This is a genomic window from Paenibacillus gansuensis (genome assembly GCF_042684925.1).
Classification (GTDB): Bacteria; Bacillota; Bacilli; order Paenibacillales; family DY6; genus Paenibacillus_N; species Paenibacillus_N gansuensis.
On record NZ_JBHUME010000015.1, the window covers coordinates 115,344 to 171,914 of the forward strand.

The following is a 56,571-nucleotide window of genomic DNA, read 5'->3' on the forward strand; positions in this document are numbered from 1 at the left end:
AGAAGTTCTCATACCTGAAGAAACTGTCACCACAAAAGCAAGAGGCTCTTATTAGATTTAAGTCGCAATCGGATATGAGAGAGTTACACAATTTTACTCCCGAGGAAATGGTGTTGGTTTACCTCTACAGTTTATCGATCGGCGACCCGGGTTTGCTGTACGATATCACTTATAATGGAGGGCAGCTTCCGGACAAGGATCAATTTTGGGACGAATATTTGGAATACGCACATACCTATGATTCGGAAACCGCAATCCATTACAGGTATTATGATTCCATTGAAGTGGAAGAAGGAACAGCTGAGGAGAGTAGGGTAACCGTAGTGATTATGGTGAGTTTAGAAACAATGACACATAGCATGGCTCTTGGGCTTCGAAAAGAAGATGAAGTTTGGAAGCTGGATATCTACCATTTGATTAAAGAACATATACATAAAGCGAAGGCTAACAAAAAGTGATGCACTCAATACATCGCCGGAGGGATGCTCATGCGTGTGGGGATCATCGGAGGAGGAATTGGCGGTTTGACGCTCGCGCAGGCTTTACGGGCACGGAATATAGACGTTGCCGTGTTTGAACGTGATGCGGCTCCCTCTAAAACAGCCGGGTACCGTCTGCATATAAGCGGAGAAGCATTAGCCGCACTGCGCGAAGGGTTGCCAGCACGATGGGAAAAAGCGGTGCGCGCCAGCGGTACGGGACCGGAGGCATTTCGTCAATTTTCTATTATGGACCACCGGGGCAAAACCCGGTTCCGAATTCCGGCACCCGCCGGCGAAGACCTTGCGATGATAGGAAGGGTACCGCTGCGGACGATCCTTTCGGCTGATCTAGGCGATATCGTAAAATGGGGAACGGTCTATGAACGTTACACAGAGCTGGATTCGGGCGTAGAGCTGCATTTTGCCAATGTTCCTGTAGAAAGAGTGGATGTGTTAGTTGGCGCGGATGGCGTTCGTTCGCTCGTTGCCCGGCAGCTGTTAGGAAAGTCGAGCTCGGTACCGGCAGGAATCGTTGGAATTGCAGGAAAAACAAGGCTAACGAACGGTCTCCGTGGAGATATATTTGAAGACCTGTTTCGAGGACCGGGCTTCGCTATTGGGCCGAAGGGAGTAGGGGCGTTTATTACGGTTCATGCGCCTTCCAGGGATGTCTTATACGGGAACACGGGAAATGAACTGATTCATCCTGAAGAGCCTTACGTAGTCTGGTCGATGGCTGCGCCGCCTTCTGTTTACCGAAGCAATCCTTTGAGCCTGACGTCTCGCGAACTTATCCAGGAGACCTTATTTCATATACGCCGCTGGGAACCTGGTTATATACGAATCGTCGAACAAGCTGTCCCCGAAAGTGCTGCTGCATTTCCATTCTCGTTCCCATCGGCTTTAGGGCCGTGGACCAGTCCTCGTGTGACCTTGATCGGGGACGCAATACACCCCATGCCTCCAACGGCCGGGTTAGGTGCAAGCACGGCGATGATCGATGCTATCACCTTGGCAAAGTCGCTTGTTGCTTCAACCGATGTGCCTGCCGCATTGGAAGCTTATCAAAAGGCGATGCTTCAGTACGCGCCGCGCGCAGTAGATGAGGCGAGACCTCCGTTATTATGGCAGCGTCGATTCGCCAATCCATTGCTTCGTGTCTCCGCTATGCACGTCTTTTTTCCTATTGCTGATGCCCTTGTGCGGGCGAAAACTTTTATGGGTTTCTAACAATAGAACGGGAGGAACGCTATGCGAACCATTCAGTTTGACTTTCCTGTAGATGAAATTACGTACAAGGTAATCGGTGAACGCCAATTGAAACTGAATACTTTCTGGCCGGAACTACGTGGTTTGAACCGGACTGCGATCCTATTTTTTAATGGGGGAAGCTTCAAAAAGGGACCGTTAACACCTGCTCAATTCCAGCACCAGGCACGATATTTTGCTTCAATAGGGATCGTTTCGATGTGTGTGGATTATCGGAATGGCTATGACGAGCGATTCACTCCACTCCAGGCAATTAGTGATGCCAAAAGTGCGGTTCATTGGATAAGAAACCATGCGGAAGAGTTAGGCATACATCCAGATCAAATTGTGATGTGCGGTGCATCAGCTGGCGGCTATACTGCTGTTTCGTCCATTATGTTTAAAAGTATCATGGATGATCAAAGTGTTGACCATGTTCCCAATGCTTTGGTCGTTTTTGCTGCGGGAATGGATGCTGTAAATATTTCGGAGAGACTTTTCCCTCAATTGGTTGAACAGGCGAAGGATTTTTCCCCGATTCACCGTATCCAAAAGTGCCTGCCGCCCACGTTATGGATGTGTGGAACGTCGGATGAGCTATTCCAACAAAACAGTGAATTCGTAACTCTCATGCAGCAAAAAGGCAATGACATCACCTTTGTTAGTTATGAGGGTATGGGGCACGGGTTCTTCAATTACGGATGGCATGAAAATAAACCGTATAATGAAACCACTCAAAAAATTGAGGAATATTTAAAAACATTACGATTTATGTAATCGAGATGGGGGGTAGCCTTTGATTAGAGCTTACTGGAATTACTTTCTGTACGTTGTAAATCACAAAGTGAATGTGATGATCGAGTGTTGGAAAGAAGGGCTGTACGTCCAAGGGATCGTCCATGACCTATCTAAGTTTTCACCGCTAGAGTTTGTTCCATATGCGAAGAAATTCTATTCAGGAAAGCCGTTAAGCCCCGAGGACGGACTAAAGTGGGACTATGCGTGGCTGCATCATCAGCGGAAAAATAAGCACCATTGGGAATATTGGGTCATTAACCCCATCTCCAAAGAGGCTTTGCCTATGCCCAAAAAATATGTAATCGAGATGGTTTGTGACTGGCGCTCGTTTTCAAGGAGGTGGGGGAGGAAGGTGAAACCTACCACACTTAACCTCACGGACAGCATCATCGTGCACCCTGATACAAAGAAAGAGCTAGAATTGTTAACTTCCCGAGAAGAAAAAAGTTCAGCACCATGAAATAAAATAAAGCTGTCAAAAAGGTTAGTTACCTTTTTGACAGCTTCTAGCAAATTTTTAATCTCTTATTGGCCTTCACTATACCTTTTGAAATTATCCATAAACGCCTGCCAGCCCGCTTGCTGCATCTCAGCAGGATTTTCGGATTCGGCCTCAAAGGTTTCAACGATCTTGGTGCTGCTGCCTTGGGCAATAAAAGTGACCGTCACTTTCCGTCCGTCTCCCAGGGTGTAGGCAAGGTATTCGTTTTCTCTCACTTCGTCATAAGTCCCGCCAAAATCAAACCCAAAGCTTCCATCTTTAGCTTCCATTCTAGTTAAAAACGTTCCGCCAACTCTTACATCATTCTCCGCGCGCGGCGCATGCCAGTCGTTAGAAGCAAAAGACCATTGTATGATATGTTGCGGCTCTGTCCAGTTTGCCCATACTTTTTCGATTGGGGCTTGTACTGTGGTTTCGACCGTTAGGGTTACTTTATCACCTGTTTCCATTCCTGTTACCGCCTCACTTTTATAGAATTGAGTTTCTGGTTAATTATACCATCATTCAAACGGAATACGAAAGATTCTTTGAGCATGTACAAGTAACTTCCGGACCTGTTGAACGTCTAATTAGCAAGGGGGCTGTGTTATGAACAAAATGCTTGCCGTACTGTTGCTGCTGATTTTCTTTGTATTGTTTGCTGGGTGTAATGTGCTTACTGGACAAGTGAATTTGAATAAGAGTAAAGCAGCCAGTATCAAACTGGACTGCACAGAGTTATGTAAAACCCGAGGGATTCCATTTGCAACAAAGCGTTTTACCGAACAGAAGGATATTGAAGTGTTTGTGAGGGCTATCAACAAAGCTGAGAAAATTCAAGGCGAGATAGATTACGCGGCGTTGTTCCACATGAAGGTCAACTACAAGGATGGTTCGGTTACAACCTATCATTTGAACATAGATAATAGATCCGGGAGTAGAGGTTTACTTGTCGAAACTTCCAATACCAATCAGGGATATAGCATCCCTAACGAGGTGACAGAGGAGCTTTACAACTTGATAGTAGGGGAGATCTTATGATTACTCATTTTGCCGAGCTTCAGTTGCAGACTGTATCCATTTCTGGGGTAAAACAGTTCTACTCTGAGCTACTGGGAATTTCTGTGTTGTTCGAGAAAGAGAATGAAATCAGCTTCCGGCCGACCGAACAGTTCAGTCTAACATTCAAAGAGGCAGCCGAGCCGCTGGCTCCAGCTCATTTTGCTTTTGAGGTGCCATGGTCGGAGTTTGAACTTGTAGTGAGTCGGCTAGCGGGCAACGGTATAACGCTGCTGAAATGGCCTGATGGAAGTACAGTCGAAGAATCGGAAACGACCCGGAATGTTTACTTTCGAGACGGAGACGGGAATCTGCTCGAGGTGATCGCACACAGTTATATTAAAGAGGGAGTTCTTCCTCCTGAAGGAGAGATGAAGATTTTGTACCTCAGGGAAATTGGCTTTCCGGCAGACGATGCTGTGGATTTTAGGGAGTTTGTTGCGGATTTGTTAGGACTCCGAATAGACAAGGCGGCTGATAATTTTGCTTTTGCTATAGGCGGTACCGCCCACATGGTCATTCCCTCCAAACAAAGAAAGTGGATCCCGATTGCCATGGTCGCTTTGCCGCCAGTTATGAGTGTGACCTTCGGTGTGAGCAGCTTGGATTATATTAACGAGGTTAAAGTAAAACTGACTGAAAGAGGCATGAAGTCGCGTATGGAAGATGGCCGGCTTTCTTTTCAATATAAAGAGTATCCAGTTAGTTTAGTGGTTACGGATTTTCCGGAAGCTTTGCTTGAGCGGTTGGGTCTGCCTTTTGCGAAGTGATGCTTGTGGAGGGGGAAAGGTTGGAGACATGACAAGCGAAACATTCCAAGAACTTAACCAATACATAGAAAGTACAAAAGAGAAAATTTCCGCTTCTGCAGCTTCTGTCTTGATCATTAAGAATGGTGTGATTGTTAACGAGCGGTATTTGGGCAGTCACGACCATACTCCCCAAAGCCGAACCATCGATGAAGTCCATCACAAAGGTTGTTCCCAGCGGGCAGCCAGTGGAGTTACGACAATGCAGGGGTCGATTTGCTAATCAAAATCATTCACAAAGTATTTCTACAACCTCTGGCTGTAGTCATTAAAGAGAGAGTTTTAGAGCCTTATCAGCTGTTAGAAACGGGTTGGAGAAAGGATAACCACGAAAGCCTTGTATGGGTCAATGATAGCTGTGCAGGGGAACAAGGGGAGGAAGCCAATCTTTTTGTAAGTACGCGGGATTTGGGATTTTGGGGTTATCTGCATTTAACAAAAGGGAATTACGAAGGGAAGCAGATTCTGCCAACTTCCATCTTCGAGGAGACGATAAAAATAGCTACTCCTGCAACCCTTGATGACGACTTGCCCCGAAACGGTTTTTTTTGGTGGGTGCAAGATAGGCCTCAAGCTTCTTCTGAATTAGGAGGAAGACTGCCGAAAGGTTCTTTTCAATCACTTGGGTTCTACGGGAACGCAGTTCTCGTGATACCTGAATATAACGTAGTGGCTGTACGTATGCTAAATCAACTTAACCGCAATCCCGCAGGTTATGATTATTTGCAGGATATTCAGACGTTTGGGAATATGGTATGTGATTGTTTTGCTGGAATAAAGACGTAGAGGAGGCCATTCAAAACATGATTATAAAAATTGCTGTCATTTTACTAGTCTCATTAATGCCCGCCGTCTATTACGTAAAATATCGGCTGTGGGGAAAACGTTTGTAAGAGAGGCAGGCTGATGAGATGAACGAAAGTTTAAATATAGAGCACTATATGCGGCTCAGTTACAACATAATTACTGAATTCGTAGCGGACAGCCCGTTTACTTCTGAACCTTATTACTTCGGGTTGATCGAGGAACTGCCGGATTGCCATGCTTTTGGAAACGATATGCCAAGCTTGTTAAAAGAGTTACAGCGTATTAAAGAGCAAATGATCGAATCACGTCTGGCTAACGGGGAATTCATTCCGGAGCCAGGGGACTTAAGCTTGCGCAGACCATCCCGGGTTAGGGTTATGCTCTATGGGGAGATTTCTGAGTAGAAACATTTTTAAATATACAGAACGACACTTCAGTTATAACCATTTTCCGCATATATGCCATTGGTTGGAGAGAGTAAACTATCCTTATAATCCATCACATGATCAACTTCAATATGAAACATTTCCCGGACGAATTAAATGGCAGATATCAGGCAGTTCAGCTGTTTCTAAAAGATGATGACGGTAGAACGTACGGTGGTCTGATCGGGGAGATATGTTGGAATTGGATGCAGATTGAGTTTGTGTATGTTGCCGAAGAGCAGAGGCGGATGGGTTACGGTAAGAGTCTCCTGATCGAAGCAGCAAGAATTGCCAACGAGAACAAATGCGATTTTATCAAATTAGATACTTTGAGCTTTCAGGCATTAGATTTTTATAAGAAACAGGGGTTTCATGTCTTCGGCGAGATTCCCAATGCTGGGGGCTACACACATTATTATTTGAAAAAAGATATATGACAGGTGAAGCCTACATGAACAGTACGGACTACAAAAACTTTTACAACAAGGTCGGCAAAATAAACGGATGGGACTTCAGCAAGCTAAAAACGACTTCCGAGGGTGAGCGGTGGAATTTTTTCCAGGAGGTCGCCAAAAGGTGTAGAAAGTCTGATCTATTGCTTGATATCGGTACGGGAGGCGGGGAAGCTCTGTTATCAATTGCAGATGCGGCTCTGCTGCTGGTTGGCATCGACCGTTCGGAGGGGATGATCCAGACCGCTTTGGAAAATCTGAAGAAGTCGTCCGCGTCTAACGTTCGCTTTGTGCAAATGGATGCCGGTCGTCTCCATTTTCCTCAACCATTCTTTCAAGTGGTGTCCTGCAGGCACAGTGAATTTTATGGTGATGAAGTTTGGAACATATTGGCGCCGGATGGCGTGTTTTTGACACAGCAGGTGGGTGAGCATGATAAGGCCAACCTCAAAGAAGCTTTTGGGAGAGGCCAAGAATATGGTACTGAAAAAGGAGCCCTAAAAAAGAAATATCTCTCCGAACTGGCGGAGGCTGGTTTCACTGAAATTCAGAGTTTTGAGTACGATGCAGCGCATTATTTTGAGACTTATGAGGACTTGGTTTTCTTTTTGAAATACACACCGGTCATTCCGGATTTCGGGAGAATGGAAAGTGATTTTGATATTTTGCAAAAGTTCGTAGAAACCAATCTCTCAGAAAAAGGGATCAGGACCAACATGGAAAGGTTTATGATTATTGCTAGGAAATGACGTTTTGCGTTGCAAATGGGGATGAAATATTAATGGATTGAGGTGTCGGAAATGAGGAATCTAGGCTCGCTAAATGTAAATTTCATTACGTTGTTCGTTGAAGATTTGAGAGGTACGAGGGAGTTTTATCAAGAGGTTTTTGGCCTTTCGCCCGCATATGAAGATGAACATTCTGCTGTATTTACCTTTGGGAACCTGGGCATTAACCTGTTACAAATTTCTGAGGCGGAAGAGCTGATTACCCCCGGAACGGTTGCGAATGATGAGGCTGGATCCCGTTTTGTGCTGACTATTGGCGTGGATGATGTGGATGCTGTGTGTGATGAGTTGAAAAAGCGTAATGTTACTCTATTAAATGGTCCTATCAATCGGCCGTGGGGAGTGCGGACAGCAAGCTTTGCCGACCCGGCGGGGCATGTCTGGGAGATTGCACAGCAACTGAGTAGCTGACCATCGGAGGGGAGCGCATGCAAGAACAGCAATGTCTAGGCTGCCGGCTAGCCAATCATCTGGCGGAGACGCATACCATTTATGAAAATGAACTCATTACATGCATCTTGGATATTGCGCCAATTCATGAAGGACATATGTTGATTCTCCCCAAGCGGCATTACCAAGATGTCGATGACTTAGATGAAGCCACGGCGAATGAAATTATGAAAGCCTCGGCGATGTTGGCAAGGGTTATAAAGCTGCAATTTGAGCCTGACGGAATAACGGTGATCCAAAACGGCGGAAAGTTCAATGACTTGACCCATTACCATATGCATATGTTTCCACGATACGATTCGGATGGGTTTGCTTGGGTTGAACCGGCCGAGAATTTGCACGCCAAAGATGATCTAACTGTAACCCGTGAGAAATTGAAGAAAACAGTGAGTTTATTTTGCAAGCAAGGCTAGGTGATTTTATGAAGATAAGTGTCTTTTTTGCAGCAATTCTTTTCCTGTTTTCTCTCGTCATATTACCAATTAATAAGGCTTACGCCTGCAGTTGTGCGGAGCTTGAACCGAAAGAGGCTTTTGAGAAAGCAGAATCGGTATTTACAGGTAGAGTGTTAAGCAGTAAACAACAACGTATACAAAACGGTGTGATGGGAGCCATAGAAAACAGGGATGTAAATCTGTTGGAAGTACAAGAAACCTGGAAAGGCGTTAATCAATCTCAAGTCATTGTTTATGACAATGGACATGAAGCGTCATGTGGTTTTCATTTTTCGGTAGGTAGTACCTATCTTGTTTATACTTATAAAGGCAAAGACGGTGAGCGTTACACTAGTTTTTGCAGCCGTACTAATGAAGTATCCAAAGCTGGCGAAGATTTGAAGTTTTTAGGACAGGGTAAACCGGCAGAAAAAGAGGTGAACCTTGAAGGTGAGCTGAAACGGATTTCAAATAAGGATTACGACATGGAAATTTTCATTGTAGGCATTGTGGTTGTTGGCGCTGTGACTTTTTTTGTTGTTAGAAAGGTCAGACGGAAGAGTTAAGTTCTTTGGTTAAAATAAACATGGATACAAAGTAAGGAACACGGACAGCTGGTGACTCCATACCCCAAAGGACTTAATTTTGGAGAAATGGTTTATATACAAAAAACCGTATCTACAAGCCGCAGAACCTCATCTCTGCTTGTATCGGGATGCCACGGAAATAATTTTGACCAAAGCTAATAGGGATCGAGTGATACCTAACAGGGAATTGTACGGATATGGGTATGATGCTTATTTTGTTACAAAAGGTCACCAACGTCTCTATGAAGAGTTTGTAGCTAAGAACGTAACCATAATACGCCCCCTGGGCGTTACGGATTACAACAATAAGGAATTTGTAATCGAGGACATCGATGTTAGATGGATAGCTTTTGGAATTAAGACAAGCTGAGCTCAAAGCATTTCTCTATGTAGAGAAGTGCTTTTTGGTTTTTCGGGCTTCTCCATTTTAACGAATCCGATACACGCTAATTGGCCAAATTCGGGGGAGTTTGCAAGCTAACGAATCGTAGACACGCTATTTGACGGAAAAAGCTGCTTTGAGGGGAGAAAACGGCGGAATAAGGTGTGTGGAGTTCGTTAGAATTCAAATGGGCGGATTTTAGCCGAAATAGCGTGTGTGGGATTCGTTAGCTGAAGGCAGACTGTTGCGGACTGTGCGGAGGTAGCAAAGGCAGCTGAAGTGTCGGAAGTCTGGGGAGAAGCAGATTGCTGAAGTGGCCTAGTGGCTGATGTGACTGATGTGACTGAGTGGCTACTGCGGCGAATCGAACGATTTCGCATAAAACAATCAAAACATATTGTAAAACGATAAATTTTGTGCTAAATTCAATATCGACAATAACTTAGTGAGGTGTATGTGATGGAACGAGGATCAACACTTTTTTTGAAGGCAGCCGTGGTGGTGATTGGGCTCCCGATACTTGCTTTATGTATCCTGGCGCTGCCTGAGGGGATTAAGGATTCATTGGGGGACCCTTATCCGTTTAATCTGGTGGTACCTATTATCATTGGTTTGTATTTAGCGGTGATACCGTTTTATGCTGCGTTGTATCAGGCTTTTAAGCTTTTGGGCTATATTGACAAGGGTGTAGCGTTTTCCGACTTATCTGTAACAGCGTTAAAGAAGATCAAATTTTGTGCGTTTGTCATCAGCGGTATTTTTGTAGCATGCCTGCCCCTCCTGTTTCTGATTGCGGACGAAGACGATGCTCCTGGTCTTATTGTAATGGGTATGGTGCTTGTGTTTGCGTCTGCTGTGATCGGCGTATTTGCAGCTCTCCTTCAGAAGCTGTTGAGACACGCAATTGATATTAAATCAGAAAACGACTTAACGGTCTGAGGTGAAACCATGGCGATTATTATCAACATTGACGTGATGCTGGCGAAACGGAAAATGAGCGTGACCGAGCTTTCGGAGAGGGTTGGAATTACGATGGCCAATCTATCCATATTGAAAAATGGCAAGGCCAAAGCAATCCGAATCTCCACGTTAGAGGCGATTTGCAAGGCTTTGGAGTGTCAGCCGGGGGATGTTTTGGAGTATAGAAGTGATGAGGACGATCAAGGAGGAAACGAACCAAGGAGCTAGGAGGTATTCATTATGTTGGTCAGATTCATCGATAAAAGCCAATTTACCGTAATCGGCAAAATGGGGAAAGGACCCGCGGAGCAAGGTTTTTCCTGGATCCCGCCCTTATGGCAAGAAGCAAATGACAGTTTTGCCGAGATAAGCAGCCTTGTAAAACTGGATGACGACGGGAATATGGTTGGTTTTTGGGGGGCTATGAGTGATGTGAGCGAGACTTTCCAAAGGTGGGCAGAGGAAGGGAAGTATGTAGCGGGCTGTGAGGTTAAGGATGATGCTATTGCGCCCAATGGATGGACCAAATGGGTCATTCCCTCTTTCAAATATGCCGTTGCTGCATGTACTCAGGAGTCTTACCAGTCGGTTTTTCGTCAGATGGTGGATGAATATTTACCTAAGCACGATTATCAAATTGTTGGAGCTATTCATGAGTTTTATGATCCCCAAAGCCCTCCCGGTGAATTGTCGCTATACTTTCCTATAGAGAAAAAATAAAACAATAGCAGCTTAAGACATCCGTCTTAGGCTGCTTCTGTTTACTCTAAACGATTAGCGCGCCATCCCTTACCGCAGCCGGTCTCCACTGCGCTTCACATACTGTTCAACCACATAACGCCAAGGGATGGCAAAAGGGAATATCAAGACCAGCAAACAGGCAGAGGCTGTCGACCAGGTGGCAGCATCCATTTGACCGGAGGACCACAGCGGGAGGGCAACAACGATCAGCCAGATCGACTTCCACAGCATCTCCCAAAAGAGTATAGGCAGCATTTTCAACGGATACCGCAAGCCCAGGACCGACAGAGCCCAGAAGGCGGCCAGCATGCACTGCACCACGCCTTCCATCCGTTCCCACGGTTGATCTTGTTGAATGAATCCAGGCAAAACCTTAAAACCCAGCCCCACAACAACCAGAAGATACAGCCCCCTCAGAAAATAAAGCCGAACCAACGAGACTTCCACCATTCCGTTTCCTCCCTGTTTTACACTATGAAAACTAGACATAGGTCTTCATCATCCACTCCGTAATACCGAGTCTCTCTGACTCGTGCAGCTGTTCGACATCATCCATTCTTATGATAGACCCATCTTTTATTGCTATGAAGCTGTCTAATACCGGCTCGATTTCCGTGATCTCATGGCTGGTCATGAGTAGAGTTTGAACTTCCAAGTCGAGGTAAGAGATCATTCCCTTGACGATCGACTGTCTCACCATCGGGTCAAGCCCGGACAGCGGCTCATCCATTAGAATGTAAGGTACTTCTCTGGCTAGCGTAAGAGCGATCTTTACTTTTCCGCGATTGCCTTTGGATAAATCTCTGATTTTCTTGTCGGCTTCCAGCTGCATAAACGCCATGATATCTTTAGCTTTTGCAGGATGAAAGTCAGGAAATTGAGAGGCTTGATAGGCCAGTGCCTCGCGAACCGTGAACATAGAATAAAACGAATCCTGATCGGATAAGAAAGCAACAAGTTTACTGATTCGTCTGTGCGCAGGCTCGCCGTCAATCGTTACTGATCCGCTCGATGGCTGCACAAGCCCGGCAATCAGCTTTAATAGAGTAGACTTCCCGCTGCCGTTCGCGCCCACAATGCCTATAATTTTACCCAAGGGCAGCGTTAAGGAAATGTCCTTAACTGCATAGTCCTTCTTATATGTTTTAGAAACATGAATCAATTCAATCACGTTCTTCATCCCCTTTGGCCCTTTTGGTTAAGTACTCTTGCAGCCCTGAGGTGATCTCGCTTGCACTGTACCCCATTTCCTGCATGACCTGGACAAATATCGAAATCTGTTCCTCTTTCAATTTCCCGCGCAGTTCAATCAGAAGATCCTCGTTTTCCGTAACGAATGTGCCTTGACCCCTTCTTGTTTCGACGATTTCCTCACGCTCCAATTCACTGTAAGTGCGCTGAATCGTATTCGGGTTCACATTGAAGGTTATAGCCATTTCACGGACAGAGGGAAGCTTTTGGCCCGCTGCTAACTCTTTGCTTACAATTTGCCGATGGATCCGGTCTGCCAATTGCAGATAAATGGGTTTTGAAGTATGAAATTCATCCATCCATCGTTACACCTCAACTTTCCTGTCAATGATCCAAGAACTTACATAAACTAGTCCGGCTATAATCACAAAATAATAAAGATATTCACCTGCAAATGTAGGTATAGGATCCATCGGGAAAGTCGGGAAGTTTACTTCCATGTTTCCCCACTGCGTTACGAGCTTGTATAGAGAAGTAGAAGTAATTAGGGATCCAACCGAGCCCGGCAAGATGACAGCTGCGAGAAGAGCGGCCCATGTCCAGCGCCCGATTCGATGCTTAAGTGAATGGTATAGGGACCATAAAAGAATCACCCACGCCCCAATCCACACGGAGATCATGATCGTATGAACAAAAATCAGCAATCCCGCCATCCAAATGTCCGTCCAATGCTCTTTTAGTAAGCTAAATCTGGAAACTGCCAACATCCCCGCCATCGAATACAAAACAACCAGGGAGATCACAGCCATGACGATCCCATTCAACAGCTTACTTAGAAGTAAGGTCGCGGCTGGAAGCGGATGGTGGAGCCAGATGTGAAGCTGACGGGCCTCCGATTTCAAGCTGGCAAACAATAGGACCGGCAGATAAAAAATGTGAAACACAACAGCAGCTAACAACGGTATAAAAACATATAATTTGTCACCGCCGGCCATCAGCAACGCAAGCACTAAGATCAACAAATTCATAACCAAGCCGGCAAGTAACAAAGTCCGTGATAACCGAAAGTCCTTTCTGAAAAGAGCTGTCCACGCAGCCATCAAAAATCCCCCTTGTATTTAAAATCCATTCCGCTATATAACATTGTATTAATGTAATAGTACACTAAGTCATCGCTACACGTCTACCATAATTTTCAAAACAATCGCTCTAATGAAAAAAAGGGCTGTCCTAAAGGTATAAGTACCTTTTGGGACAACCCCTAATAGTTAAGCTTAAACCGCTGCAGCCTTCCGGTCAGGAGGAAGAAAAAACGCCACAGCCCCGATCAAAGGCAGGTAAGACGTGACCTGGAACACGAACTGGATGCTGGTCGCGTCCGCCAAGTTCCCCAGCAAGGCGGAACCGAGACCTCCTAGGCCGAAAGACAACCCGAAGAACAGGCCGGAGACCATGCCGACTTTGCCCGGCATCAGTTCCTGTGCGTACACGATGATGACGGAGAAGGCGGAGAACAGGATCAGTCCGGTGAAGATACAGCAGATTGTTGCCCCGGCTAGGCCCAGGTAGGGAAGAGCGATGGAGAACGGTGCTGTGCCGAAGATAGAGAACAGGATCATATTTCTTCGTCCGAACCGGTCGGCTAAAGGCCCTCCCAGGAATACGCCGAAAATGCCGGAGGCAAGCAGGGCGAACAGGAAAAACTGCGATTCTTTTACGCTAAGGCCGAACTTATCGATGAGGTAGAAAGTGTAGAAGCCGTTCATGCTGGACAGATAAAAGTTTTTGGAGAATAGCAGAAGCACCAGAAGGCCCATGGAAATCCACACTCTGCGCCTGCTTAGGGTCTCACCAAAACTGGAGGTTACCGCACGTTTCTTGGTTAGGCGCCGTTCCAGGGACCCTGCATACCAACGGGCGACATACGATTGCAGCACGAAAGCAGTGACCGCAGCGAGCCCAAGCCAAGCGGCTCCTTCGACCCCCAACGGATACAGCAGATAAGCTGTAATCAAGGGCGCCATCGACTGCCCCAGGTTCCCGCCGGTCTGGAAGATGGACTGTGCCAAACCGCGGCGCGGGCCTGCTGCCATATAGGCAACGCGTGACGACTCGGGGTGCATGATGGCGGAGCCGATCCCGATAAGAGCTGCGCAGAGCAGAATCAGCGGGTAGTTTCCCGCATAGGCGATGCCCACAACGCCGGCCAGCGAGAACAATGTCCCGATGGGAAGCATGTAGGGCATCGGCCTGCGGTCCGTATAGGCGCCGATAAGCGGTTGGAGCAGCGACGAGGTAATGTTCAGCGTGAACCCTATGTACCCGATTTGAGCAAAGCTGAGCTTCAATGAGTCATGCAGCAAAGGGTACATAGCGGGGACAACCGCTTGAATGGTGTCGTTCATTAAATGCACGAAGCTGATAGCAAAAAGGACCGAAAACACGGTCACAGCAGCCGAATTCGGCTGCGATCCGGTTCCTGCGCCCAAAGGCTGGGCTGCGGGAGCCGGTGCGGATGGTACGGATGACATGCAGGTGAATCCCCCTTTCGGTTCCGGCGGCGCATGGGAAGGCCGGTATCTGTTGCCCCACATCTTAACAGATTTGCACCCTTGTGACCACGCACAAAAGCCGTATTCCCGATCAGGAAATACGGCTTTTCCCGCCTAATTTCAACCGAAACCGGCTTACAGGGTCCGCAGCAGGTTTTTTAATGCGTGGAATACCCCTGCTGGCCTGAGCCTGCTTTTTGCTGGATGTACTGCTGCGTTTTTTGCAAAGTTTGCTTGTACTGTTGAATCTGCTTCCCGATCTCCTGCTGCAGGGCCGGGGAGGAAGCGTTGTACATATTTTGGTTCTCCATAAAACGGTACAATTCGGTTTGCTGAGAAAGCGTGCTGTTCAGCAAGTCCGAGAACGTGCGCCGGACCGTGGGACAACTCGACTCCATAAATGCCGTAGTATACTCCCGCGCGGTACGCTTTAAATCGGCCAAAATCGTATATAGAAGGTCCTGATCTTCCATAAATGCGGCCTGCTGCCCGCTTTGTTGTCCTCTCATTTGGCCTTGGTAGGTTTGCCCTTGCCCTTGACCTTGGAACGACATAGGTTGCTGCTGATCCATTCCATCTTCTCCTTTTTCCTGCGTAAGGTATCCCTTTTATTGCTGCGGCTGTGTTGGGGCCATCTGATAGTGCTGTTGTAAAGTGTTCATAAGCGTATGGTAATGCTGCTGATGCAAATCGAGCATGTGCAGGCAGGCGCTGCGGACGTTCTGATTTTGCGTGGAAAAAGCGGCGGCCGTGCATTGCTTCATCAACAGATCTTCGTTGGACATCGAATCCACCAGGTATTCAAGTTCTTTGGCCGTAATCGGCTTGTGCTGCTGCATGTTCATCGGTATCCCTCCTTTCAGACTTGGATAACATGCCCAAAATAACAGGCTCTCATGTATGAACTTGCCCGGGTTATACGAAACTAAGGAATGGTCTTCCATGATTCATGCGAACAGAAGGAGAAGAAGAACTTGGATAATTTAAAAGAAGGTACATTATACTGGCTGGATACCCTGCCGGACCCTCCGGTTTATCCGAAGCTGGAAGAGGATATCGAGTGCGAGGTACTGGTAATCGGAGGCGGGGAGAGCGGAGCGCTCATATCGTATGCTTTGCGGGAGCAGGGAGTAGACGCAGTGGTCGTAGACCAGCGCGATATTTCGCATGGCAGTACATGTGCGAACACAGGTCTGCTGCAGTTTCAGAACGACAAGTCGTTAACCGGCTTTATTCATACGTTTGGCGAGGAAAAAGCAGTCCGCATGTACAAACTGTGCGAGCAGGCCGTCATCGAGCTGGACCGGATTACCTCGACTTTGGACATCGATCCTCAATTTGCAAGAAGAGACAGCCTGTACTACGCCTCCTGTCCGGAGGATCTGCCTAAGCTAAAAGAAGAGTACAATAACTTGAAGAAGCATGGATTTAACGTTGAATTTTGGGACGAGGCAAAAATCCGAAGCAAGTACTCTTTTGGTAAAGCTGGTGCGATTTACTCCATAGGGGACGCGGAAATTAATCCGTACCGCAATGCGGTATCCGTGCTGCACACGTTGCATAATAAAGGCATGCGCATCTATCAGCACACCGAAATCCAGCGGCATGCCGCGGAGAAAGACCATATCGTGTTTTATACGGCCGACGGCCGCAGCATTAAGGCGCAGAAAGCGGTCATCGCCTCGGGTTACGAAACGCAAAAGTTCAAGACTAACCCGAATGCCGTGCTTACTTCTTCTTATGCTCTGGTGACGCAGCCTTTCGATTCTTTCCCTGGCTGGCATGAACGAACGCTGATTTGGGAGACGGCGCGACCTTACCTATATGTACGGACGACCAAGGACAACCGCATCATTATCGGCGGCAGGGACGAGAACACGGTCATTCCGGAGGAGCGTGAGCGGATGTTGAAGCAAAAGACGAAGCTGCTGCTGGAAGACGGTGAGAAGCTGTTTCCTGAGCTGGGGCCGCTGCGGGCGGATTACGCCTGGGGAGCAACGTTCGGCTCGACGCATGACGGCCTGCCGATGTTCGGTGAGCAGGATGGGTTCCCGCATTGCTACTTCGCGCTTGGCTATGGCGGCAACGGAACGGTGGCCAGCACGATTGCCTCCAAAGTAATCACAGAACTGATCGTGCGGGGCAGCAGCCCGGATGCAGAGCTGTTCAGGTTTGACCGTCCTTCGAAGTCACAGTGAGGGCGGCAGTGGTTGGGCGCGCGCGTTTGGGTTAAAGGCGGTTCCCATGCTGGTCAAACACATACACACACTTACAGGGCAGCCAGGTTGCTTAGTAAAGTAACTTGGGAGGCGCCCGTGCGGAAGCTTTGGCTTTGGCTAGTGGTTAACGGCATCTCCTACGGATAGTGGCAGTGTGCTATTTGTTATGTGCTATCGAGTTTCGGCTATCGGTTAGTGGCTATGTGCTGCGAAAACGGTGAAATGTTGCATTTCGTACAACTTTTCCGGCGGTTTCAGGTATCCAAAACAGCGAATGTTGTACGGCGTACAACAAATTAGGGGATCTTATCGGATCTGGCCCTGAAATTGTTGTACAAGATGCAACAATCCAGGGAAAACAAGCTGATTAGCGGCTAATTGTTGTATAAAATACAACTTTTTGAGATCCAAGGGAACTCCGCGCATGTCTTACTCTCCGCGCGAAAGTTAGATTCAGCTCATCGAAACTATTTTTGATGATAAAGGAATTTTTACTCCCGAAACCGAAGTAAGCGGTATCGCAAACGGATTAGGGAGGAATGGAAAGATGGCTTTTGTTCAATGTGATTTTTTCTCGGAAGTGTTGGGGATCGGCGCTTCGATGAATGTTATCCTGCCTCAGGCAACGTCTCAGCAAATTGGGATGGAAGGAGCGGCGGCTCAGAGCGGGAGACATCCTGTATTGTATCTGCTGCATGGGCTGTCGGACGATCACACGACATGGATGCGACGGACTTCGATCGAACGGTACGTATCGGGTATGGGACTCGCTGTGGTGATGCCGACGGTGAACCGGAGCTACTATACGGATATGAAAGAGGGGGCGCGCTACTGGACGTTTGTGAGTGAGGAGCTGCCGCAGCTGGCCCGGTCGTTCTTTCCGTTGTCCGACCGGCGGGAAGACAACTTCGTGGCGGGCCTATCCATGGGCGGCTACGGCGCACTCAAGCATGCGCTGCGGCATCCCGGCCGTTACGCAGCGGCAGCCAGCTTATCCGGCGCGCTTGATTTCAGCGGCGGCTCCACCACGCTATCCCCGCAAGAGTACGCACGCATTGCGGGCAGCCGGGAAGAGGTCAAGGGCACAGACAATGACCTCTTCGCCTTGGCGGAAAAGGCGGCACAGCTCCCTGCGGACCAGCAGCCTCTGCTGTTCCAGTGCTGCGGAACCGAGGATTTCCTGTACCAGGATAATCAGCGGTTTCTGAAGCACGCCCGGAGCCTGGGACTCCAGCTCACTTACGAAGAAGAGCCCGGCGACCACAACTGGGACTACTGGGATCTGAAAATCCAGCGTGTGCTGGAATGGCTGCCATTGCAAAAGCAGATGTAGATTATGACTTGAGAGGGCCCGCGGAAGCGGGTCCTTTTTTTCATTGTGGTACTCCCGAATTTCTGCACAGCTGCTATGTGTTGTAACTTTTCATCGTCCCGTTCGTTTCATATGGGAGAATCCAGTGATTTACTTCTACAGGAATTTATATAGAAAGAGGTTATACCTTGATAAAGCTGCGGACAACCCTGTTAACCTTGATCCTGATCCTTCTTGTCTCCTGCTCCTCGAAAGGTTCGCTTAATACCAATTTGCTAACTGCAATGGACGCCAAAGACCAAAAGCGTATGGCCCTATTCGTCGAACGTTTCCAGAACCGTAAGATGGATTACTTGGTTGCTATACAGAAATCGGTAGAAGGGACCTACACCATTTACGATGTAAGATCGGACGGGAGAGCCATCCACGTCCGGATCGATGCCAGCCGGGACATGGGAGGGCCGAATACCGAACTGACTTGCAGCAAAATCCGATTCAAGGAACGGAATGGCTTGAACTGGGTTAGGGTGGGTAACTGCCAGGGACCAGACGGCAAATTCGACGAGGCGGGGCTTTTATCATTTTCTAAGGAATAATATGTTGGATGTAAAGGGGGCTAATGTATGCAAAATTTCGCTATGTTCTTACTGCATGTTTTAGTGACTGCTATAGTCTGGTTTGTTATTATGCTGTTCATCGGGGCAAAAGGTGACGGTGACGGTGACACTGCAATCCTGATCTCTATTTTAATCACCATCTCCCTCCAAATCTCTTACGCAGTCACTCTGTTACTGCGCAAAGACAAACAACGCAGACAACGATAACCCTCACAAGGAGGCCATATGAAACGAACCCGTGCTGCTAACCTCACTGTCATTTTCCTCATCCTCGCCTGCTGTGTCCCCTTCGTGCTCGTCTGGAGCTGGTACGCGCTTTTACATGCGCTCTAGAGCTGTCTGATCTTCGGATCCGGCGGCTTTTTTGCCGTTTAAGGACATATGTCCTATTCAGTTGGGCAAAAGCAACGTTTAATGTAGGTAAAGGATTGTGGAAGGATAGGGAGGAATACCATTGAAAGGCATTTTATTTGCTATATTGGCTGGAGCGTTTATTACATTGCAGGGAGTGGCTAACGCCCGGATCGGGGAGGCGCTGGGCAGCTGGCAGGCGGCTGCGTTGACGCAAGGGACGGGTTTTGTGGCGGCGGTGCTTATCCTGTTGTTGGTGAAGGACCGAAAGTGGAAACATTTTGGAGAGGTCAAGCCGGTGTATTTGTTCGGAGGCGCGTTTGCCGCACTGGTCATTTACAGCAACATTACAGCGATGCATCGGGTCGGGGCTACGTTGACGGTGGCTGCTGTTTTGATCGCACAAATTGGGGTAACACTGTGGTTGGAACGGAAAGGCTGGTTCGGTCCGGAAAAAACAGCGATCCGACTGCCCCACTTGGCAGGCATCGGTCTGATGATTCTAGGCGTGGTCCTTTTAGCATAAAAAGGGGAGTTGTACATGCGGGAAATACCGGAAAAAGAGCGTCTGCAGCAGCATCTCGCGGCATTTCAGCTGAATGAGGTGTTCCCGGAGCGGCTTCAGGAGCATTTGGCGCTGTACCGTTTTGAGCCGGGGGAAGCGATTTGTGCCCAGGGGGAGCAGGCAGAGTACGTTTTTGTCCTCGTCAAAGGCAAAATCAAAGTCCACACCACCACCTCCGAAGGCAAAACGCTCATCATCTCCTTCAAAACTCCGCTGGAAGTCATTGGAGATATCGAGTATATCCGGGGCGGGGAAAATCTCAACACGGTTTCAGCCGTGACCCCGGTGGAAATGATCGGCGTCCGGCACCGGTGGCTGCGGGCATACGGACAGGAGGCGCCGCTGCTGCAGTTTTTGCTCGAGATTATCACAAGGAAATTTTACTCGAAATCGGTCTCCATGAGCTTTAATCTGCTGCATCCGGTGGAGGTCAGGCTGGCGAGCTACCTGTTGTCGGTCTCTTATGAACCCGGCGAGGAGGAGGGGCCGTACCCGGGCGGGCTCACGGTGGAAAGTTTGAAGGATACAGCCAACCTGATCGGCACCAGCTATCGGCATTTGAACCGGGTGGTGCAGCGTTTTTGTGCGGAGGGGCTGATCGAGCGGAACCGCGGCGCGTTGACGGTGATCGACAGGCATGGACTGAAGGCCATTGCGGGCCGGAATATTTACGAAATATAGGACAGGGGGATTTGACACATGTTACTAGGCATCATCCTGGCACTGATAGGCGGTTCGCTGGTAGGCGTTCAGAATATGTTTAATCAAAAAGTGAACGAAAAAGCAGGAGGCTGGTCCACAACCGCTCTCGTACTGGGTATGGGTTTTGCTGCTTCGTTGGTGATGGGGTTGTTTTTTGAGGGGAGGGAGCTGTTCTCGTTCGGTTCCATGCAGCCATGGTTCTGGTTCAGCGGCCTCCTAGGCGTGGGCGTGGTCACGTGTATGGTCCAAGGGGTCAAACGGCTCGGGGCCACGTACGGCGTAGCGATAGCCATGGCTTCCCAGCTCATTTGCGCTCTATGGTGGGATTCGGCAGGCTGGTTCGGGTTGGAGCAGGTTCCTTTTACACTTCAAAAAGGTCTCGGCGTTCTCGCGCTCATCGGCGGCATCATCGTGTTCAAACTGGGCGGACGGGCTGTGCAAACGCGGTCTTCCCAAAGCTATTCCGCGGGTGGTACAGTGAAAGCAGAAAGCTAGGAGGGGACGCCGTGTTACCGGAGACTGCGGGCAGGACCATGTCGCGGCTGTGTGAGCTGCTAGAGGGCCGTACAACTATTGTGAAATCCGTTTACCTTTATGGTTCGGTTGCTTTGGGCGACTACATAGAGGGTTCAAGTGATATTGATTTTGTTGCGGTTTTGCGTGAGAGCCCCAGTGAGGAAGAGGTGAAGTTGATTGCCGCCTCCCATGCCCAGGTAGAAGAGGAGTTTCCGGGTACGGACATCATGGGGTCTTATTTGCTGGAACAGGATCTAGGGGAGTACCCGACTGAAAAAAGTGTGCTGCTGACTTATTATAACCGGCAGTTGAACGCTGATCGGACCGGTGCAGACTTGAATCCTATCACATGGTGGATTTTGAAGCATCATGGCGTGAGAGTGCATGGGCAGGAATTGCAGTTCAGTTACAACACGGATGCGTCTATGTTGGTGAGATATGTTAAAGACAATCTAAATTCGTATTGGGCGGGAAAAATCGTTGAACTCGAAACATTACGGGAACTGGCAGATGACGCGGCATTGGAGGGCATGACGGAACGGTTGGATGAGGCTGTGGAATGGTGCGTTTTGGGGATGCTGAGGCAGCTGTATACGATCAAAGAGCACGGCATTAAAAGCAAATCCGCCGCCGGCTGGTACGGTCTTGCAAATCTGCCGGAGCGTTGGCACCCTCTCATTAAGGAAGCGATCCATATCAAACGGCTCTCGCCGGAACGCCTGTATAGCTCTAATGTGCAGAGATTGGCGGATCTTATTGCCTTGCTGCGGTGGATTCGGGATGAGGCGAATGGGGCGGGGGCCGAAACCAACACCATGTTGCGCAAATGACCTCTTTAAACCTTAGTCGCTAACGAACCGTACACACCTTATTTCCTGCAAAATGACCTCATTTTAATTCTAACGAACTCCACAAGCGTTATTTAGCTAGGATAGCGACAAATTGTACAGTTTTGAGCGAAATTGCGATTGTAGGGTTCGTTACACAAAAAGATACACTACATGTGATCATATAGCGTGTGTAGGATTCGTTAGCCGGGCTGCGGGCACGTAGTCTACTTGAGGTTGAGAGCATCGGCTGCCGCCAGGCATATTGAAAATACGCAGTAAAGTGGAAAAAACACAATAACATACGAAACGCGTTCATTGTCCGTACAATGCCTTCACTCCATAATAAAAGTATGAAATTTAATCCAAACCATGGGAGTGAGCAGGATGTTGACACAGGAACAGCTAAAACAATATGAAGAGAAAGGCTATATTATCTTTGAAGGATTATTCGGGGACGAGGAAGTAGATGCCATTCGCAGCCGGATCGACCAGTTCGACGAAGCTTCGGAGGAGGCGCTCCGGAAGGCGGGACAAAGCTTTAACAGCATTCCGAACCAGATCAATTTCACCACGAACTTGGCCCGCCGGGATGAGTTATTGGAGAAATTTATCAGCGACCGGAGATTTGTCGAACTGACAACAGCCCTTATTGGTCCGGACATCAGGTTGTACTGGGATCAATCGGTATACAAGCGTCCGGAAGCGAACCGGGATTTCCCGTGGCATCAGGACAACGGTTATGTACCGACCGAACCGGTGCATTACCTCACATGCTGGCTGGCGCTGGAGGATGCAACCGTTGAGAACGGATGTATCTGGATTCAACCGGAAAGCCACCGCCTTGGATTCGTCGAACATAAGAAGACGGATATCGGCTGGCAATGCTACTTCGGTGAGGATCCGGGCGTTCCGGTACCGTTGAAGAAAGGGAGCATGGTTGCCTTTCACTCTCTGCTCTTCCACCGCAGCACACCGAACCGGAGCCAGGACACCCGAAAAGCCTATATTATCCAATACTCTGTAGACGGTGCAAAACATGCTGTTACCGGGGAACTGTTCGACAACGGCCCGGTCATAGCCGCAGCGGGGAAACCTGTTCATGGCTGAATGACAAATTAGTTCAGGAGCTTAGAGAATGAATACCAATGAAGCGGTGCAAGCGAATCTGCAAGTGAATGCATATATGATCAATAAAGGTATCTACGATACTCTTCAATTGGATCAAATCATATATCCCAACTGGATCATCAGCCACGTCAAAGAAGGGCGTGTGCTGGTTTCTTCCAGCGGGGAGCAGCACATAGTGGAGGCGGGAGGGGTGATGATTCACCCTCCCTTTGTGCCGTTTTCAGAGTATTCCGATCGTCCGGGCCTGCATGAGTGGATGTCGGTGTCGCTGTATACCCGTTACCATTTGGATTTATTCCAGCTATATCCCGTAAAACCGGTACTAACCCTTAAGGATCCCGAAGGGTATAGCCGGGTTTTTCAGCATTTATTGAACGCATGGGAACAAGGAGGAGCCTTTCGGGAAATTACGATTTCCGGGTGCATTCTGCAGCTGGCATCCCAGATTCTGGAGGAATGGGATCGTTCCGGCCAAGAAACCCGGAGCAGGGCCAGCTCCCCCCAAAGCCGGTTTTTCCCGGCTATACAATACATGGCGGAACATCTCGCGGATAAAGTAAGCAGGGAGCAGTTGGCCGCAGCCGTTCATTTGAACGCTAATTATTTTGATAAAGCTTTTTGCGATGTTTATGGTGTAACCCCCATGCAGATGCTGAGGCAAATGAGAATGAACAAAGCGAGAAGCATGTTGGAGGCGGACGGTGTCACTCTAACGGATATTGCCGCCCAATGCGGACTTTGCGACGCTTCGTATTTCAGCAGGCAATTTGTCAAGCATCTTGGTGTCACTCCAGGAACGTATAAGAAGAGAGTAGAGTCGGCCCGCAGGCAAATCATTGGCGAAAACGGAATGTATCAAGCGAACCTGACGCTATGAGGCAACAAATTCCCTTAGAGCACCAAGATACCTAGCTCAAGCTGAAGGCCTCCGTATTTGCGGGGGCCTGTATTATAGGAGGGTTGGATGTGGGGAGTAACTCTTACGTTTGGATCGGCAATCAGGAGAAGTATTTGGATCAGCCCTTTGTGCTTGAGATTCAACATAAGGTTGTCTTCGGGGCTTACGGGGGAAACTCTTCTGCCGGGGCCAGCAAAAATGAGGACGCTGCTCTTTGTTGGAGTGCGGAGGACGGGAACTGGGAACTCACTGCCATACTGGATGCCCATAATTCTTCGGAGAGTGCGGAGCTGGTTATTCAAGAATTGCAGGACCGCCAACCGAGATTGACAGCTTGCCTAGGTTTGCCGGAAGCGGAAGCTTTTCAACAACTCCAAAATGAAATCATCGGTATGCTTACGGAGGAAAATTTCAAACTGAAATGCCGGGCGGTGAAGGGCGAAACTTCTTTCTTAGTATGCGCAAGAAAGGGCAGTTTTTTATGGTGGTTCACGATCGGCGACTGCAGTCTGTATTTGTTTCACGAAGAGCTTGCCGCCAGGGGACAGTATGCATTGATTCAACGGCAGTACTATGAGTGGATCGGCAATCAGAGCGCTTTTCACTCTGCTGTACCTTGTTACTCCACCGGGATCCGGGAGCTGCGTGAGGGGAGGAATTTGATCTTTTTGGCTACGGACGGGCTGCTGGAGTTTGGTGAGCATGTGTATGAACATTCTGCGGCTCTCTACGAAAAAGTAACTACTCCGGACGGCACCCTTTCGCAGCGTATTCTTGCTTTGCTGGAGGATGTTCATCAAGGAAAAGGGCAGGACAGTGCAACGATCCTGTCTTGGGTAGTGGAATCAACTAACTCTGGATGTTATCCATCTGACGAGGTCCGTCGCATAGAATAGATAGAAATTTCATTCCAGGATTCGGAGGGTTGCATCATGAAAAAGAAAATCCATCCCTACTACTACCTCGGAGGAACGGCGGGCCTTATTTTGGGATATCTGCTATCAAAAATTTATCAAATTTGGGCCATCGCCTACCGGCAAACCAATTATGATCCGAACATGGCCTATTCATGGCCCCTTTGGGAGACAGCTACGGAAGCCCCGGCTAAGTTTACGTTTTGGGTGGTATTTGTGTATATAGCGATTGGTGTGGGATTTGTAAAAGTGTTGATGACTGTGAAACGTGGTGGGAATGGAGGAAATCCAACTATTTAAATATAACGAATAAAATACATATCATAAATGCATAAGGTAACGAATTTCCTTATCCCGCTGCCGGATTACTATAATTTGCCCCAAAATAGGGTGAACCCCTCACCAAACGACACTGAATTTCCTTAATGTGTTCAAGTGACGACCGAATAAGGAAAATCGGTGTCGTCGATAGCGTCTGAGCTTGAAAAAGCGGCCAAATAGCGAAAAGGGGCGACCGAATAGCGAAAATGGTTACCATACTGGCGGAATTGGCGGAGGTAGCGGGCGCTTGTGCGGAAATCCCTCCAGGACGGGGTCCAGCAGTAACCTTGGCAGCATAGCGGATAAGGTTACTGGCGGGAAAAGTCGAAGTTCCTTACCCGCCCCAGTGCGCAGGGCGGGTAAGAGAGGCCGGCAGCCTGGTGGACGCGTCGCCGCGAGCGGCGTTCAGCTGTGACTGTGTCAGGAACAAGCTGCCGGTCAGGTCGGCTCCGCTGAGATCCGCATCGCGGAAGTCTGCGCCGATTAGATCGGCCCAGCGCAGATCCGCCCCGCGCAGGTCGGCGGCGATCACATAGGCTCCACGCAGCAGAGCCCCGCGCATGTCCGCGCCCTTCAGCTTGGCCCCGATGAGATCGGCCCCGCGGCCGTAGGCTTTCCGGCGCTTGCCGCTGCCGTCCAACTTCACTTCCGCCCGGACCAGCTCGCTGGTCCGAAGCAGCAGCACGTTCACTTCCGCCCGGTGTGCAGCTATATCCAACGCCAGAAGGTCCTCGACCTTCAACTCCGTCAAACGCTCCGTTTCCTCGTAAGCCGCGTGCAGCTCCTCATGAATCGGCTGGGCTTGTCTCAAAGACAAGGCCTCCAGCAAATACCAAAGCAGCTCATGAAGCTGCCTCATCACCGGCAATGACTCGAACATCGCCTTCGCTGTGTCAGGAGAAGCCGTCCAGCTGACTCCCTGGAATGTGACCTGTGATATTTTTTGCCCCGCACCGAAACAGTCAAAGACGGTACAGCCGCGGTAGCCGATATCCCTTAGCCGGCCATGAACGCCGCAGCGGAAGTCGGCACCCAAATTTGTGCACGGCTTACCGGCCTCTTTATCAACCGCGAAATCCGCCGAAGCGCCAAAAGGCAATGCCACGCAGCACAAGCCGAAGCAGTTTTCACAATCCGCCTGCAGAGCCGACCGCAGCATGGATAAAGATTGGATACCAGCACTCGCACGCGTTTCCGTTTCCGTTCCCGTACCGGTACCCATTCCACTTTCCGTCCCCGTTCCCGCATCCCCAGATTCCCTTGATATCATAATAACGCGCTCCTTAGCGATGTTTACTTAATATATCTTAAATTGTAAGCTCAGCCTGGACGAAATCAAAGGGAATTTTTTGTTAAAAAGCTGCTGGCCCCTTTACATATTCCCGCGTAAACCGTGGCATATTATTCCTTGATGCATAAAAGCGCCAAGGAGTGAAACGATGAAACGTTACTCGGTAATGATCGCGGCTTGCCTGCTGCTGCTGGCGGGGACTGTTGCAGCGGCAGGGGCCGCTTCGGGGTTTACCCCATACCATTTTGGATTCAAAAAGAGCAAAAACGGCGAGCTTCCCTCCATCGCCCAAGAGGGCTTCATGGACATCGTGAAGAAGCATGGAGCCGTGTTTTTAGGCGACACTTCGGCCAAAGAGTTGTACCTTACCTTTGACAACGGCTACGAAAACGGATATACCAAGCCGGTACTGGATGTGCTGAAGGCAAAGCAGGTGCCGGCCGTGTTTTTTGTAACAGGGCACTATATTAAAGACCAGCCGGAGCTGTTGAAGCGTATGGCGGCGGAAGGCCATATCATCGGCAACCATTCGTGGAGTCATCCGGATCTGTCACAAGTGTCCAATGAGCGCCTGCAAAGCGAACTGGATAAGGTGAAACAAGCGGTAACCGAAGTGACGGGGCAAAAGGAAATGAAATACCTGCGCGCTCCCCGGGGCATTTTCAGCGAACGGATCCTTGCCCAAAGCGCTGCACACGGATACACCAACGTGTTCTGGTCGGTGGCCTACAAGGATTGGGACGTAAACTCGCAAAAAGGTGCCAACTACGCCTACACCAGTGTAATGAAGCAATTGCATCCGGGCGCAGTCATCCTCTTGCACACCGTATCGCGGGATAACGCGGAAGCATTAGGCAGCATTATTGATGAGGCCCGGAAGCAAGGGTACGAGTTCAAGAGCCTGGACCAATTAAAGCAAAAAACATACAGATAAACCGCCAGACAGTATGGGGCGCGGCTTAGCAAGAGGTTAGGCCGGCTGTTCTCATGCTGTCTTTTTGTGTATGCACGGCATTTCTAGGGGGGACTTGGTCTACGTATACTTTACAACTTGAAAGCGCTGCAATATGATAGGGATAAATTTACCTGTAAGAGAAGGAGAGGAAATTTATGCCGTTAATCGATATGCCGTTGGAAGAGTTGAAGAAGTATGAGGGGAGAACCCCTAAGCCGGCTGATTTCGATGCATACTGGGATCGGGCTTTGGCGGAAATGAAAGCAGTCGATGCTCAAGTGGAGCTGGTAAAAGCGGATTTCCAGGTGCCTTTTGCCGAGTGCTACCATTTGTACTTCACCGGGGTGCGCGGCGCAAGAGTTCACGCGAAATACCTCAAGCCTTTACATACCGAAGGAAAACATCCGGCGATTGTCCAGTTTCACGGGTATACGGGCAATTCAGGGGACTGGAACGATAAGCTAAACTATGTTGCGCTGGGCTTCTCCGTCCTTTCTCTGGATTGCCGCGGCCAAGGCGGATTGTCGGAAGATACAGGCGGCGTGAAAGGGACCACCCATCACGGCCACATCATCCGCGGATTAAATGATCATGAAGACCGGCTTCTTTTCAGAGACATCTTCCTGGACTGCGCTCAATTGGCAGGGATTGCAATGGAGCTTCCCGAAGTGGACCCAGGCCGGGTAGGCGCGATGGGAGGTTCCCAAGGAGGCGGTTTAACGCTTGCTTGTGCCGCTTTGGAGCCCCGTATCAAAAAGCTGGCCCCGATATTCCCGTTCTTGTGCGACTACCGGCGCGTGTGGGAAATGGATCTGGCCAAAGATGCCTACGGCGAACTGCGGACCTTCTTCCGGAATCATGATCCCCAGCACGAGCGGGAAGAGGAGATCTTCGAACGTCTAGGCTATATCGACGTACAGCATCTTGCCTCTCGGATCCGCGGCGAAGTGCTGATGGCTGTTGGACTGATGGACACGATCTGCCCGCCTTCCACGCAATTTGCGGCTTATAACAAAATTACAGCAGAGAAACGTCTCGAAATTTTCCCGGACTTTGGTCACGACCACTTGCCGGGGTTCAACGATAAGACGATGCAGTTCCTTGCACAGCTGTAAAACGGAAACTTGAAACTCCGCACTAATTTTTGTTACAATATGAGAAGTTGTCACTAATTGAATAACGCTGTATTCGGAGGAGTCTGCCATCGGTAGGCTTCTTTTTGCGTTTTTTAGGGGTAAGAAAGGGGAAAAAGAATGGAGCAGCAAGCTTATATCGCAATCGCATTATTTCTGGTATCTTATGCATTTATTATTTCCGAGAAGGTTCACCGCACGGTGGTCGCCATGCTCGGGGGATTGCTGATGGTGTTTCTCGGGATTATCGACCAGGAAACGGCGGTCCATCATATTGATTTCAATACACTTGGGCTTTTAATCGGCATGATGATTCTCGTCGGTGTCACCGCCCAAACGGGGCTATTCAACTTTATTGCCGTCTGGTCGGCGCAGAAAGCGAAGGCGGACCCGATCAGGATCCTCGTTTATCTATCGCTGATTACGGCAGCAGGTTCCGCTTTTCTTGACAATGTAACGACCGTGCTTCTCATGGTGCCGGTCACTTTCAGTATTACCAGGCAGCTGAAGGTTAACCCTTTGCCTTATCTGATCAGTGAGATATTGGCCTCCAATATTGGAGGGACGGCGACACTGATCGGCGATCCTCCCAACATTATGATCGGCAGTGCCGTGAAGGAGCTGTCCTTCATGGATTTCATCGTTAATCTGGCACCTGTCGCGATTTTGGTTATGGCAGCGACAGTCCCGATACTCGTGCTGGTGTACCGCAAGTCAATCCGGACTACGGAGGATTTGAAAGCGCAGCTGATGAAGGCCAAAGCGATCGATGAAATCGGGGATGTCATTTTGCTGCGGAAATGTCTAACTATGTTAGGATTGACCATTATGGGTTTCTTCCTCCATCAGCTTCTTCATCTGGAATCCGCCGTTATTGCGCTGGGAGGGGCATTTCTGCTGCTTCTGCTTACAGGCGAACGCATGCTGGAGGATATGCTGGTGAAAGTGGAATGGACGACCATCTTCTTCTTCGTAGGATTGTTCGTTCTTGTTGCGGGATTGATCGAGACCGGCGTGATCGCACGGCTGGCGGATGCGGCAATGAACTTGACGGGAGGCAACCTGACAGCAACCTCTATGTTAATCTTGTGGATGAGTGCGATAGCTTCCGCCTTTCTGGATAATATCCCGTTCGTTGCTACGATGATTCCAATGATTGAAGAAATGGGTACGATGGGGATCAATGATCTGGAGCCGCTATGGTGGAGTTTGGCCCTTGGGGCCTGCTTCGGAGGGAACGGAACGTTGATCGGGGCCAGCGCAAATCTGATTGTGGCCGGGCTGTCCGGGAAAGAAGGGCATCCGATTACATTTGTCAGCTATCTGAAAATCGGGTTTCCGTTAATGCTGCTGTCGATGGTGATTTCTACAGGGTATGTCTATTTGAGATATCTCATATAAAAGAGTTTGAAAACAGTAAGGCTGCCATTGTATAACATACATGGTAGCCTTGCTGTTTGTGTTAAAGGCATCCCCTACAAAGTTCCCATCTTCACAAAATAATGTATATCATGATATATTATTATATAGATTAATTTATTGGGAGTATAGGAAAGCAAGGAGGGGTGCGGATTATGGCGAATGAATCTCCGTCCAAACCGATGTACGAACGAATTTTTGAAGCGCTCCGCCAGCAGATTGAGTCCAAGCACTATCAGGTCGGGGATCGGGTCCCATCCGAGAAGGAATTGGGCGATGAGTATAATGTGAGCCGGATCACGAGCAAGAAGGCTCTTGAGCTTCTGGCGAATGAAGGATACATTGTCCGCCAGCCCGGGAGGGGATCCTTTGTGGCGGAACCATCCAAACCCGGGGCTGCCGCCGGGTCAGGAGTGTCCAACTTTCAGCGCGGACGAAATACATCCGGCAAATTATTAATAGGTCTAATTATTACCGACTTCGGCGACAGTTACGGTACAGGGCTTGTTTACGGGATGGAAGAGGCGTCGCGCAATGCGGACAGCTACCTTGTCGTACGCCGCACATTCGGGATACCGGCCCTCGAAGAGCAGGCCATTAAAGGGCTTCTGGAACTGGGTGTGGACGGGCTTATCATTTTCCCCGCACAGGGGGAATTCTTTAATGCGGAAATTTTGAAACTGGTGATCGAGCGGTTTCCGTTCGTGCTGGTGGACCGCCATCTGAAGGGCATTTCGGCCGGTTCCATCTCAACTGACAATGTGGCTGCAGCCAAAGCAGGCGCGGAATATTTGTTCGGCCTTGGCCATCATCAGATCGGTTTCCTGACACAGCCGCCTGCCGACACAACGGCCATTGAAGAACGGATTGAAGGATTTATCCAGGCTCACGCGGAGCACGGAATTCCTGTGGACCGGGAATTGTGGATGGAAAATATCACAGCTACACTCCCTTCAGCCTATACGGATGAGAATAAGGCCAAAGATATTGAAAAGATTAAAGAGCATCTGCTGAAGTACCCGCAGATTACCGCTTTATTTGCTGTCGAGTATAATATTGCCCGCCTTGCGGTGAGTGCGGTGAGAGAGCTGAATTTGAACGTGCCGGATGATATTTCTGTCATTTGTTTTGATTGTCCGGATACGAACGGGATCTACCAGCTGACGCATTTGCGCCAAAACCAGGAAGAGATGGGCCGCATGGCTTTCGAACATGTGCTGAAACTGAAAGAAGGGGACGCCGTCCCCGGCAAAATCCAACTGGAAGCCTCGCTCATTATCGGCGAGTCGACAGGCCCGGCCCGGAAGAAATAGCCGGGCTTTTTTGTTGCGGTTTCCTGGCCGGCGGCGGGAACAGCAGGGTACTTTCTATGAAAATGCCGGATCAAACTAGTATATGAATTGATATAATGTTATTAAAAATACATATTGACATATTGATATGGCGCCCATATAATCAATGTAAGCGGTTCACAAATGACAGTTTTACTAGTACAGGAGGTGCCATACCATTGATTACACAGCCCGCCGCTTCGCCGTCCCTGGCAAGGTTGAAAGCCGAAATCGCAGACAGCGTAAAGAATTTCCCTAAATTGGCAGAGATGTTCGATACCGGATTATCGAATACATTGAATACTACCATTCAGCAAATGGAAGACGGCACGACATTTGTTATAACAGGTGATATACCAGCTATGTGGCTGAGGGATTCAGCAGCTCAAGTACGGCCTTATCTAGTAGCGGCCCAAGAAGATACGGCATTAGCCGATATGATCCAAGGGCTGGTACAGCGCCAGATGGAATTCATCTTGCTTGATCCTTATGCAAACGCTTTTAACGCAGCACCGAACGGGAAGGGCCATCAGGAAGATGTAACGGAGATGAGCCCATGGCTTTGGGAACGCAAATATGAAATCGATTCCCTCTGCTATCCGCTGCAGCTAAGCTATCTGCTATGGAAGAACACAGGGCGCACGGCACAGTTTAACGAGACCTTTGTTCAAGCGGCACGGACGATTATGCAGCTTTGGAGAACGGAGCAGCATCACGAAACGGCATCGCCATACAGCTTCGAACGGAACAACTGTCCATCGTCCGACACGTTAACCCGCAACGGCAAAGGCAGCGAGACGGCGTATACAGGGATGACCTGGAGCGGCTTCCGCCCAAGCGACGATGCCTGCACTTACGGCTACCTGGTACCGGCGAACATGTTCGCTGTGGTTGTGCTCCGCTACTTGTGCGAAATCGCCGTAGAGGTGCTCTCGGACAGTGAGCTTGCGAAAGAAGCAGCAGTCCTCGCAGAAGAGATCGATCAAGGCATTCAGAAGCACGCTCTTTATGAACACCCTGAATTCGGTACGATCTATGCATACGAAACCGACGGCATGGGCAACTACAATCTAATGGACGACGCCAACGTGCCGAGCCTCATGTCCATTCCTTATCTGGGTTACACGGATGCAGACGATCCGATCTACCAGAATACGCGCCGCTTCATCTTAAGCGAGAGCAACCCTTATTTCTTTAAAGGGGAAGCAGCCGAAGGGATCGGCAGCCCGCATACGCCTCATCGTTACATATGGCATATCGCGCTGGCTTTGCAAGGACTGACAGCTTCAACGAAAGAAGAGAAAGAGCGGATTCTTCTCCTGATGGCTTCCACTGACGCCGGCACAGGCATGATGCACGAAGGGTTCAACGCCGATAACCCTGAAGAATATACCCGTCCCTGGTTCTCATGGGCGAACATGATGTTCTGCGAGCTGCTGATGGACTACTGCGGCGTTCGGGTGAAAAGGTAGCGGCTTCGATTCAATTCCAGCGGTTTCTATAGGGCAACCTATGAAATAAACAGAAACATATAAAGGGAGGCAATTCTAGTGAAAAAATGGATTACGGTACTCACGATGGTCCTGATGGTCTTCACAGCAGCTTGCAGCAACTCCGGCGGCAATAACGGCGGCAACAGCGCCAACGGCGGAAATGCGGGCACGAACGCAGGTACGAACTCCGGCAACTCCGGCGGAGAAGCTGCAAAACCTGTCGATCTTACCTTCTGGGGCGACTGGGGCGGCGAAGGCCAAAAGCAATTCGAGACCATGGTCGACGCTTTTAACAAATCCCAAGATAAAATTCGAGTAAAATACGTGCTTCAGCAGGATATGATCACCAAATTCCTGACAGCGGCTACTTCCGGCGGTTCTCCTGACATCCTGTTCTGGGACAGATGGCGCACATCGCTGTATGCACCTAAGAACGTGCTTCACCCGGTTGACGAGTATATGGCCAAAGACGGCTTGAACAAAGACGATTTCTACGGCGAAGCCCTGAAAGAGCTGAGCTACCAGGATAAATTGTACGGTCTGCCGCTAACGGTAGATGCACGGGCCTTATTCTATAATAAAAAGATTCTTGCCGATGCCGGCGTAACCAACCCTCCTACGACTTGGGATGAACTGGAACAAGCTGCAATCAAGACTACTAAGTGGAACGGCAGCAAATTGGAAGTAGCCGGTTTCTCCCTGGCTGATAACGGGTTGTTCAACATGTACCTGCAGCAGGCAGGCGGTCAAATGATGAATGCCGATAACACGAAAACGGACTTCAACAACGACAAAGGAAAAGCGGTCCTTCAATACTGGGATAAACTGCTGAACCAGGACAAAGTATACAAAGTCGGTTTTGAAACAGGCCTTGGCGAAGGTACCGATGCTTTTGCAACAGGCAAACTGGCAATGCTTTACACAGGTCCTTGGATGCTTTCTACGTATAAAAAGTTCGGTAAAGACCTCGATTTCGGTGTAGCGACTCCACCGGCAGGCCCGAACGGCGACAAAGGTTCCGTCATGGGCGGTTTCGGTCTGGTTATTCCTGAAGGCGCTAAGCATAAAGAAGAGGCTTGGGAGTTCATCAAATGGTGGACAGCAAACAAAGACAATGCACTGCTATGGGCTAAAACAAGCTTGAACATTCCTGGTTATAAACCGGCTCTGGAAGATCCGTTCTTCAAGGACGATCCGTTCTGGAAACCTTTCCTGGATACCCTGGAATTTGCTAAAATCCGTCCTCAGCACCCTGGATACTCCGTAATGGAGGATGACGCGCTGAGACCGAACCTGGAGCTGTTCCAGCAAGGCAAGCAGAAGCTTGAAGATACACTGAACAAAGCGCAGCAGCGCGGAGATCAGGTTCTTAGCGACAATGCAGTAGTGAAATAAGCAGAGTTGTAAACCTACAATCTATAATCTGTAACCGCAAAGGGAGGGAGACCTCCCTTTGTTGTTACCAAACAACGTGAACTGAGAGGGGGATCAGCTGTGGCTTCCATGGGCAAACTGCAGCGGCACCAAGCGAGAACGGCATATCTTTTTATTACGCCGACCATTCTGCTGTTCGTAGCGTTCACCGTGATTCCGGTAGTGATGGCAATGTATCTGAGTTTTACCAACTATGACGTTGTCAGCCGCAGGGACTGGGTAGGACTGGATAATTACCGCCGCCTGTTCCAGGATACGCTGTTCTGGCAGACGTTCCGTAACGTCATTACGTACTCGGTTATTTTTGTGCCGTTGAACATCATCATTTCCCTGCTTCTTGCCTTGCTGATGAACTTTAACAAGCGGGGCGTCAAATTGTTTCGTACCCTTAATTATTTACCTACCTTAACATCGGCCGTAGCTGCCGCCACCGTGTGGATCTGGCTGCTGCATCCGGAGTTCGGCCTCGTGAACACGCTGCTGGGTTATGCCGGCATTACCGGTCCGGCGTGGCTGGCTCAAACGGGCACAGCGATGCTTTCAATTATTATGGTTACTTTGTGGCAATCGGTAGGCTCCAATATGATCATTTACGTTGCAGGCCTTCAGGGAGTGCCGGATTACCTCTATGAATCCGCGAAGCTGGACGGAGCTACCGCTTATGACCGCTTCCGTTACATTACATGGCCGCAGCTGCGCCCGACGACGTTCCTGGTGTCCACCATGTCCATCATCGCTGCGCTTCAGCTGTTCGACCAGGCTTTTGTGCTTACGCAGGGCGGACCGGCAAACACGACCAAAACGCCGGTATATCTGATCTATCAGCAAGGTTTCAACCAGCTGCAAATGGGATACGCTTCGGCGCAGGCTTTTGTGCTTGCCTTGGTCATCCTGATCTTCTCGATTATCAACAACCGCATTAACAAATCGGATGAGTCCATTTTGTAAGGAGGGAGCGGGGAATGGAATTGACTACTGCAAACGGCGCTTCTTTGCAAAAGACACCCGTAAGTAATAAAACCATGGCTTGGAAACTGGCCGGAAATATTCTGTTTTATGTAGTTAGCGGAGCGATTGCGCTGGTGATGTTTCTTCCTTTTTTCTGGAGTTTGATGACATCCGTGAAACCGAGCGATGAGATATTCTCGCTGCCGATCCGGTGGCTTCCGTCGAAAATTACGTTCGAACATTACAAAACCGCCTTTACAACGGTACCGTTCGGGCTTTATTTCTGGAATTCGCTTGTGCTGGCCGTAGCCGGGGTGTTCGCTAACCTGTTTTTCGGGTCCCTCAGCGGATACGCTTTTGCCAAGCTGTATTTCAAGTTGAATAAACCGCTGTTTTTGATTCTGCTCGCGGCCATGATGATTCCGGGCATCGTTACGATGATTCCGAGCTTCTATGTGCTGAAAAATTTCCCGCTGGTCGGCGGCAATGACTTGATGGGCAGCGGCGGCAACGGGTTTATCAACTCCTTTTGGGGGGTCATTATTCCGGGGGCAGCCGGTTCGTTCGCCGTCTTCTTCATGCGCCAGTTCTTTATGACGCTGCCGAACGACATGATGGAAATGGCGCGCATTGAGGGCTGTAAGGAGTTCCGGATCTTTTGGAACATTTACTGGCCGCTGACGAAGCCGGCTTTGGCTACCTTGGGAATTTTCACATTTCAGGCAGGCTGGAACAGCTTCCTGTGGCCGATGATCGTATTGAACGACCCGAACAAAGCTACGATTCAGATGGGACTTAAGGCGTTCTCCTACAACTATCAGACGGATTACGGCCCGATGATGGCGGGGGCGCTGATCGCGATTGTGCCGATTCTGATTTTGTTCCTGGCGCTGCAGAAATATTTTGTCCAGGGGATTGCATTCAGCGGTACGAAAGGGTAAGGGACTGTCTATGAACCGGAAGAAAAACGTTGTATTAGCGCTCGTGCTGGTTGCCGTTGCGTTAGTGGCGGCTTTGCTTCAGTCGGGTAAATTGGACTCTGTGCTGGGCGGGAAACCGACGGTATGGAGCGAGCGGGCGGATGAGGCTCAGGGGGTGCTGGCGGATTCTTTTTGGGATGAGAAAAGAAAGCTGTTCAACAATGCTGCTCCCTGTATCGCGGAACTATGCACGGATCCGTTCAATTATTGGTGGTATGCGCACGGGATCGACACGTTGACGGATGCTTATGTGGGGACACAGGACGATCGGTACGCCAAAATGATCTATCAGCAGTACGAAGGCGTGCTAGAGAATAATGCGGACACGTTCATCAACGGGTACTACGACGATATGGAATGGATGGCGCTGGCTTGGCTGAGGGCGTATGACGCAACGAAGGTCGAGAAGTATCTGGAGGCGTCGAAGGTGCTGTGGGCCGACATTCAGACCGGTTGGACGGACGAAATGGGCGGCGGCATCGCCTGGCGCAAGGAGCAGATGAATTACAAGAATACGCCTGCGAATGCGCCGGCTGTCATTCTGGCAGCGAGAATGTATGCGCATACGAAAGATGCCGCTGATTTGGAGTGGGCGAAGAAGATTTATGAGTGGCAGAAAAAGACACTTGTGGACCCTGTGACCGGTCTTGTATGGGACGGGATTAACCGGACTGGGAACGGGGAGATCGATAAAGGCTGGAAGTTTACGTACGGCCAGGGCGTATATATCGGAGCCGGCGTGGAGCTGTACCGGGCTACGGGCGAAGCCTCGTACTTGGAAGACGCGCGGCGCACGGCAGCTAACCTGAAGGCGGACTTCCTGAGTCCGGCCACCGGCATGCTGCCTTCCGAAGGGGAAGGCGACGGGGGCTTGTTCAAGGGCGTGCTTGTCCGCTATGTCGGCGAGCTGGTGAAGGAGCTGAAGGCCGGCGGGAAGAAGCTGCCTGAACTGAAGGCGGCCGACGGCAAGGCATTGAGCGCGGCGGAGCAGGCTGAAGAGCTTGTACAAATGCTGCGCGTGAATGCAGAAAGCCTGTGGGGGTACGGCAAGGCCGAGGACAAAGCCCTGTTCAGCAACTCTTGGGCACAGACGCCGGACCAGGTGGTGCAGTTGAGCACCCAGCTGAGCGGCATGATGCTGCTGGAGCAGATGGCCGCGATGGAGCAGGCAGGATGGGTGAAGGAGAAAAAGGAGTAACGGCGGGAGAACCTCATTTGGTGCGGCTGTTGGACTTTTTTGCAGGAGAAAGCAATCATTCATATTTAGAGATACGGGAGTGTGTGAGCCATGGTGTGGGAAAATCGCGCGGAAGAGGCGCAGCAGGCGTTGGAGTCGTTGTTTTGGAATCAGAATATTCAGTTGTACGATATTGAAATTCCTTGCCCGAACGGGGAGTGCAACACGGTGTTCCATTACTGGTGGATGGCGCATGCGGTGGATGTGCTGACGGACGGGTTCAAGCGGACGGGAGAGCAGCGGTATGCGGACCGGTTGGCGGCGCTGTACGACGGCCTGCTGAAGCGCAACGGCGGCGTGTGGCCGAACGAGCTGTACGACGACATGCAGTGGATGGCGCTGGCCTGGCTGCGGGCGTACCAGGCGACCGGCGTCGAGCGCTATAAGGGAGCGGCGCTGGTGTTGTGGGAGGACATCCAGACCGGATGGAACGACCATTGCGGCGGCGGCATCGCATGGCAGAAGTCGCAGCTGGACTATAAGAATACGCCGGCGAATGCACCGGCGGCGATTTTGGCGGCACGCCTGTACCGGGAGTTCGGACGGGACGAGGATCTGGAGTGGGCCAAGCGGATTTACGCTTGGCAGAAAGCGAATCTGGTCGATCCGGAGACCGGATTTGTGTGGGATGGGATGAACCGGGTCGGAGACGGAGCGATCGACAAGGACTGGAAGTTCACGTACTGCCAAGGCGTGTACGTGGGGGCCGGGGTGGAGCTGTACCGCGCGACCGGGGAGCGCGCGTACCTCGACGATGCGAAGCGTTCGGCGCTTGCCGCCGAAGCGGAGCTGACGGACGCTTCATCCGGTGTGCTTCCGGATGAAGAGGACGGCGACGGCGGCCTGTTCAAGGGCGTCCTGGTCCGCTACTGGGCGGAACTGGCGCTCGAAGAGCCGGCGTCTTCGGAAGCAGCCGCGTTGATCGAACGCAATGCGGCGGCGCTGTGGACCAGCGGCCGCGATGCGAGCCGTACGGTGTTCAGCACGGATTGGACGGCAGCTCCGTCCGAGCGGGTGACGCTCAGCACGCAGCTTAGCGGCATCAAGCTCCTCGAGCGTGCAGCCGAGCTGGAGAAGGCCGGTTTGATCGGCGCTGCGGGCGTAGTCTAGCTCAGTTCAATATCTCAAATACCAAGCCAAGGATCCGGCAGCAAGAAGTTGCCGGGTCTTTTTTCTGGAATAATTCAAGATGACGGATGGAGGAATTCTCATGACGGGCCAAAACATCTGGGGCCAACGGGCGGAGCAGGCTCAGCAGGATTTGAAAAGGTTATTTTGGAATGAAGAGCGGAAAGTAATGGACCACTGGGTGCCATGTGAGGAGAATTGTAACGTAAATTGGATCTATTGGTGGCATGCCCATGTAGTGGATGTGGTGGTTGATGCACTTCAGCGAACGCAGAATACGGCTTACGAAATGTTGTTGGAACAGGCGGTCCGAGGGGCAGTCAGGTGGAACGGGAATACGCTGCTTCATAATTACTACGATGATATGGAGTGGATGGCGCTTGCTCTGCTCCGGGCCTATGAAACTACAGGAAATGTGAAGTATAAACACGGCGTTGACGAACTTTGGGCGGATATTCAGACAGCGTGGAATGACAACATGGGCGGCGGAATGGCATGGAAGAAAGATCAGCTCGATTACAAAAACACCCCCGCCAACGCCCCCGCCTCCATCCTCGCCGCCCGATTATACCGCCATGACGGCAAGCCGGAGGATTTGGAGTGGGCAAAACGGATATACGAATATAACAAAAATGTCTTGGTTGATCCTGAAACCGGATTTGTATGGGACGGACTAAATCGGCTGGGTGACGGGAAGATCGATTACGACTGGAAATATACATACTGCCAGGGAGTCTTCATTGGGGCCGGCATCGAGCTTTACCGGGTTACGGGAGATAGCGGATATTTGGCTGACGCTCAGCGTACCGCCGCTGCATCTGTTGCAGAACTGGTGGACCCGGTCACAGGCATGCTGCCCCGGGAGGGCAACGACGATTGCGGCCTTTTCAAGGGAATTTATGTGCGTTATTTAGTAAACTTGATCGAAATTCAGCCTGAGCTGTCCGCACCTTGGATCAGCCTCCTTCGTACCAATGCGGAATCTCTATGGAACCATGGCAGGGGGAGCCTTGGCGGTACGGTAAAGTCCATTTCACCAGGAGATCAGCCAGACCCGGACACTTCCGGACTCTTCAGCCTATCCTGGCAGGATCCGCCCGAACCCCTCGTACAGCTCAGCGGCCAATTGAGCGGCGTGATGCTGCTGGAGATGATGGCTGTTTTGGAATCCAAAGGCTATTTATGAGAGAAAAGTAAGGGGCGTACTTACGCCTCTTTTTTTATATGCTCTTTTATATGCTTAATTAATTGCTTTATTTATTGCTTTATTACTTGCTTTATTACTTGTTTGTTGGGGAAATTTGTCGGTGTCCTCTCCTTGTGAACTTTTTGGCGATTTTGTCTTTTAAAAGGTGGACATTCTCTATATTATATAGCTAATTCGAAACGATCCATATCTAGCGTTAGCACCAAGTGTTAGGACTCTATATATGGATATTTTTGTGGGCGATGTCAGGGGGTACCAATGTCCTCCTTTTGAAAAACATAAACATCACAAATGTCCATACTGAATGGACAATCTGACATGGAGAAACAGGGGTTTAAATCAGGCTAAATCATCACGACAAAAAGGTGGAAAATTGCGCAGAAAGGGGCAAAAACGTGCGCCATACGCGGACAAAGGGCTCTTTTTTGTTTTTCTAAAGGCGGACAAACACCACCTATCCGCTGGAATAGAAGAAAGTCCATATATAGTATTAGAACTAGGTCCTAAGACGGCATTAGTTGATTGCTCGGGAGAAAGAGCAAGGATTGAAAATGTCCACCTTTTAAAAAACATTTTTCTTGAAAAGTCCATGTGGAGAGGACAACGGTGCAGAAGCGGAAGGCATACACAGAGGAAGAGGAGTACCAGTGATGAGCGTGGGTGAGGGGATGATGAGCAGGAATGAAATAACAAAAACGGGAGAGCACCCGTTGGCCGGTGTGTTCTCCCGTGATGCTTCAGTGATGTTCCTGTGATCTATCATGATGCTACGGTGATGCATTAGTGCTTTTGGCTGGAGAATACCAGTTATTCCAGCCGCATGCGCAGCCAGGCGGTGACGGATTCGCCCGGCTCGGCGTAGACGAGTTCGTCGCGGCGGTGGAATTCGCCTGTGAGGGCCATCCAGGGCTCGACGCAGACGAAGTCTTTGCCGGCCACATGCCACAGCACGACGTATTTCAATACGTCACTGTATTCAAGCCGGATGCTCCGGCCGGGAACGGGCTCGAAGCCGATGTCGCGGCGCTCGGCATCCAGGAACGCGGTCGACTCGACCAAGCCGTTCAGGTCGATGCGGCCTGTGTACGGCTTGACTTCGCCGTCGTTGTAATCCAGATACGTCCGTGCGTCCGTATCATAATCCAGCGCCTTCGCCGAAGCCACAAAATACGGATGGAAGCCGGCATAAAACGGCATCCGTTCCGCAGACAAGTTCTTGTAGTCCTGTTCAATTCCCAGGACCCCGTCCTTCAGCCGGTATGTATACACTACCTCGAACTCAAAAGGATAGCTCGCGCGCGTCTCTGCGCCCGACACCAGCTTGATCGTCACCCAAGCCCCGTCATCCGTTCCCGTAGCGATCACTTCCCACGGCAGGTTACGTGCAAACCCGTGGTTCGCCATCGGATACTCGACACCGTTCCACTCGTACTTTTTGTCTGTTAATTGGCCTGCAATCGGAAACAGCACCGGGTTGCCCCCGCGGATATTGGCCACTGGATCCTCGAATGTCGCCCGGTCCAGGTAAAACAGTTCCTGCCCCCGAACGCCCCAGCTGTACAGGATGCCCCCGCGCTCTGGAGCGAGCTTCGCCCAAGCTTGGTGTGCTTCATCCTTCAACTCATACGTTTTATAGACATCTTGCCCTTCGACTACTTGATACATGGCTTACAATCACCCTTTCCACCTTTATCATATCCCAAAATGATACCATATTTTCTCCGGACAAGTATGGTATGATGGGGCTAGATCTCGAAATCGGTAATTACCTAAGGAGGTTCTTTTTTTATGAATGAAATGACAGCGCTGTCTTATGAACAAGTAACGGAACAAATTCGCAAATTAGGCATATTGCCCATGGCCGGACTGCTCCCGGAGTATCCTTCGCTCGAATCCCTGACGCTCAAGGAGGATTGGCATTCGGGAACGGAACGGGACCCGTGGCTTTGGCGTGTCCAATTTCCGGGTGACGGAACCGCTGCTTACGGCAAAATGCTCAAGAAAAAGAACCTCTTCATCGCCGCAGAACTCTACCCGTTGGTCCAATGTGTGTTGAGCTCGGGACGGACGGCGGCGGGGGCGTATAAGGACGGCCTGCTATCCCGCAACGGGTACGAAGTGTACAAGCTGGTGGAGGCGGAAGAAGGTATTGATACCAGAGAACTTCGGGCCCGGGCGGGTATGAAGGAGAAGGAGCAAAAGAAAGCTTTTGAGGACGCGGTGACGGAGCTGCAGAGCACCGGCCATATCGTTATTTCCGGGGTTAAAGTGCGTTTGAACGGGCAGGGGGAGCAGAGCGGGTGGAACAGCACTTCTTTTGAGACGGCTCAGCATTGGATGGAGGAGAAGGGGCTTGCCCCGTTCCGCAAAGGACTAGAGCAGGCCAGAGAGGAATTGGCGGCCCAGTTGAAACGCAGGTTAAGTGCGGCGGCGAGAGCTTTTGTCGGAAAGGCTTGGAAGGTGTAGAGGATTTTATCCCTGTACTGGGGGAATGTTCACCTTTTGACGCGAAACCATCAGGTCTATAATAGAAGCACTACAATCGGGACACGGGTGATTTCAATGAGGATACAAGCTCTGCTGGTGGATGATGAACTTCACATCACGAAAAATTTGGAACAAGTAATCCCTTGGGATGAGCTGGGCATTGATATCGTCGGTTTTGCCAAAAATGGCGTGGAAGCCCTAGAGTACATGGGAAGACAGGACATCCATTTGATGCTGTGCGATATCCGGATGCCGGTCATGGACGGAATGGAACTGATCCGCCGCCTTCGGGAAGAGGAGCATCCATGCCAGGTGATCATGCTGACGGGTTACCAGGACTATGAATATACGAGGGCTGCGATCCGCTATGGAGTGATGGATTACTTGCTCAAGCCGATCGATTATGATGAACTGCGCACTGTAGTGGAACGAGTGGCCGGCGGGATTCGGGCTAAGGCGCTTCAATCCACCAAGGAGCAGCAGCAGATCGGGCGGATCGTGGGTTTGGCGAGCGAGAAGATTTTGTATGATATTTTGATGGATTATTCGCAAGTGTCCAAAGGGAACCTGATATTGGCGGGTGTGGAGCATATTTTTCAGGACCAGCAGTATGTGCTGTTTGTGGCGGACATGGACCATTACTCGCAGCGGGCGCGGACTTGGGACGATCAGGAGCGGAAGCTTTGGAATTTTGCCGTCCATAATGTGATTCAGGATACGATGCGCAAAAAAGAAGTCAACCACGCCGTCATCCAAATGCGGGACGGGGAATGGTGCGTTGTGCTGGAGTACGGGGGCGGGGAAGAGTTGGCTGGCTGGTTGGATGAAACCGAGGTACTGAGCTGGGCGCACGAACTGCGTCAAGCGGTGCAGGATAATGCCAAGATCTCCGTTTCTGTAGGAGTATATGGGGAAGTCCTGGCGATCACCCAACTGTCCAAGGCCTACAAATCCGTGCAGCGGGGACTGCAGCTTACTTCCCAGACCGGGCATGCGACCATGTACTACGCGGAACAGCAGGAAAAGAACCCGATGGATTTCGGGATGTGGAGTCTGATCGAGAACATCGTGTCCGGTATCAAAAAAGGCGACCGCACCCGCACCGACGATGCACTCATCGAACTCAACTTACGGCTTCAGGCCATCTCGGAGCAGTCACTTGACCGGGTAAAGCAGATTTTAAATTTCCTGGTACTGCATATTTTGCGGGAAATGCGGGAGATGCAGGTGGTAACTAAGGACCAGGAGGAGCAGATCTGGAAGCAGCTGGAGCGCAACGTAGGGGTCCGGGATTTGTTGGCGTCGATTAAACAGTTGATGGAAGACAGCGTGGAAGGTTTCGTGAAAAAGAAATCCAGCGAAGTGGTGATGATCCATGCCAAAGATTATATCGACCGTAATCTGGCGAGCGACCTTTGCGTGGAGGAGCTGGCCGGCGTGCTGGGCATCAGCAGCTCCTACTTCAGTCTGCTGTTCAAGCAAACATACGGTGAAACGTTCATCGAATACCTGACGCGCCAGCGGATGGAGCGGGCCAAATCGCTGCTTCTCATGAGCGGCAAGAGCATCTCCAAGATATGCAAGGAGGTAGGCTATGCCGAGCGGCGTTATTTCACCAAGGTGTTCCAGAAATACACAGGCGTGCTGCCTTCGGAGTATCGGGCTAGTGTGGCGGGGCAATAAGGGATAAGGAGAGCGTTCATGACCTTAGTTTCGATCAGCAAGGATGAATTTACCGCGTTGGATGACGAGCGCCTGGGTTGGGCATGTGCCGGGCCCACACTGGTAAGTTTGCGCGGGAAGGATATGGGCATCAAAGGAGAAGCCATGGCGGCCTTAAACGAACACCAGAGATCGTTATGCCTGTTTCGGGTCCTTTACGATCATGCGAAGGATTCGGCACCGGAGTATTACGGATGGATTTGCTATCTGCTCGAAAGAGGGGATTACTGGTCGGGCGTGTTGGGGGCTTTGCGTTTCTTTGAGGTCCAGAGTATGCAGGAGCTTTTGAACGAAACTAGGAACACTCTGGAGGAATATAACCGCCGCCTCGGCCGAACATGGAACCAGGTCTCCATAACGGATCTTGACCGCGATGAGGAGCTTCGGAATAAGGTTGTGCTCTGGTATGACCGGTTTATGAATGTTTCAAAGGAGAGTCTCCGGACGATCGCCCGGCATATTCGTGCTCATCCGGATGCTTTTGTTGTTTTTGATGGTTAGGTTTATCAAGATTACTATAAATATCAGTATTTTGCAGGCTCCCGTCTCGGGGGCCTTTTACATGTGTGAGAAATAGTCCAAAGTGGTCATGGAAATGAAAACCAAATATGATAAAATATACTTTATTGTTTCAAGCGTACGGTGGGGGAGAGGCAAATGTCCAAAAGTATAAAAGTGTCCGCGGTCGCAGTTTTTATTGTGTTAGGTGGATTGTATTGGTGGTTGACCAAGCCTATCAAAATTGAGCAGAATCTGGATGGGGTGTACTACCAGTTAGGCGGCTCAGGTTCCTCAGCTACGGAACGTATCAAGGTTAACTTGAGCGGAACGGCCTACCGGAATTTAAAGGGCTTCACCAAGTATGTCGGAACGGTCGATGTCAGTAACCTGGTGCTGCCAAAAGCTGCAGGAACATGGGAGTTGCAGCCGATTCAGCTGGATTTGGAAGGGAGCGGACATATCTCATATTTCGCTTTTCATAACGGGAAAATGGACATATTCCATTACGGGGAGTTATATACCAACCGTGCCATGACCCAATGGACGATTACCGTTTACGAGCAGTCCCCTACAGATGCAATCAGCAGAGGGTGGACGTCCAAGGACGGATTCATGGTATCAGCCCCGGCGAGTACTAGGGAAGAGGCGTTGAACATTTCAAACGAACTGATGGGAGATGCGATGTTTGGAAAGCTTAGGTAGGCGAAAACGCCGGTTTTTTAGAGTTTTGCTTCTGCTGGCGATTTCTTCGCTAATTTGTTCTTGTGAAGGTCCTGAACTGTTTGGTCTACGTGGTACGGAACATGAGAAGACGGCAAGTTTAGTAGAAAGTTCCCAAATTGTGAAGTTACAGCCCATTAACCTGCAAGAGAGTAAGGAAGGAAAATACTTTAAGGTTTTCGCTCCCCATGCTGCTGTGGTTGATGTGGATTACAACGGCGAGAAGACATGGATCAACTTCCGGATTGAAGTGTGGAGCAAAGGAAAGCTGCTGAAATCGACAGGCAATTTTGCAGAGGGTCTCTCTTTTCTTCCTGCGCAGCCAGAGAAAGGGAGACAGATTTTCGTTTCACCCATGGTCAATTCAGCTGAGACAGGTAAAAGCAGCTTGGATATTTTTTATGGATTCATCAGCAAAAACGGCCACTCCAGCACAACTTTTCACATCCCGGATTGGGAGAAATATAAGGCTTACGACAACGGAATCACCATTCACGAAACTAACGCAGCAGACACCGAACAAATCCCCATTTGGGGCATGCAGGCGACGACATCGGGAATGTTCCGCACCACAGATCTAACCAAAGAATTTTATCAAAACCAGGAATGGATGGCCGTCGGAATCTTGTCGTTTAGCCAGAATGCTCCCTGAGATTACAAGCATAGTTGTGGAAATAAAATAACCCGTTCCCCGGAGCTGCGTGGGAGGGTTATTTTTTTAACGAAAAATGACATGCTCCAAATTGAAAAGGTTTTCAGCTTCCGCTTTCTTTGCTACAGTAGGGGTATTGTACGCAGGGTTTCTGTAAGGAGGACGATGGCCGTTTTTATCAACTTGAAGACTAGAGCTATGGGACGGAAAACGGGTTTCGCGGGAGCGGCCGTTTCTCCGCGGAGGCGGGCCAGTATCGGGCAGATTCTGTATGTGTCTTTTTTTCTGATGATTCTGGTGCCGATTTTACTTGTGACGTTTTTTGCGGTGCGTTCGTTTAATCAGGTGCTGCTGAACAATATCAATACAAGAACGATGCAGACGCTGGAGCAGGTGTCATACACGATGGATTCGGAGCTGCGCAAAATGGTATACACCGTAGCTTCGATCGCAAACGATGAGAAAGTAATGGCCACCGCTACCCAGCTGCGCCGCAGTCCCCTGAAGAGCCAGTACGCGGTGAGCCGCGAGTTGGACCATCAGCTGCATAACTATTTGCACTATACGCCGGATATTGCTTCGGTAACTTTCTTCTATGCCAAAAGCGGAACGTATTCTTATAAACAGGACCTGAATTTATCGGAAGCCCAATGGCGGCAAATGGACTGGTACAGGGAGACACTCGGCAGCCGGAACAAGGTGCATGTCTATGGAGGGCCCGAGAGCCAGCCGCTGAACGCCAAAAGCAATCTGTACATCTCCGCGGCCGTGTCGCCGAAATACAATTTGTTGTTTTATGATGTAGAAAATATTTTGTTCCGGTTCCAGGCTTCTGTGCTGCAGCGTTTGCTTCAGTCGAATGTACCTTCGCCGGGGGAGTTCTTTGTGGCGGACAAAAACGGAAAGCTGATCACCTCCACAGCGAATCTGCCCGATAACCGTCCTCTTAGTGCCTACTCCTATTTGGGTCAGGCGCTTTCGGGTACGTATAAAGGACAATACACGGATACGATCAACGGCCGTAAAGCGTATATTCTGTATCTGACATCTGCACAGACCGGGTGGAAGATCGTTCATACGCTGGATTATGAAGAATTGTTCCGGCAGTCTAAAGAGGTATACCGGCGGACAATGCTAGTCTCCACGATCGGGCTGGTGTTTTTCCTCATTGTGTCTTTTTTCCTGGTGAGGAGTATGGTAAAACCGATTTCGCGCCTGGTAAGGCAAATGAACCGGGTCAAAAAAGGTGACATGAGCGCACAGATTGAGGCCAGCGGACCGGCGGAGATTTTTGTGCTGGGTTCCACCTTTAATGACATGGTGCAGCGGATTCAGGAACTGATGGTGGAGAAAGAGGAGAAAGAGAAGCAGAAGAGCAAGGCGGAAATTACGGCGCTGCAGTCGCAGATCAATCCGCATTTTCTCGTGAACACGTTGAACTCGATCCGTATTATGGCGATGATGACCAAGTCCGAGCACATTCGGAACATGACGGATTCCTTGATCCATTTGTTATCCTCTTCGTTTAACCGCGGCGGGGCGTACAATACGTTTCGTGAAGAGATCGCGCTGCTGCATCATTATATGAATATTATGAAAGTGCGTTATGGGGACAGGTTTGACTTGGACGTGGAGGCGGAAGAGGGAATTCTGGGTTCCTATATATTAAAGCTCATGCTGCAGCCGATTGTCGAAAATGCGATTGTGCACGGGCTTCATGAAAAAGAAGGCAAAGGCGCGATCAAAGTAAGCATCAGGCTGGAACAGGACGAAACGGTTGTAGTGACGGTAGAAGATGATGGTGTAGGCGCGGACATGTCGGAGGCATGGCTCGACTCGGGGAAGGATCTGTTTACAGGCATCGGGCTGTCTAATGTGCATCGGCGGATCCGGCTGAATTACGGGGAGCGGTACGGATTGACACTTTCAAGCGAGCCCGGGGCGGGAACCATGGTCGTGCTGCACCTGCCCAACGTGACGGACCTGCCGGAAGAGGCGGAGCCAGGCGAGTAACAGTAAGGGAAGTGATGTAATGGCGTTTACGGTTTTGTTAGTCGATGACGAGCCGTTGGTAAGGCTTGCGCTGCGGGAGCTGGTCGATTGGGAGAGCCGCGGCTGCCGGATCGCAGCGGAGGCTTCCGATGGGAAGGAAGCTTTGCGTGCACTGGAGCGGATCGGGGATGTGGACCTGGTTCTTGTCGATATCCAGATGCCGGCTATGAACGGCATCCAGTTTCTGCAGGCGCTGCAGGAGATGCCGCTGCGGGTGAAGCCGCTTGTTGTAGTACTAAGCGCATACCCGGACTATGATTATGTCCGCAGAGCATTTTTGCTGGGCGCTATTGATTATATTGTGAAAGCTGATATGAATCCGGAACACATTGGCTCGGTCGTGGCCAAAGCGGTGGCGAAGCTGCATGAGGAGCGGGAAAAAAGCCAGGACCTCGAACGGGAGCGCAAGGCCGTGTGGAGACAGAAGCGTGAACAGGCGCTGAAGCTGTTGTTGTCCGGAGAACTGGAGAGGGAGACGTTTACTTCACAGTGGCTGGAATGCGGGGGCGAGAGTTCTTCCGCTACCGTCTTCGTGACGGTCCGCATCGACAGGGAGATGAACGGAGCGTCCGGAAGCCATGCAGATCTCCCGGAAAGCCGATTCCTTCTATCCGCGATGCGCCAGGCTTTGGAAGGGATCTTCGACGAGCCTTACATACTTGAAATCAAGCAGGGCGAGTACGGCATCATGCTGACTCTGCCGGCAGAGTTGGAAACCCGGTCCTTCCAGGATAAGCGAAATGAAGTAGTGGGTGCGTTGAACCGTTTAGGCTCCCATATGAAGCAGTATATGAATTGCTCCGTAACGATGGGTGTATCGGATGAGACGCTGAACATAAGAGATTGGAAGGAGAGGTTTGCCCAATCGGCAAGGCTTGCTGATCTTAAATTTTTCCAAGGGGGAGGCCGGATCTACTTTGCCGAACAGGAGGACAGGGGGACGGAATCCGCTGCTTCGGAGACATGGAATTACGCAGCGCTGCTCCGTCTAATGGAAGCCGGGAGCAGCGGCTTTAGGGAAGAGGCTGTGCGGGGAATGGACATGCTGTCCGCAGGAGCACACAGCTCTGTCTCGAAGCATAAAATCGGCGAAACATGCCGCTCGTTCTTGTGGGAGCTAGGGGCTTTGCTGCAGGTGAAACGAGTTGAATGGAAAGAGGCGCTTGGGTCGGACAAGCCTCCATACGAGGAGGTTACGAGCTTTGAGAAGCTTCAAGATTTGCAGAACTGGATGCTGCAAATCATAGATAAAGCGGCGGTCCTGCTCGACCCCCGCAGCCTGGCCAATGTCCAGGCTCCCCGTCTGGTGGATAAAGCGAAGCTGTTTATGGAACGGCATTACCGGGAGCCGATCTCGCTGGGTCAAGTGAGCGAATGGGTGGGGGTCAGCGAAAGCTATCTAAGCAAGCAATTCGCCAAAGAGACGGGTGAAAACTTCATCGACTGCCTGACCCGGATCCGAATCGAAAAGGCCGCTCAACTCATGGAAAGCGGCATGAAATTATTCGAGATCGCGGAGCAGGTAGGGTACCCGAATCAGGGGCATTTCAGCAGGAACTTCAAGAAGGTAACGGGCCTCACGCCTCAGCAGTACCGGGAACAGAGCAGGCGCTAATGGCCCCAGGACAATGGCAGCTTGCCCTTCGCCAAGCGGGCAATATGTTGTCGTGGTAAATGGCGATGGGGTAAACGGTTCTGTGCTGCTTAGCTGGGAAGTGAAATAGCAAATTCATAATTGGATTGAGTTACCAAGGCCGCCTGCCAGGCGGTCTGTTTGCATTTGACCTGCGTTTAAAGAATTGTACAATATAGGCTATAATCACATAGATGTTATGACAATCCATTTTCAGATTGAGGAGGCAACAGAGGTATGTATACAATCCTAATTGTTGAAGACGACCGCAAAATTGCCGAGCTGCTTCAATCCCATATACAGAAATACGGGTACCAGGCTGTTATCGTGACCGATTTTGAGCACGTATTGGAACAATTCCGGGAGATCCAGCCTCATATGGTGCTGCTTGATATTAACCTCCCTAGCTTTGACGGATATTATTGGTGCCGCCAAATCCGCTCGGTCTCCGACTGTCCGTTGATTGTAATCTCGGCGCGCAGCGGAAAGATGGACCAGCTGATGGCGCTGGAGAACGGTGCCGATGACTATATGACGAAACCCTTTCACTATGAAATTGTGATGGCCAAAATCAGGAATCATCTGAATCGCGCTTATGCTTCCAGAAACGAAGAGAGAGTGGTGCAAAAAGCAGGCCTGATGCTGTATCCGGAAAGGTTGGAACTGCAGCTGCAGGGGAAGGCGGTTATGTTAAGCAAAAAGGAAGCGGTCCTCATGGAAACTTTGCTGGAACGCTCTCCCCGTGTCGTCAGCAGAGAGGCGATATTGAACCAGTTATGGGATGACTCGTTCGTGGACGATAATACGCTTAGCGTGAATATTACCCGTATCCGGAAACGGCTGGCGGAGCTAGGGATAGAGCAGGCGCTCGAAACGGTGCGGGGATCAGGATACAGGCTAAGTCCGATATGGGAGGATCACCAGACGCGATGAAGCTATTTTTCCGTGAACATCTGCTGCTTATCTGCTGGTCGATAGGGCAAAGTTTGCTCGTTCTCTTTATTTACACGCTGGACGGGCATGATCGCTTGCCTACTGCCCTGTATGCGTTTTTTATAACCCAATTTCTGTTTGCGTGCTATTTGGTTCTAAGGTACGTTTCGCACCGGCACTTTTATCGGCGTTTGTCACATCCGCTGGATAGTTTGCAGAATTCGGTGCAGTCCCATGAGGCGGCTCCGCTGCCGGCGGCTTTGAGCGAGCTGCTGGAGGCGCAGTACAGGAAATATCTTGAGGAACAACAGGCTTGGCAGCGGAAGCAGCGCGAACGAAGCACGTTCGTAGATCATTGGGTCCATCAACTGAAAACGCCGTTGTCCGTCATACAGATGACTGCGCAGGAGGATGATGATGACGAACGAATGTCGAGCATTTCCGAAGAAGCCGAGCGGATGAGAAGTAGTGTGGAAATGCTGCTGTACCAAGCAAGGCTGGAGACGTTCGAACAGGACTTCAGCGTGGAGAAGGTATATCTAAGTGAAGTTGTCATAGATGCAGTGCATGAACAGAAGGGGTTATTTATCCGCAGCCATGTCTATCCTGAAGTGAAGGTGGATGACAAGCTGCAAGTTCAGACCGATGCGAAATGGCTCCGCTTTCTAGTGCTGCAGCTTTTATCAAATGCGATTAAGTATTCGGCGGGTTATGGAAGCCGGGTTACGGTAACAGCTTACTCAAAGGAAAATATGATCGTATTGGAAGTCACGGACCAAGGAGTAGGCATTCCGAAGGCGGATATCAGGCGGGTGTTTGAACCTTTCTATACGGGGGAAAATGGAAGGAAGTTCAAAGAATCGACGGGTATGGGCCTTTACTTAGTGAAGGAAGTCTGCGATAAGCTGGGGCACGCTGTGGAAATAGAGTCGCAAGCCGGAGCTGGAACCACCGTCCGCCTCTATTTTCAGAACAATCTTACAACACTGTAAGAAAGTTGGAAGGTGATTCGATAGGTATCCGGAAACAGGCTGCAGTAAGATATGGAGAATGCGATAGCACTCATTCTTTCATCTGCGGGCGTGGTCCTAGTCCATAGCAGCCGCACCAAGGAGGATTACCTGTGGAAATATTAACTGTACGCAATCTCGGCAAAATATACAAAGGAGCGTTGGCTTACGAAGCGCTCTCTGATATTAACTTAAAGATCCAGGAAGGTGAATTTGTCGGTATTATGGGTCCTTCCGGCAGCGGGAAGACCACGTTTCTAAACATGGTTTCCACTATAGACCGTCCCACCTCAGGCGAAGTCCGAATAGGGGGAGCGGACCCCTACGGAATGCCGCAAGACCTGCTGGCTGTGTTTCGGCGGCGTGAGCTTGGTTTTATTTTTCAATCCTATAATCTTCTCCATACGCTTACTGTAAAAGAAAATATTATGCTGCCGCTGGTGTTAGAGGGAATTGATCCGGCTGTTATGAACCGTCTGGCACAAGAGATGTCGGATAAACTCGGCATCAGCTCGATCCTAGGCAAGCGCACTTATGAAATTTCCGGAGGCCAGGCACAGAAGACGGCCATTGCCCGCGCTCTCATCCACAAACCCAAGCTGGTGTTAGCCGACGAGCCGACGGGAAATCTGGACTCCAAAGCCGCCCGTGATGTCATGGAAATGCTGGAGTCCAGGAACCGTGAAGAACAGGTTACTATGCTGCTGGTTACGCATGACCCGATTGCCGCGAGCTACTGCCATCGTGTTGTGTTTATGAATGATGGGCGGCTCTTTAATGAGATTTATTGCGGGGACAGCCGTAACGCATTTTACCAGAAAATCCTGAACACGCTGTCCGTGCTGGGAGTGAACAACGAACGATGAACTTCCAACGACTGGCCTACCATAACATTGTCCGCAATCAGCGTACGTACATCTCCCATTTTTTAAGCAGCATTTTCTCGGTTCTGATTTTTTTCTCATATGCAGTGCTGTTGTTCCATCCCGACCTACAAGGGGAGCTGCAGGCTTCCAGCGATACGGTCAGCATTCTGGGGACGATAGGAATGAAAATATCGGAAATCTTAATTTTCGTATTCTCATTCTTCTTCTTGTTGTATTCTGTCGGAGCCTTCCTGAAATTGCGAAAAAAAGAGATCGGGATTCTATTGCTGCTGGGTATGTCACGCAAACAGCTGCACCGCCTTTTATTTATAGAAAATGCACTGATCGGTTTTTCAGCTATAGCTGCTGGGATCGGGCTAGGATTGGTATTCTTGAAGTTGACCCTGCTCTTGTGCGCTAACGTGCTTTCCATAGATCAGGGGCTTCCGTTCTATGTGCCGACAATGGCGTTAATCGTTACTGCAGCGGCCTACCTGATCCTTTTTCTGCTGGTAGGTATGTTCACTTCTGTAATGGTACAGAAAGGAACCCTCGCGGAACTGATCATGTCCGAAGACCGGCCGAAAAAGGAGCCTAAAGCTTCGTTCCTCCTCTCTACACTCGCTATATTGCTGATCGGTACTGGATATGCGATAGTGTTTCTCTTTGTGTACCAGGTGTATTCCAGTTCTATTATCAGATTTCTTATCTTGTTAGGCGGAGTTGGTGCCGTTATTATCGGCACATACTTTTTGTTTACGCAATTTAGTGTTCAAGTGATCGGATGGTTGAAAAGGCGTACTGTGTACTTTGTACGTACAAATATGCTTACGCTTTCCGAGCTGGCTTACAGGGTGAAAGATAATGCAGTGATGTTCTTTATGGTAGCGGTCGTTTCGGCCGGTGCCTTTACAGGCGTCGGAACAACATTAGCTATTGGCAATCCGGGGCTTGCAGCAATGGTCAATCCGTATGCTTTCACCTATTCGTATCCTTGGAAGGACGCTGCCTTTGGGGAGAGGAAGTCTGCTGAAATAGGGAAGTCTCTGGAGGCACAAGGATTCGATTATTGGTCTATTCCCGTAACCCCAGTGTTTGCGGGGGGATATGGCCTCATAAGTTTAAGTGCATATAATCGTATGGCTGCAGAACTGGGCTATCCACTGGAACAGCTTAGCGATGATCGCCATGTGATGCTTTCCCCCTCCTTTGTAAGACAGGCCAACGAGTTTCGGGCAAATATATACGGTCCAACCCGAATCGAATTGGACGCCGATAACTTCAAAACAACGGTTAAGGTTGCCAAAGTATCCGTGCACTTAGTGTTTCCGGATATTGCTTATAACTTAGTGGTTGTCACCGACAACTTGTACAATCGGGTTTTGTCCGGATATGAAGATAAACCGCATTTAAGAGTTTACCGCCAATACACGGTGGAACATTGGAAAGAAACCCGGGAATTGTCGAGACAGTGGGTGACAGCCGTTGAGACAGACAATAACCCTGATGACCAGATTAGATCGCTTGCCTTGGAATGGGTTGCCTCACGGCAGGAAAACGGGATTTTATTGATGATCAGCGGATTGGTAGGCATTGTATTCTTCACCTTTGCAGCCAGCTTTATCTATTTCCGGCTGTATGCCGATCTCGACCGGGATGAGCAGCAATACAGGATGATCTCTAAAGTGGGACTGAGCAGGAAGGAAATGAAAACGATGATTACCCGTCAGCTGGCAGTCCTTTTCTTTTTACCTTTAGGGGTGGCTCTGGTTCATACGGGGGTTGCGTTCTTAGCGCTTCAGCAACTGGTTCATTTCTCCATCTGGAACCATTCCCTCATCATCATAGTGACGGCTGTCACTGCTCAGATCATATATTTCTTCCTGGCCAGGTGGCGATATCTGAGTCGGTTATACCGGAAACTCGAAATATAACATGAACTTTAGCAATATCCAAAACACCCCTTAGACCGGACGGCAGCATGTCAACTGCGAGCCTGTTGTCTAAGGGGTGTTTCATTGGTATATTCTCGTTACCCTAGCGCCAACGGTACTGAGGAGTTCATTGGTGATGGTACCGGTCCATTCCGCTATTTCTCCTGCGGTGATCTCATCGTTTCCATCCCTGCCTAGCAAAGTTACAGTATCTCCTTGCTGTACGCCGGGTATCCCTGTAACGTCGACGAGCATTTGATCCATAGTAATCGTTGCTAGGATCCGGGCGCGTCGGCCGCGGATAAGAACGGAGCCGCCTTTCTCCGGGAGTTCCCTGGGGATACCGTCGGCATAGCCAATGGAAAGTGTGGCGATGGAAGTGTCTCTCTCGGCAAGAAAGCTTCTATTATAGCCGGCCGGTTCTCCTGCATGGATACGCTGTACTCTAGTGACATTTGCCTTCAAAGACATGACCGGGCGCAAGTCTATATCAGCCCGGACCCGATCCGTCTCCTTCGAGAGCAGGCCATACAGCGCAATGCCGGAGCGGACTCCATCCAATTGCATTCCGGCGTCATAATAATTAAGAATACCGCTGCTATTGAGAAGGTGCAGTCTCCCTGTCTTTAGTCCGGCAGCCCGAATTTGACTTACGGTATGCTGGAAGCGCTCAAATTGCAGCCGGGTGAAAGCAAGATCGTCAGCTTCCAAACTGTCAGCAGCGGCCAAATGACTAAAGGTCCCTGCAACATGCAGCCTGCTGTGGCGATACATCGACAGGATACCTTCGGTATTGGAGTAAGGCTCTCCCAGCCGGTGCAAACCTGTGTCTATCTTGATATGGACACGCAGAGGCTTGCCGAACTCCTGCAGACGCTCTGCATCGGCTGCACTAACAACCGTCTGCACCAACTTGTAACGCCTCACGTCGTCAAGGCGGTGCGTAGGCGTGAAACCGAGAATCAGAATTTCTCCTTTGAGTCCGCTTCTGCGCAATGCAACGCCCTCGTCGACTGACGCCACGGCGAAGCTATGAATATCGGCTTTCTGCAATTCCTTAGCAATTTCAACGCTGCCGTGGCCATAGGCATTTGCCTTGACTACGGCCGTTAAAGCGGTGCTGCGGGGGAGCAGGCTCTGAAGTTGTCTTACGTTGTGTAATAAGTTAGCGATGCTGATTTCGGCCCATGCTCTTTCCTTGCCTCGAGGCAGCGGGCTTGTCCGTTCCTTTTTATATACATCAAGGATTTTGATCCCCAGCAGGGAGACGGCCACAGACAGAATCACGACGGATGCAAAATGAACCAGACTATCCTCTATCAATATGGCTTCTAAACCCGTAAGCTTTGCAATTCCCCTTACTCCTACAATAACAGCCGGATGCAGGACATAAATCCACGTACTTAGACGTCTTGGCCATTTGTGTTCTCTACCGCGGCCGGCAAGAAGAATAAGAAACAGGAAAAATACGGCCGGCACCAGCGCTGCGTACATATCGTTGAAGGGAGCGATGGCAGTCCCGGCAAACGAACGTTGAAGCAGGAGGCCTTCAAGGAACAGCACTGCCATAGATATCCCAAACAGCAGAATATAACTGTGAAGGGCAGATCTTTTCGGTTTCCTGCGGTTCGCCTCCAGACTGCCAAGGGCAATAAATAAAGGCGCAAAAAAGATGCCGTTCCTTGTGGAATCCATGATTCCGTAAACGTGCTGAACCATGTTCTGCAGCGCTTGGTTCTCTGCAGCAAGACTATAGTAGTTATCACCAAGCAGAGCGGCAAGATATAGCAGTAAAGTTACGATGATTACATAAGGTTCCCGTAAGAAGGAACGTAAACCATATACGATGGCAACTCCTATCATTAGGGCCGGTAGATACCAGAGATGATAGAAGGTGCCGCCAAAGAGCAGGCTCTTGATCAGAATAGGCAAGTTCCACGCTCCGGTAAGGTGACCGGCATAGGCGTTCACCGGGAGATAGATCAGTATGCAGATGGCGTATAAAATACCTGTCCGCTGCAAAAACTGTCGTAACAGCTTTGTCTGGTTACCCTGTTCGTTTTTGATTTTATGAAAGAAAAAATAACCGGACGCCATGAAGAAAAAAGGAACCGCGATACGGGCCGCAAGGCTTGTCAGAAGAAAGTCTGCACGGCTGTTGTAGGAGAGAAGCGGACCCGTATGAATCGTGATGACTAGAATCGCTGCAAAGAACTTAAACAGGTCTATTCCGCCGTACCTCTCCTTAGTCATTGCCGGCGCCTCTTTCCGAATGTACCGCCGTCATAATGAAGCCGTCCGCATTATTGCCTGAAACCTCCCAAGCAGATTTCATGTGCTGAGGTACCGGCAGCAGAGTGAAATCTTCCTTAGCAGCAACGTAATAAATTTCATAAGACAGATGCCCGTCCGTTACATAAAGGTGGGTATCTCCAAAGTTGAACTCTTTTAGATAGCTGATATACTCTTCCAAACATAAATCAAGT

Annotated in this window: 62 protein-coding genes (2 of these 62 running past the window's edge); 50 read left to right on the forward strand and 12 right to left on the reverse strand. The window is 50.0% G+C overall.

All coding sequences use genetic code 11. The annotated features are described in order from the left end of the window. The 4 genes in view from ACFSUF_RS21450 to ACFSUF_RS21465 are tightly spaced (at most 30 nt apart) and all read left to right on the forward strand, a layout consistent with a single transcriptional unit that may run on beyond the window. Positions 1-458, forward strand: partial view of a hypothetical protein gene (locus ACFSUF_RS21450; protein WP_377606428.1) — the 3' portion only. The gene continues 160 nt to the left of window position 1, outside the view; the window shows 458 of its 618 coding nt (coding positions 161-618); the start codon falls outside the window, past its left edge; it ends in the stop codon at positions 456-458. Between the two features lie 30 nt (positions 459-488). After that, complete coding sequence (locus ACFSUF_RS21455) at positions 489-1,712, forward strand: FAD-dependent oxidoreductase (protein WP_377606430.1); 1,224 nt, start codon at positions 489-491, stop codon at positions 1,710-1,712. Between the two features lie 21 nt (positions 1,713-1,733). Beyond that, entirely contained in the window at positions 1,734-2,507 is a 774-nt protein-coding gene (locus ACFSUF_RS21460) for an alpha/beta hydrolase (RefSeq protein WP_377606432.1), read from the forward strand. A gap of 19 nt (positions 2,508-2,526) precedes the next feature. After that, the gene (locus tag ACFSUF_RS21465; protein WP_377606434.1) at positions 2,527-2,988 is read left to right on the forward strand and encodes a DUF5662 family protein; all 462 of its coding nucleotides are present in this window, start codon (positions 2,527-2,529) and stop codon (positions 2,986-2,988) included. A 65-nt stretch (positions 2,989-3,053) separates the two neighbouring features. Here ACFSUF_RS21465 and ACFSUF_RS21470 read toward each other — a convergent pair whose 3' ends face one another. Continuing rightward, a complete protein-coding gene (locus ACFSUF_RS21470) occupies positions 3,054-3,479 on the reverse strand; it encodes an SRPBCC family protein (protein WP_377606436.1) in 426 nt (141 codons plus the stop codon). A gap of 139 nt (positions 3,480-3,618) precedes the next feature. Between ACFSUF_RS21470 and ACFSUF_RS21475 the strand changes: the two genes are divergently transcribed. From ACFSUF_RS21475 to ACFSUF_RS21530, 12 genes are all read left to right on the forward strand, one after another. After that, the gene (locus ACFSUF_RS21475) at positions 3,619-4,050 is read left to right on the forward strand and encodes a hypothetical protein (protein ID WP_377606438.1); all 432 of its coding nucleotides are present in this window, start codon (positions 3,619-3,621) and stop codon (positions 4,048-4,050) included. Continuing rightward, positions 4,047-4,838, forward strand: coding sequence for a VOC family protein (locus ACFSUF_RS21480; RefSeq protein WP_377606440.1), 792 nt, complete (start codon positions 4,047-4,049; stop codon positions 4,836-4,838). Before ACFSUF_RS21475 ends, ACFSUF_RS21480 begins: the two co-directional genes overlap by 4 nt. A 255-nt stretch (positions 4,839-5,093) precedes the next feature. Further along, positions 5,094-5,663 carry a serine hydrolase gene (locus ACFSUF_RS21485; RefSeq protein WP_377606442.1) on the forward strand — a complete coding sequence of 190 codons (570 nt, stop codon included), beginning with the start codon at positions 5,094-5,096 and terminating at the stop codon, positions 5,661-5,663. Positions 5,664-5,788: 125 nt separating this feature from the next. Next, positions 5,789-6,088 (forward strand): type II toxin-antitoxin system HicB family antitoxin, encoded by a 300-nt coding sequence (locus ACFSUF_RS21490; RefSeq protein WP_377606444.1) that lies wholly within the window; start codon positions 5,789-5,791, stop codon positions 6,086-6,088. A 113-nt stretch (positions 6,089-6,201) separates the two neighbouring features. Then, entirely contained in the window at positions 6,202-6,546 is a 345-nt protein-coding gene (locus ACFSUF_RS21495) for a GNAT family N-acetyltransferase (RefSeq protein WP_377606445.1), read from the forward strand. A 14-nt stretch (positions 6,547-6,560) separates the two neighbouring features. Next, positions 6,561-7,310, forward strand: coding sequence for a class I SAM-dependent methyltransferase (locus ACFSUF_RS21500; RefSeq protein WP_377606447.1), 750 nt, complete (start codon positions 6,561-6,563; stop codon positions 7,308-7,310). A gap of 51 nt (positions 7,311-7,361) precedes the next feature. Then, on the forward strand, positions 7,362-7,760 hold the full coding sequence (locus ACFSUF_RS21505; protein ID WP_377606449.1) for a VOC family protein: 399 nt from the start codon (positions 7,362-7,364) through the stop codon (positions 7,758-7,760). Positions 7,761-7,777: 17 nt separating this feature from the next. Beyond that, positions 7,778-8,212 carry an HIT family protein gene (locus ACFSUF_RS21510; protein WP_377606452.1) on the forward strand — a complete coding sequence of 145 codons (435 nt, stop codon included), beginning with the start codon at positions 7,778-7,780 and terminating at the stop codon, positions 8,210-8,212. An 8-nt stretch (positions 8,213-8,220) separates the two neighbouring features. Next, positions 8,221-8,799, forward strand: a complete 579-nt coding sequence (locus tag ACFSUF_RS21515; protein WP_377606454.1) for a hypothetical protein — start codon at positions 8,221-8,223, stop codon at positions 8,797-8,799. A gap of 862 nt (positions 8,800-9,661) precedes the next feature. Then, positions 9,662-10,141: a DUF2975 domain-containing protein gene (locus tag ACFSUF_RS21520; protein WP_377606455.1), complete on the forward strand. Its 480-nt coding sequence runs from the start codon at positions 9,662-9,664 to the stop codon at positions 10,139-10,141. A gap of 9 nt (positions 10,142-10,150) precedes the next feature. Further along, positions 10,151-10,390 (forward strand): helix-turn-helix domain-containing protein, encoded by a 240-nt coding sequence (locus ACFSUF_RS21525; RefSeq protein ID WP_377606457.1) that lies wholly within the window; start codon positions 10,151-10,153, stop codon positions 10,388-10,390. Between the two features lie 12 nt (positions 10,391-10,402). Beyond that, positions 10,403-10,882 (forward strand): GyrI-like domain-containing protein, encoded by a 480-nt coding sequence (locus ACFSUF_RS21530; protein ID WP_377606458.1) that lies wholly within the window; start codon positions 10,403-10,405, stop codon positions 10,880-10,882. Positions 10,883-10,951: 69 nt separating this feature from the next. On the opposite strand, the gene ACFSUF_RS21535 is transcribed toward ACFSUF_RS21530, so the two are convergent. The 7 genes from ACFSUF_RS21535 to ACFSUF_RS21565 all read right to left on the reverse strand — a co-directional run bounded on the left by ACFSUF_RS21535 (position 10,952) and on the right by ACFSUF_RS21565 (position 15,491). Then, on the reverse strand, positions 10,952-11,353 hold the full coding sequence (locus tag ACFSUF_RS21535; protein WP_377606460.1) for a hypothetical protein: 402 nt from the start codon (positions 11,351-11,353) through the stop codon (positions 10,952-10,954). Between the two features lie 31 nt (positions 11,354-11,384). Then, a complete protein-coding gene (locus ACFSUF_RS21540) occupies positions 11,385-12,074 on the reverse strand; it encodes an ABC transporter ATP-binding protein (protein WP_377606462.1) in 690 nt (229 codons plus the stop codon). Then, positions 12,067-12,453, reverse strand: coding sequence for a GntR family transcriptional regulator (locus ACFSUF_RS21545; RefSeq protein WP_377606463.1), 387 nt, complete (start codon positions 12,451-12,453; stop codon positions 12,067-12,069). The genes ACFSUF_RS21540 and ACFSUF_RS21545 overlap by 8 nt, the downstream gene beginning before the upstream one ends. A gap of 6 nt (positions 12,454-12,459) precedes the next feature. Beyond that, positions 12,460-13,194, reverse strand: a complete 735-nt coding sequence (locus ACFSUF_RS21550) for a hypothetical protein (RefSeq protein WP_377606465.1) — start codon at positions 13,192-13,194, stop codon at positions 12,460-12,462. A gap of 174 nt (positions 13,195-13,368) precedes the next feature. Next, positions 13,369-14,625, reverse strand: coding sequence for an MFS transporter (locus tag ACFSUF_RS21555; RefSeq protein ID WP_377606467.1), 1,257 nt, complete (start codon positions 14,623-14,625; stop codon positions 13,369-13,371). Between the two features lie 179 nt (positions 14,626-14,804). Further along, positions 14,805-15,218 (reverse strand): spore coat protein, encoded by a 414-nt coding sequence (locus tag ACFSUF_RS21560; protein WP_377606468.1) that lies wholly within the window; start codon positions 15,216-15,218, stop codon positions 14,805-14,807. A gap of 36 nt (positions 15,219-15,254) precedes the next feature. Continuing rightward, positions 15,255-15,491: a hypothetical protein gene (locus tag ACFSUF_RS21565; protein WP_377606470.1), complete on the reverse strand. Its 237-nt coding sequence runs from the start codon at positions 15,489-15,491 to the stop codon at positions 15,255-15,257. A gap of 129 nt (positions 15,492-15,620) precedes the next feature. Here ACFSUF_RS21565 and ACFSUF_RS21570 point away from each other — a divergent pair, with 129 nt between their 5' ends. The 12 genes from ACFSUF_RS21570 (at position 15,621) to ACFSUF_RS21625 (ending at position 24,998) form a co-directional block, all read left to right on the forward strand. Continuing rightward, a complete protein-coding gene (locus ACFSUF_RS21570; protein ID WP_377606472.1) occupies positions 15,621-16,844 on the forward strand; it encodes an NAD(P)/FAD-dependent oxidoreductase in 1,224 nt (407 codons plus the stop codon). A gap of 568 nt (positions 16,845-17,412) precedes the next feature. Then, on the forward strand, positions 17,413-18,198 hold the full coding sequence (locus ACFSUF_RS21575; RefSeq protein WP_377606474.1) for an alpha/beta hydrolase: 786 nt from the start codon (positions 17,413-17,415) through the stop codon (positions 18,196-18,198). Between the two features lie 167 nt (positions 18,199-18,365). Further along, complete coding sequence (locus tag ACFSUF_RS21580; protein WP_377606476.1) at positions 18,366-18,773, forward strand: hypothetical protein; 408 nt, start codon at positions 18,366-18,368, stop codon at positions 18,771-18,773. A gap of 27 nt (positions 18,774-18,800) precedes the next feature. Further along, on the forward strand, positions 18,801-19,001 hold the full coding sequence (locus tag ACFSUF_RS21585) for a hypothetical protein (protein WP_377606478.1): 201 nt from the start codon (positions 18,801-18,803) through the stop codon (positions 18,999-19,001). Between the two features lie 247 nt (positions 19,002-19,248). Continuing rightward, complete coding sequence (locus ACFSUF_RS21590) at positions 19,249-19,671, forward strand: DMT family transporter (protein ID WP_377606480.1); 423 nt, start codon at positions 19,249-19,251, stop codon at positions 19,669-19,671. Positions 19,672-19,686: 15 nt separating this feature from the next. After that, entirely contained in the window at positions 19,687-20,391 is a 705-nt protein-coding gene (locus tag ACFSUF_RS21595; protein WP_377606482.1) for a Crp/Fnr family transcriptional regulator, read from the forward strand. Between the two features lie 18 nt (positions 20,392-20,409). Then, positions 20,410-20,907: a DMT family transporter gene (locus ACFSUF_RS21600; RefSeq protein WP_377606485.1), complete on the forward strand. Its 498-nt coding sequence runs from the start codon at positions 20,410-20,412 to the stop codon at positions 20,905-20,907. Positions 20,908-20,918: 11 nt separating this feature from the next. Beyond that, positions 20,919-21,758, forward strand: coding sequence for a nucleotidyltransferase domain-containing protein (locus ACFSUF_RS21605; RefSeq protein ID WP_377606487.1), 840 nt, complete (start codon positions 20,919-20,921; stop codon positions 21,756-21,758). 384 nt (positions 21,759-22,142) lie between these two features. Beyond that, entirely contained in the window at positions 22,143-22,865 is a 723-nt protein-coding gene (locus ACFSUF_RS21610) for a phytanoyl-CoA dioxygenase family protein (RefSeq protein WP_377606489.1), read from the forward strand. A 28-nt stretch (positions 22,866-22,893) separates the two neighbouring features. Next, positions 22,894-23,763 (forward strand): helix-turn-helix domain-containing protein, encoded by an 870-nt coding sequence (locus tag ACFSUF_RS21615; RefSeq protein ID WP_377606491.1) that lies wholly within the window; start codon positions 22,894-22,896, stop codon positions 23,761-23,763. A gap of 89 nt (positions 23,764-23,852) precedes the next feature. Beyond that, positions 23,853-24,680 carry a protein phosphatase 2C domain-containing protein gene (locus tag ACFSUF_RS21620; protein WP_377606493.1) on the forward strand — a complete coding sequence of 276 codons (828 nt, stop codon included), beginning with the start codon at positions 23,853-23,855 and terminating at the stop codon, positions 24,678-24,680. A gap of 36 nt (positions 24,681-24,716) precedes the next feature. Further along, positions 24,717-24,998, forward strand: a complete 282-nt coding sequence (locus ACFSUF_RS21625) for a hypothetical protein (RefSeq protein WP_377606495.1) — start codon at positions 24,717-24,719, stop codon at positions 24,996-24,998. A 355-nt stretch (positions 24,999-25,353) separates the two neighbouring features. Here ACFSUF_RS21625 and ACFSUF_RS21630 read toward each other — a convergent pair whose 3' ends face one another. After that, complete coding sequence (locus ACFSUF_RS21630) at positions 25,354-26,178, reverse strand: pentapeptide repeat-containing protein (protein WP_377606741.1); 825 nt, start codon at positions 26,176-26,178, stop codon at positions 25,354-25,356. Positions 26,179-26,458: 280 nt separating this feature from the next. On the opposite strand from ACFSUF_RS21630, the gene pdaA reads away from it, so the two are divergent. From pdaA to ACFSUF_RS21685, 11 genes are all read left to right on the forward strand, one after another. Beyond that, positions 26,459-27,244, forward strand: a complete 786-nt coding sequence (gene pdaA / locus ACFSUF_RS21635) for a delta-lactam-biosynthetic de-N-acetylase (protein WP_377606497.1) — start codon at positions 26,459-26,461, stop codon at positions 27,242-27,244. Positions 27,245-27,420: 176 nt separating this feature from the next. After that, positions 27,421-28,380, forward strand: a complete 960-nt coding sequence (locus tag ACFSUF_RS21640) for an acetylxylan esterase (protein ID WP_377606499.1) — start codon at positions 27,421-27,423, stop codon at positions 28,378-28,380. A gap of 138 nt (positions 28,381-28,518) precedes the next feature. Further along, positions 28,519-29,799 carry an ArsB/NhaD family transporter gene (locus tag ACFSUF_RS21645; protein WP_377606502.1) on the forward strand — a complete coding sequence of 427 codons (1,281 nt, stop codon included), beginning with the start codon at positions 28,519-28,521 and terminating at the stop codon, positions 29,797-29,799. A 173-nt stretch (positions 29,800-29,972) separates the two neighbouring features. After that, positions 29,973-31,130 (forward strand): GntR family transcriptional regulator, encoded by a 1,158-nt coding sequence (locus ACFSUF_RS21650; RefSeq protein WP_377606505.1) that lies wholly within the window; start codon positions 29,973-29,975, stop codon positions 31,128-31,130. 227 nt (positions 31,131-31,357) lie between these two features. Further along, positions 31,358-32,620, forward strand: coding sequence for a glycoside hydrolase family 125 protein (locus ACFSUF_RS21655; RefSeq protein ID WP_377606744.1), 1,263 nt, complete (start codon positions 31,358-31,360; stop codon positions 32,618-32,620). Positions 32,621-32,725: 105 nt separating this feature from the next. Then, complete coding sequence (locus ACFSUF_RS21660; RefSeq protein ID WP_377606747.1) at positions 32,726-34,036, forward strand: ABC transporter substrate-binding protein; 1,311 nt, start codon at positions 32,726-32,728, stop codon at positions 34,034-34,036. 108 nt (positions 34,037-34,144) lie between these two features. Beyond that, positions 34,145-35,023, forward strand: coding sequence for a carbohydrate ABC transporter permease (locus ACFSUF_RS21665; protein ID WP_377606750.1), 879 nt, complete (start codon positions 34,145-34,147; stop codon positions 35,021-35,023). A 74-nt stretch (positions 35,024-35,097) separates the two neighbouring features. Further along, complete coding sequence (locus ACFSUF_RS21670; RefSeq protein WP_377606753.1) at positions 35,098-35,964, forward strand: carbohydrate ABC transporter permease; 867 nt, start codon at positions 35,098-35,100, stop codon at positions 35,962-35,964. A 10-nt stretch (positions 35,965-35,974) separates the two neighbouring features. Further along, on the forward strand, positions 35,975-37,201 hold the full coding sequence (locus tag ACFSUF_RS21675) for a glycoside hydrolase family 76 protein (protein WP_377606507.1): 1,227 nt from the start codon (positions 35,975-35,977) through the stop codon (positions 37,199-37,201). 90 nt (positions 37,202-37,291) lie between these two features. Continuing rightward, positions 37,292-38,350 (forward strand): glycoside hydrolase family 76 protein, encoded by a 1,059-nt coding sequence (locus ACFSUF_RS21680; RefSeq protein WP_377606509.1) that lies wholly within the window; start codon positions 37,292-37,294, stop codon positions 38,348-38,350. A gap of 100 nt (positions 38,351-38,450) precedes the next feature. Next, positions 38,451-39,554, forward strand: coding sequence for a glycoside hydrolase family 76 protein (locus ACFSUF_RS21685; protein WP_377606511.1), 1,104 nt, complete (start codon positions 38,451-38,453; stop codon positions 39,552-39,554). Between the two features lie 828 nt (positions 39,555-40,382). Here the strand turns inward: ACFSUF_RS21685 and ACFSUF_RS21690 are convergent. Then, positions 40,383-41,240 carry an aldose epimerase family protein gene (locus ACFSUF_RS21690; protein WP_377606513.1) on the reverse strand — a complete coding sequence of 286 codons (858 nt, stop codon included), beginning with the start codon at positions 41,238-41,240 and terminating at the stop codon, positions 40,383-40,385. 123 nt (positions 41,241-41,363) lie between these two features. Here ACFSUF_RS21690 and ACFSUF_RS21695 point away from each other — a divergent pair, with 123 nt between their 5' ends. The 11 genes from ACFSUF_RS21695 to ACFSUF_RS21745 all read left to right on the forward strand — a co-directional run bounded on the left by ACFSUF_RS21695 (position 41,364) and on the right by ACFSUF_RS21745 (position 54,085). After that, the gene (locus ACFSUF_RS21695) at positions 41,364-42,041 is read left to right on the forward strand and encodes an AlkZ-related protein (RefSeq protein ID WP_377606515.1); all 678 of its coding nucleotides are present in this window, start codon (positions 41,364-41,366) and stop codon (positions 42,039-42,041) included. A gap of 96 nt (positions 42,042-42,137) precedes the next feature. Next, positions 42,138-43,745: a response regulator transcription factor gene (locus tag ACFSUF_RS21700; RefSeq protein WP_377606517.1), complete on the forward strand. Its 1,608-nt coding sequence runs from the start codon at positions 42,138-42,140 to the stop codon at positions 43,743-43,745. 18 nt (positions 43,746-43,763) lie between these two features. Next, the gene (locus tag ACFSUF_RS21705; RefSeq protein ID WP_377606519.1) at positions 43,764-44,285 is read left to right on the forward strand and encodes a DMP19 family protein; all 522 of its coding nucleotides are present in this window, start codon (positions 43,764-43,766) and stop codon (positions 44,283-44,285) included. 156 nt (positions 44,286-44,441) lie between these two features. Continuing rightward, positions 44,442-44,987 carry a hypothetical protein gene (locus ACFSUF_RS21710; protein ID WP_377606521.1) on the forward strand — a complete coding sequence of 182 codons (546 nt, stop codon included), beginning with the start codon at positions 44,442-44,444 and terminating at the stop codon, positions 44,985-44,987. Then, entirely contained in the window at positions 44,971-45,657 is a 687-nt protein-coding gene (locus tag ACFSUF_RS21715; RefSeq protein WP_377606523.1) for a hypothetical protein, read from the forward strand. Before ACFSUF_RS21710 ends, ACFSUF_RS21715 begins: the two co-directional genes overlap by 17 nt. Before the next feature lie 165 nt (positions 45,658-45,822). Then, on the forward strand, positions 45,823-47,670 hold the full coding sequence (locus ACFSUF_RS21720; RefSeq protein WP_377606525.1) for a cache domain-containing sensor histidine kinase: 1,848 nt from the start codon (positions 45,823-45,825) through the stop codon (positions 47,668-47,670). 19 nt (positions 47,671-47,689) lie between these two features. After that, on the forward strand, positions 47,690-49,324 hold the full coding sequence (locus ACFSUF_RS21725; RefSeq protein ID WP_377606527.1) for a response regulator transcription factor: 1,635 nt from the start codon (positions 47,690-47,692) through the stop codon (positions 49,322-49,324). Positions 49,325-49,579: 255 nt separating this feature from the next. Next, positions 49,580-50,275: a response regulator transcription factor gene (locus ACFSUF_RS21730; RefSeq protein ID WP_377606529.1), complete on the forward strand. Its 696-nt coding sequence runs from the start codon at positions 49,580-49,582 to the stop codon at positions 50,273-50,275. Further along, entirely contained in the window at positions 50,272-51,267 is a 996-nt protein-coding gene (locus ACFSUF_RS21735; protein WP_377606531.1) for a sensor histidine kinase, read from the forward strand. The genes ACFSUF_RS21730 and ACFSUF_RS21735 overlap by 4 nt, the downstream gene beginning before the upstream one ends. Positions 51,268-51,398: 131 nt before the next feature. Beyond that, on the forward strand, positions 51,399-52,151 hold the full coding sequence (locus tag ACFSUF_RS21740) for an ABC transporter ATP-binding protein (RefSeq protein ID WP_377606533.1): 753 nt from the start codon (positions 51,399-51,401) through the stop codon (positions 52,149-52,151). Further along, entirely contained in the window at positions 52,148-54,085 is a 1,938-nt protein-coding gene (locus tag ACFSUF_RS21745) for an FtsX-like permease family protein (RefSeq protein WP_377606536.1), read from the forward strand. Before ACFSUF_RS21740 ends, ACFSUF_RS21745 begins: the two co-directional genes overlap by 4 nt. A gap of 81 nt (positions 54,086-54,166) precedes the next feature. On the opposite strand, the gene vanT is transcribed toward ACFSUF_RS21745, so the two are convergent. Beyond that, positions 54,167-56,338: a serine racemase VanT catalytic subunit gene (vanT, locus tag ACFSUF_RS21750; protein ID WP_377606538.1), complete on the reverse strand. Its 2,172-nt coding sequence runs from the start codon at positions 56,336-56,338 to the stop codon at positions 54,167-54,169. Beyond that, positions 56,331-56,571, reverse strand: partial view of a D-alanyl-D-alanine carboxypeptidase family protein gene (locus ACFSUF_RS21755; protein ID WP_377606540.1) — the 3' end only. Its footprint extends 608 nt past the window's final position; 241 of the gene's 849 nt are visible here — the last part of the coding sequence; its start codon lies beyond the right edge, outside the window; it ends in the stop codon at positions 56,331-56,333. The genes vanT and ACFSUF_RS21755 overlap by 8 nt, the downstream gene beginning before the upstream one ends.

What these genes read in the sequence shown, in the direction of transcription:
- ACFSUF_RS21710 (WP_377606521.1), top strand. Translation starts at nt 44,442, where the DNA reads ATGTCCAAAAGTATAAAAGTGTCCGCGGTCGCAGTTTTTATTGTGTTA.
- ACFSUF_RS21505 (WP_377606449.1), top strand. Translation starts at nt 7,362, where the DNA reads ATGAGGAATCTAGGCTCGCTAAATGTAAATTTCATTACGTTGTTCGTT.
- ACFSUF_RS21575 (WP_377606474.1), top strand. Translation starts at nt 17,413, where the DNA reads ATGGCTTTTGTTCAATGTGATTTTTTCTCGGAAGTGTTGGGGATCGGC.
- ACFSUF_RS21705 (WP_377606519.1), top strand. Translation starts at nt 43,764, where the DNA reads ATGACCTTAGTTTCGATCAGCAAGGATGAATTTACCGCGTTGGATGAC.
- pdaA (WP_377606497.1), top strand. Translation starts at nt 26,459, where the DNA reads ATGAAACGTTACTCGGTAATGATCGCGGCTTGCCTGCTGCTGCTGGCG.
- ACFSUF_RS21530 (WP_377606458.1), top strand. Translation starts at nt 10,403, where the DNA reads ATGTTGGTCAGATTCATCGATAAAAGCCAATTTACCGTAATCGGCAAA.
- ACFSUF_RS21735 (WP_377606531.1), top strand. Translation starts at nt 50,272, where the DNA reads ATGAAGCTATTTTTCCGTGAACATCTGCTGCTTATCTGCTGGTCGATA.
- ACFSUF_RS21730 (WP_377606529.1), top strand. Translation starts at nt 49,580, where the DNA reads ATGTATACAATCCTAATTGTTGAAGACGACCGCAAAATTGCCGAGCTG.
- ACFSUF_RS21560 (WP_377606468.1), bottom strand. Translation starts at nt 15,218, where the DNA reads ATGGATCAGCAGCAACCTATGTCGTTCCAAGGTCAAGGGCAAGGGCAA.
- ACFSUF_RS21720 (WP_377606525.1), top strand. Translation starts at nt 45,823, where the DNA reads ATGGCCGTTTTTATCAACTTGAAGACTAGAGCTATGGGACGGAAAACG.
- ACFSUF_RS21665 (WP_377606750.1), top strand. Translation starts at nt 34,145, where the DNA reads ATGGGCAAACTGCAGCGGCACCAAGCGAGAACGGCATATCTTTTTATT.
- ACFSUF_RS21660 (WP_377606747.1), top strand. Translation starts at nt 32,726, where the DNA reads ATGGTCCTGATGGTCTTCACAGCAGCTTGCAGCAACTCCGGCGGCAAT.
- ACFSUF_RS21555 (WP_377606467.1), bottom strand. Translation starts at nt 14,625, where the DNA reads ATGTCATCCGTACCATCCGCACCGGCTCCCGCAGCCCAGCCTTTGGGC.
- ACFSUF_RS21685 (WP_377606511.1), top strand. Translation starts at nt 38,451, where the DNA reads ATGACGGGCCAAAACATCTGGGGCCAACGGGCGGAGCAGGCTCAGCAG.
- ACFSUF_RS21500 (WP_377606447.1), top strand. Translation starts at nt 6,561, where the DNA reads ATGAACAGTACGGACTACAAAAACTTTTACAACAAGGTCGGCAAAATA.
- ACFSUF_RS21490 (WP_377606444.1), top strand. Translation starts at nt 5,789, where the DNA reads ATGAACGAAAGTTTAAATATAGAGCACTATATGCGGCTCAGTTACAAC.
- ACFSUF_RS21585 (WP_377606478.1), top strand. Translation starts at nt 18,801, where the DNA reads ATGCAAAATTTCGCTATGTTCTTACTGCATGTTTTAGTGACTGCTATA.
- ACFSUF_RS21615 (WP_377606491.1), top strand. Translation starts at nt 22,894, where the DNA reads ATGAATACCAATGAAGCGGTGCAAGCGAATCTGCAAGTGAATGCATAT.
- ACFSUF_RS21670 (WP_377606753.1), top strand. Translation starts at nt 35,098, where the DNA reads ATGGCTTGGAAACTGGCCGGAAATATTCTGTTTTATGTAGTTAGCGGA.
- ACFSUF_RS21600 (WP_377606485.1), top strand. Translation starts at nt 20,410, where the DNA reads ATGTTACTAGGCATCATCCTGGCACTGATAGGCGGTTCGCTGGTAGGC.
- ACFSUF_RS21695 (WP_377606515.1), top strand. Translation starts at nt 41,364, where the DNA reads ATGAATGAAATGACAGCGCTGTCTTATGAACAAGTAACGGAACAAATT.
- ACFSUF_RS21515 (WP_377606454.1), top strand. Translation starts at nt 8,221, where the DNA reads ATGAAGATAAGTGTCTTTTTTGCAGCAATTCTTTTCCTGTTTTCTCTC.
- ACFSUF_RS21520 (WP_377606455.1), top strand. Translation starts at nt 9,662, where the DNA reads ATGGAACGAGGATCAACACTTTTTTTGAAGGCAGCCGTGGTGGTGATT.
- ACFSUF_RS21455 (WP_377606430.1), top strand. Translation starts at nt 489, where the DNA reads ATGCGTGTGGGGATCATCGGAGGAGGAATTGGCGGTTTGACGCTCGCG.
- ACFSUF_RS21690 (WP_377606513.1), bottom strand. Translation starts at nt 41,240, where the DNA reads ATGTATCAAGTAGTCGAAGGGCAAGATGTCTATAAAACGTATGAGTTG.
- ACFSUF_RS21680 (WP_377606509.1), top strand. Translation starts at nt 37,292, where the DNA reads ATGGTGTGGGAAAATCGCGCGGAAGAGGCGCAGCAGGCGTTGGAGTCG.
- ACFSUF_RS21645 (WP_377606502.1), top strand. Translation starts at nt 28,519, where the DNA reads ATGGAGCAGCAAGCTTATATCGCAATCGCATTATTTCTGGTATCTTAT.
- ACFSUF_RS21495 (WP_377606445.1), top strand. Translation starts at nt 6,202, where the DNA reads ATGAAACATTTCCCGGACGAATTAAATGGCAGATATCAGGCAGTTCAG.
- ACFSUF_RS21650 (WP_377606505.1), top strand. Translation starts at nt 29,973, where the DNA reads ATGGCGAATGAATCTCCGTCCAAACCGATGTACGAACGAATTTTTGAA.
- ACFSUF_RS21625 (WP_377606495.1), top strand. Translation starts at nt 24,717, where the DNA reads ATGAAAAAGAAAATCCATCCCTACTACTACCTCGGAGGAACGGCGGGC.
- ACFSUF_RS21565 (WP_377606470.1), bottom strand. Translation starts at nt 15,491, where the DNA reads ATGAACATGCAGCAGCACAAGCCGATTACGGCCAAAGAACTTGAATAC.
- ACFSUF_RS21460 (WP_377606432.1), top strand. Translation starts at nt 1,734, where the DNA reads ATGCGAACCATTCAGTTTGACTTTCCTGTAGATGAAATTACGTACAAG.
- ACFSUF_RS21595 (WP_377606482.1), top strand. Translation starts at nt 19,687, where the DNA reads ATGCGGGAAATACCGGAAAAAGAGCGTCTGCAGCAGCATCTCGCGGCA.
- vanT (WP_377606538.1), bottom strand. Translation starts at nt 56,338, where the DNA reads ATGACTAAGGAGAGGTACGGCGGAATAGACCTGTTTAAGTTCTTTGCA.
- ACFSUF_RS21470 (WP_377606436.1), bottom strand. Translation starts at nt 3,479, where the DNA reads ATGGAAACAGGTGATAAAGTAACCCTAACGGTCGAAACCACAGTACAA.
- ACFSUF_RS21745 (WP_377606536.1), top strand. Translation starts at nt 52,148, where the DNA reads ATGAACTTCCAACGACTGGCCTACCATAACATTGTCCGCAATCAGCGT.
- ACFSUF_RS21535 (WP_377606460.1), bottom strand. Translation starts at nt 11,353, where the DNA reads ATGGTGGAAGTCTCGTTGGTTCGGCTTTATTTTCTGAGGGGGCTGTAT.
- ACFSUF_RS21510 (WP_377606452.1), top strand. Translation starts at nt 7,778, where the DNA reads ATGCAAGAACAGCAATGTCTAGGCTGCCGGCTAGCCAATCATCTGGCG.
- ACFSUF_RS21675 (WP_377606507.1), top strand. Translation starts at nt 35,975, where the DNA reads ATGAACCGGAAGAAAAACGTTGTATTAGCGCTCGTGCTGGTTGCCGTT.
- ACFSUF_RS21545 (WP_377606463.1), bottom strand. Translation starts at nt 12,453, where the DNA reads ATGGATGAATTTCATACTTCAAAACCCATTTATCTGCAATTGGCAGAC.
- ACFSUF_RS21525 (WP_377606457.1), top strand. Translation starts at nt 10,151, where the DNA reads ATGGCGATTATTATCAACATTGACGTGATGCTGGCGAAACGGAAAATG.
- ACFSUF_RS21610 (WP_377606489.1), top strand. Translation starts at nt 22,143, where the DNA reads ATGTTGACACAGGAACAGCTAAAACAATATGAAGAGAAAGGCTATATT.
- ACFSUF_RS21630 (WP_377606741.1), bottom strand. Translation starts at nt 26,178, where the DNA reads ATGCTGCGGTCGGCTCTGCAGGCGGATTGTGAAAACTGCTTCGGCTTG.
- ACFSUF_RS21640 (WP_377606499.1), top strand. Translation starts at nt 27,421, where the DNA reads ATGCCGTTAATCGATATGCCGTTGGAAGAGTTGAAGAAGTATGAGGGG.
- ACFSUF_RS21725 (WP_377606527.1), top strand. Translation starts at nt 47,690, where the DNA reads ATGGCGTTTACGGTTTTGTTAGTCGATGACGAGCCGTTGGTAAGGCTT.
- ACFSUF_RS21480 (WP_377606440.1), top strand. Translation starts at nt 4,047, where the DNA reads ATGATTACTCATTTTGCCGAGCTTCAGTTGCAGACTGTATCCATTTCT.
- ACFSUF_RS21550 (WP_377606465.1), bottom strand. Translation starts at nt 13,194, where the DNA reads ATGGCTGCGTGGACAGCTCTTTTCAGAAAGGACTTTCGGTTATCACGG.
- ACFSUF_RS21700 (WP_377606517.1), top strand. Translation starts at nt 42,138, where the DNA reads ATGAGGATACAAGCTCTGCTGGTGGATGATGAACTTCACATCACGAAA.
- ACFSUF_RS21475 (WP_377606438.1), top strand. Translation starts at nt 3,619, where the DNA reads ATGAACAAAATGCTTGCCGTACTGTTGCTGCTGATTTTCTTTGTATTG.